The sequence below is a fragment of the Streptomyces sp. NPDC057136 genome, from assembly GCF_042670885.1.
Lineage (GTDB): Bacteria > Actinomycetota > Actinomycetes > Streptomycetales > Streptomycetaceae > Streptomyces.
Window position 1 is genome coordinate 57,672 of record NZ_JBHUUV010000014.1, and the last position, 56,470, is coordinate 114,141.

The window sequence follows — 56,470 nt, forward strand, 5'->3', positions numbered from 1 at the left end:
GACGGAGTTCGGCCGCAACGGCATCGCTGGCGACGGCAAGGCCGCCTACTCGCGCGTCCACTACGGCAACGCGTACGTCAACGCGTTCTGGTCCGACAGCTGCTTCTGCATGACGTACGGCGACGGCGCGAACAACCTCAAGCCGCTCACCTCGCTGGACGTCGCCGCGCACGAGATGACCCACGGCCTCACGGCGGCCACCGCCGGGCTGAAGTACAGCCGGGAGTCGGGCGGCCTCAACGAGGCCACCAGCGACATCCTCGGCACCTCGGTGGAGTTCTACGCCAACAACACCGTCGACGCCGGTGACTACCTCATCGGCGAGAAGATCGACATCCGCGGCAACGGCACCCCGCTGCGTTACATGGACAAGCCGAGCAGGGACGGCTCGTCGGCGGACTACTGGTCGAGGAACGTCGGCAGGCTGGACGTGCACTACTCGTCCGGTCCGGCCAACCACTTCTTCTACCTGCTGTCCGAGGGCAGCGGCGCCAAGACGGTCAACGGCGTCTCGTACGACTCCCCGACCGCCGACGGCTCCACCGTCACGGGCATCGGCCGGGACAAGGCGTACAAGATCTGGTACAAGGCCCTCTCCACGTACATGACCTCCTCGACCGACTACGCCGGCGCCCGTGCGGCAACGCTGCAGGCCGCGAGCGACCTGTACGGGGCGGGAAGCGCCGAGCAGCAGGGCGTGACCTCGGCCTGGAACGCGATCAACGTGAAGTAGCAGCAGGCAGAGAGGGGCCGGACCGCGGGTGCGGGTCCGGCCCCTTTCCCGTCCCCCCGTCCCTCGGTCCTTAAAGGTGCGCCGCGTAGGCGTCCAGCACCCGCAGCACCTCCGGCGCGGGCTCCGGGGGAAGCTGGAGGACGACCTCCTCGATGCCCAGATCCGCGTAGTGCGCCAGCTTCCCCGGGCTCGGGAGGACCGCGTACGGCACCACGTGGAGCTGCTGGGGGTCCCGGCCCGCCGCCTCCCAGACCCTGCGCAGCTCCGGTACGGACTCCGAGAGACCGCGCCCGCCGATCGGCAGCCAGCCGTCCGCGGACTCCGCGATCTGCGCGAACAGCTTCGGGCCCGCGGCGCCGCCGATCAGGGTGCGCGGTCCGGTCACCGGGCCGCGCGGCTTCCGGACCGGCTTCGGGTACGCGAAGCTCGCCCGAACCGAGCCGAACTCACCCTCGTACGCCGTCGGTTCGTCCGACCAGAGCGCCCGCATCAGGGCCAGCCGGTCACTGCCGAGCGCCCGCCGCTTCGACCAGTCGACCCCGTGGTCGGCGGCCTCCTCCACGTTCCAGCCGTAGCCGACGCCGAGGGTGAAGCGGCCACCGGAGAGATGGTCGAGCGTGGCGATCTGCTTGGCCAGACCGATCGGGTCGTGCTGGGCGAGCAACGTGATGCCGGTGCCGAGCGCGAGGCGTTCCGTCACCGCCGCCGCCTGGCCGAGCGCGACAAAGGGGTCCAGGGTCCGGCCATACTCGGGGGGCAGCTCGCCGCCCGCCGGATAGGGCGTCTCCCGGCTCACCGGAATGTGGGTGTGCTCGGGCAGATAGAGCCCGGCGAAGCCCCGTTGTTCCAGTTCACGCGCGAGCGCGACCGGCGTGATCGTCTGATCGGTGAGGAAGATCGTTGTGGCGATCCGCATGCGAGGACACCTCCGTCGTCGACCGGTGGGGCTCAAACGTATGCCGTCGGGCCCGTGAATCCGAGCCCCGGGCTGTTCCGCGACCCCACGCCCTCCTTCGTACCTTGGCCACAACACCCCTTACGTTTCCGCGGCGTTCACGGGCCAATACCAGGGTTCGCGTACACGACGACACCCTGGGGAGCCACTCGTATGACCGGTTCGCACACCGCTCACGACCGCCCGATCGCCAGGCGCGGCCTGCTCGTCGGGACCGCCGCCACGGCGCTGACGCTGGGCACCGTGAGCTTCGCCGACGCCTCGCCCTCCGCGGAGGAGGCCCGCACCGTACGGGGCACACTGCCCACCGGATCGCCCGACTTCGTCCACCTGCCCGTCGAAGTGCCGCACGGCGTCCGGGAGATCGCGGTCTCGTACGCGTACGAGAGGACGCCCGTCCCGGCCGGCACTCAGGGCAACGCCCTGGACATCGGCATCTTCGACGAGCGCGGCACCGCGCTGGGCGGGGCCGGTTTCCGGGGCTGGTCCGGCGGGGCCCGCACCACCTTCTTCATCCGCGCGGACGCGGCGACCCCCGGCTATATCGCGGGCCCCGTACGGGCCGGGACCTGGCACATCGCGCTGGGGCCGTACACCGTGGCCCCCGAAGGGCTCCCCTACGAGGTGACGATCACCCTCCGCTTCGGGCCCTCCGGCTCCACGCCGAAGCCCGTGTACCCGCCGGAGCGCGCCAAGGGACGGGGCCGCGCCTGGTACCGCGGCGACTGCCATCTGCACTCCGTCCACTCCGACGGGAGGCGCACCCCGGCCGAGATCGCCGCCGCCGCGCGGACCGCCGGGCTCGACTTCATCAACAGCAGCGAGCACAACACCCACTCCGCGCACAGCGCGTGGGACGGGTTGTGGGGCGAGGACCTGCTGATCCTGACGGGCGAGGAGGTCACCACCCGCAACGGGCACGTGCTCGCGCTCGCTACCGATCCGGGCACCTTCGTCGACTGGCGCTACCGGGCCCGCGACAACCGGTTCGGGCACTTCGCGAAGGCCGTACGCCGGGCCGGCGGGCTGGTCGTGCCCGCCCATCCGCACGCCACCTGCATCGGCTGCCACTGGAAGTTCGGCTTCGGTGAGGCGGACGCCGTGGAGGTGTGGAACGGGCCCTACACGCCCGACGACGAGATCTCCCTCGCCGAGTGGGACAACGCCCTCGTGGCGTCCGTACGCTCCGGCAGGCCGTGGGTTCCCGCCATGGGGAACAGCGACGCGCACCGCGAGCCGGACCGGGTGGGCCTGCCGCAGACCGTCGTCCTGGCCGACGAGCTGTCCCGCGAAGCGATCACGGACGGTATCCGGGCGGGGCGCTCGTACATCGCCGAGTCGTCCGACATCACGCTCGCCTTCGGAGCCTCCGGCGGCCGTGGCCTGCACGCCGGGATCGGCGATCGGCTGCCCGCCGAAGCGGACGCCCCTGTCACCGTGCGGCTGGAGGTCGGCGGGGCGCCGGGCTGCACGGCGCACCTCGTGACCGATCAGGGCACGCTGTTCACCGCCCCGCTGCCCGCCTCCGGGACCGGCACGGTGGAGTGGCGCACGACGCCGCAGTACGCCGCCTACGTCCGCGCCGAGGTCCGGCACCCGGCCCAGGTGCCGGGCCTCCCCGGGCCGCTCGCCGCGCTCACCAACCCGGTCTTCCTGGGGCGCTGAGCACTCACCCGAACGGCCCGCGAGTGGTGGCACTCCCCGACCTTGTCCCGGACCGTCGGGGAGGGACCGATCGCCGACGGTGAGGGGCTGAGTTTCGATGCGAACCCGGGCACGGACCTGGAACGGCACGTGGAGCGGGGCACCGGCCGGTGCGCGGGCGGTACGGCGGGCGGCCGGGGCGGCCGTGCTGGCCGCCGTACTGGGGCTGACGTCGGCGGGCTGCTCGTCCGGCGGGGCGCAGGGCGGCGGCAGTGGCGCCGAGCCCTCCGCGGCCGCCGCGGCGGCCCGCGCGAGGGCCACCTCACCGGCCGCATCCCCGTCGGGGAAGGGCGAGCTGGTCGTGACGTACACCGAGGGCCTGACGGCGGCCGACCGGGAGACGGAGGCGTTCCTCCGGAAGAACAAGACCCTGGAAAGTTTCGCCGCGTTCGCGAACAGCCGCGTCGCGCTCCCCTACGACGTGCCCGTCGAGGCGAAGAGCTGCGGCACGACCGACGCGTACTGGGACCCGACAGCGAGGTCGATCACGTACTGCTACGAGTTCCTCGGGCGTATGGCTCCGGCGTACAAAAAGTCCGTCGCCGAGAGCGCCACACCCGGCGCCGACGCGCAGGAGAAGGAGGACGCCGTCGCCGCCGGCCTCATCGGCCTGACCCACGGCGTCCTCGTGCACGAGCTGGGCCACGGACTGATCGCGATGTACGGCCTGCCGGTCGACGGGGACGAGGAGGAGGCCGTGAACCAGCTCTCCGCCGTGCTCCTCACCACGGACGACGACAAGAAGTTCGTCACCGGCATCGTGGACGCCTGGGCGGTGATGGCCGGCCAGGGCGCGAAGAGCAGTACCCGGACCGCCTTCGCCGAGGACCACGCCGTGGACAGCGCGCAGTTCTACGCGTGGGCCTGCTGGGTGTACGGCTCCGACCCCGACGGATACCAGGACCTGGTCGGCCCGGACGTGCTTCCCGAGAAGCGGACCGAGGGCTGCGAGAAGGCGTACAAAAAGGTGGCGACCACCTGGGGCAAGGCGCTTGAGCCGTACCTGAAGTGACCTAGGGCCTTTCGTTTGGATCAGGCCGGATCAGCGAGCGGGGTCTGGTGCGTGCAGCTGCAAGGCGGAGGATTGAGGCAACGCGGAGCGTTGGTGATTGACGACAACGCCGCAGATGTGCGTGCCGGACCCCGCGAGCCCGGCATGATCCAAACGAGAGGCCCTAGGGCCTCTCGTTTGAAAGGCCCGGTCCGGGGCCGGACTGGACAGCGGCAGGCCGTCGCAGGAACGCCAGCCGCGCCCGCTTCTCCGGCTTCTCGATCTCCGGGCCGAGTTCGAAGCCCGCCCGGACCATCCGGGCGACGGCCCGCTCGTTGCGCGCGTCGGGCTCGACGACGATGCGCAGATGCGCCGGGTCGCTGAAGGCGTGACTGACGAGTACGGCGAGCAGGTAGCCGGTGAAGCCACGCTCGGCCCTGTCGCCGGGGCCTATCAGGAGGTGGACGCCGAAGTCGCCGGGCAGCACCTCGTAGCACTCGCCGAGCGGGTCCTCCGCCGGGTCGTACGTCTGGAATATCGCGACCGGGATGCCGTCCCGGAGCGCCAGATAGCCGTGGTGCGTCGTCAGCGAGTCCAGGAAGGTGTACGCCTCCAGGACCTCTTCGCGGCTCGACTCGCTCATGCCCCAGAAGCGGGCCCGCTCCTCGGAGACCCAGCTGTGGATCAGGTCGAGGTCGGCGGCCGGGTCGATGGCGACGAGGCGCACGGTCCCGAGGCCGTCGACCTCCTGCTCGTACACGGTCTCGCGCTGGGCGGGGACGGAGGCGCGGGCGGCTGCGGTCACTTCGGTTGTCTCCTCGGGTCGGTCGCGGTGCAGCGGATCGGATCGGTCGCGGTGCAGCGGATCGGATCGGTCGCGGTGCAGCAGATTCCAGTCGGTGACCACGGACGCGAGCTCGCCCCTTGCCCACAGCGGGAGTTGGTCACGGTGGTGGGCGTCACCGGGTATCCCGGACGCACCGAACGGGGTCACCCACAGGCTGTCCTCGCGGTGCGCCAGGTCCCATACGTAGCGGGCGGCCGGGCCGCGGGCACTGTGGTCGGTGATGCCGGGGACGCTGGAGGTGGACAGCACGCAGTCGTGGTCGCCCGCCAGTCCCGGCCGGCTCGCCTCCGGGTCGGGGTCGGTGCCCGGCCACACCTGCCAGGGCGCGAGGCGGTGCACCTCGCCCCAGGGGCGGGGCGCGTTCCCGTCGCCGTACCGGGCCGCCACGGCCTCCACGGCCTCACTCACCGCCGCCAACCGGTCCTGGTACGGGAAGAGTTCGTGACCGATCAGCGTCTCCAGGGCGTACCCGACCCTCGGGACCGCGGCGAGCCAGGGGCGGAACAGCTCCGGGTGGGCGGTGCTGCGGACGGGGTCGGCGGCGCCCGTAACGGCGGAGAGGACGGGGTGGGCCGCCAGGCGGTGGACGACCTCCGCGCGGAGCGCCGAGTAGAGCGTGGCGTCCGCACTGCCGGCGTCCATGTGCCGGTCCCAGCGCAGCAACCTGCCGCGCAGTTCCGCCGCTTCGGGGCCGAGCTCCGCCGTCTCGGCCAGCAGGCCCAACAGGGGCCGGGCGGAAGCGAGATGGGTGTCGGTGTGGATACCGGCCATGCCTTTGGCGGTCCAGCGCTCTTCCCCGTCGAGCAGCTCACGTATGCGCTCGGCCCGGTGCGCGGGTGCGAACTCGACGCCGAGCGGTGCGGCGAGCCCGCGCTCGTTGGCCATGACCGCCGTGCCGGTGCCGTCGGCCCCGGACACGGTGCGCGGCAGGGGCGAGTGACGGCCGCGCCAGGCGTACGCGGGGTCTTGGGCGGGGACGACCCGCAGCTGGTTGTCGCGCGGGCGCAGCGGTACGTACCCGGCGACGCGGTGCAGGGTCGCGCCGGCGGTATCGGCGGCGAGGACGACGTTGACCGGTTCGACCCAGCCGTCGAGTGCGGTGTCGAGGTCGGCGACGGTACGAGCCCGGAGGAGCGCGGGCAGCACCTCGAAGCCGAGCTCGCCGGTGACGCGGGGCGGGTAGCGGAGGCTGAGGCTGAGGGAGGGGGCGTCGGCCTCGATGTCCGGGGCGTCGGCCTCGGCTTCCGCACCCGGCCCGCCGGTGATCACCGGGCCGCGCCCGGTCTCGATGATCTCGATTGTCACCGGTTCGGCGCCCGCCACCGCGATCGTCTCGGTGTGCGCGGCGGCCGTCTCCCAGCCCTGGGGGCCGAGTGCCTCGACGCCGCCGTCCTCCGTACGCCGCAACTGCTCCCGGTACAGGTCCTGGTAGTCGGCCATGGCGTTGGTGATGGCCCAGGCGACGCCGCCCGCGTGGCCGAAGTGAGCGATGCCGGGGACCCCGGGGACGGCGAGGCCCACCACGTCGAACTCGGGGCAGGCCAGGCGGATCTGCTGGTAGACCCCGGGGTCCTCGATGAAGCGGTGCGGGTCGCCCGCGATGACGGCGGCGCCGGTGACGGTGCGGTCCCCTGTGAGGAGCCAGCCGTTGCTGCCTGAGGTGCCGGGCCCGTCGGTGGCGAAGAGGGTGATCGCGTCGTCGCCGAGTCTTCGGGCGACCTCTTCACGCCAGAGTTTCGTGGGGAAGCCGGCGAACAGGATGTGGGTGGAGAGCCAGACGCCGAGCGGGGTCCACGGCTGCCACCGGCCGGGAGCGATCCCCGCGGCGGCGAATTCCGGTGCCGCGAGGGCGCCTTCGCCGAGTCCGGTGTTGACCCCGTCGACGTATGCCGTCACCCAGGCAGCCGTGTCGGGGGCGAGGCGGGAGAGCCGGTCGAAGCAGTGGCGGGCGGTGTCTTCGAGCCGGGCCTGCCGGGCGAACCGGTCCCAGGCCAGAGCCTCTTCACCGAGGAAAGCGGCCGTGGTGCCCTGGAGCCGGTGGCGTTCGGTCTCGATCTGCCAGGCGCGGTCGGTCGCCGCGTTGTGGCCCTGCGCGCGGGCGAGCGCGAGAGCGCTGTCCGCCCGCAGATGGGGTATCCCCCAGTCGTCCCTGAAGACGTCGAAGCCCGCCTCCGAGGCCGTTGATGCGCCCACAGTCCCCATCCCCACTCCCGAGCTCCGCTTTCCGGCGCTTTTCAGCCACCCCCCAGCCCCCGCAATTTAGGTTAGCCTAACCTAAAGGGATTTTCGGGGCAGGGGACAGGGAAGGGATCAGTCGTGGGTCATGGCTGGGAGGGCGTCGTCCTCAAGCTGATGCGGGGGCGCGATTTCACGTTCACCGTAACGGGGGCCGAGCAGGTCACCGAGGACTTCCGCCGGGTGCATATGAAGGACGGCGGACTGCTCGCCGCGACCGGCGGCGCACACCCCACGATGTGGGTGCGCATCTGGTTCGAGGAGGCTGGGAAGCCCCATCAGCGCGCCTACACCCTGGTCGACCCGGACCCGGCCGCCGGGACGTTCAGCCTGGAGTTCGCGCTCCACGACGGTGCCGCGAGCAACTGGGCCCGTACCGCCCAGCCGGGCGACACCATCGACGCGACCCTCCAGGGCACCGGCTTCACCCTGCCCGAGCCCGGCCCCGCCCGGCTCTTCGTGGTCGGCGACGCCGCGTCCCTCCCCGCGATCAACTCGCTGCTGGACGCGATCCCGCAGACCCCGGCGACGATCTGGTTCGAGACGACGCACGCCTCCGACGAGAAGCTGCCGTTCCGCCTGGACCCGGCCCACCACACCCTGCACAAGGTCCCGCGCCGCGAGGCCGGCGCACACCTGGTGGCCGAGGTGAAGGCGGCCCTGCCGGGCCTGCTCGGCGACGTCCCGTCCGACGCGTACGTCTGGATCGCCTGCGACACGGCGACGACCAGGTCCCTGAGCGCGTACGCACGCAAGGACCTGGCCGTCCCCAAGGACCACGTGACCGCCCTGGGTTACTGGCGCGCGACCTGAGCCCTGCCGGGCCCACGGTGAGCGGGCCCGGCACCGGCCTTCAGTCCGCGACCACCAGCGCCGGGGTCTCCCGCCTCAGCACCTCGCCGCGGAAGAACGCGGGGCTGCGCCCCTGCATCACGATCATCAGGACCCCGCCGAGCAGCAGCAGTCCGACGGCGATGACGAAGACCGATCCGACGCCGAGGACGGAGGAGCCGGAGCCGTACGCCGGGTCCCACATGTCGTACAGCGTCTTGCCGAAGACCGCGGTCAGCAGGATGCCGCCGAGGATCGGGCAGAGGCCCTTGTAGACGAAGTCGCGGGCGGAGCGGAACAGTTCGTTGCGGAAGTACCAGGCGCAGGCGAACGCGGTGATCGAGTAGTAGAAGCAGATCATGAGGCCGAGCGCGTAGATCGTGTCGACGAGGACGTTCTCGCTGACCAGCGTCATGACCGTGTAGAACGTGCCGGTCGCGACGCCCGCCGTGACCGTCGCGCGGCCCGGGGTCTTGAAGCGCGGGTGGACCTTGGCGTACGAGGCGGGCAGGGCCTCGTACGAGGACATCGCCAGCACCGTGCGCGCCACCGGGATGAACGTGGTCTGCAGGCTCGCCGCGGCCGACGCGAGGACCGCGACGAAGAGCAGGATGCCGAGGCCGGGACCCATGACCGGGCCCGCGAGCGCGGCGAAGACGTTGTCGGAGGTCTCCGGGTTGGCGAGGCCGAGGCCCTTGTCGCCGGAACCGACCATCATCTGGGCGGCGATGCCGGTGGCCAGGTACGAGCCGACGAGGACGACCATCGCGATGAGGGCGGCGCGGCCGGGGGTCTTCGCGCTGCCGACGGTCTCCTCGTTCGTCGTCATGCAGGCGTCCCAGCCCCAGTACATGAAGATCGAGAGCGAGAGACCGGCCGTGAAGGCGGCGAAGGACTGGACGGCGAACGGGTTCATCCAGGACCAGGAGAAGTCCAGGCCCGTGTCGAACGTGCCGCTGCGGGCCTTCTGGAAGGCCATCACCACGAAGACGGCGAGGACCACGAGCTGGAGGCCGACCAGTGCGTACTGGATGCCCTTCGTCGCCGTCATCCCGCGGTAGCTGATCGCCGTGGCGACGGCGATCAGGATCAGACAGGTGAGGATGTGGACCGGCTTGCTGTCGTCCAGGGCGGCGACCGAGCCGCTGCCGCTGATCTCGCCCGCCATGAGCCAGAAGTACGAGGTGGCGACGCCTGCCAGGTTCGACAGGACGATGATCGTCGCGATGACCAGGCCCCAGCCGCACATCCAGCCGACGCGCGGGCCGAATGCCTTCACCGTCCAGGTGAAGGAGGTGCCGCAGTCGGGCATGACCTTGTTGAGCTCGCGGTAGGCGAAGGCGACCAGCAGCATCGGCAGGAAGCCCGCGAGGAAGACGGCGGGCATCTGCACGCCGACCTCCCCGGCGGTGGAGCCGAGCGTGGAGGTCAGGCAGTACACGGGGGCGACGGTGGAGACGCCGATGACGGCGCTGCCCATCAGACCCACGGAGTTGCCACCGAGGCCCTTGCCGCGTACACCGCCGTCGGCCGGGGTGGTTCCCCGTACCGTGTCTCCGGCCTGTGGCCGCGCGTCCAGCTGAGTCATGCAGAGGACGTTAGGCGATGCGATATCCATATCCGGAGGGTGAGACTCCGGCGTCTCACCCTTGGATTAAAGGTGAATAAACGACCACGAGTTCCTGAATTAAAGGCACATGACGATTAGTGCCTCTCAATAGATGGTCCACAGGCGAGCGGGGCATTGTGCGAGAACCGCAACAGTGTCCGTTTTGCCCGGTTCGAAAGTTTCCCGTGCGTATCCGCATTACGGACACCTGTCACTCCCCACGCTCAGCCCGTTCGCTCAGCCCGGCCAGACGATCGCCTGCGTCTCGCTGTACGCGTGCAGGGCGTACGAGCCCACATCGCGCCCCACCCCGCTCTTCTTGAACCCGCCGAACGGCGCCTCCATGTTCCGGCCGATGGTGTTGACGCCGACCCCGCCCGCGCGCAGCCGCCCGGCGATCCGGAAGGCCCGTGCGACGTCTCCGGACCAGACGTAGTCGAGGAGCCCGTAGTCGCTGTCGTTGGCGAGGGCGATGCCTTCCTCCTCGTCGTCGAAGGGGACGACCACGACGACCGGGCCGAAGATCTCCTCCCGTACGACGCGCATGTCGTTCGTGCAGTCGGCGAGCAGGGTGGGCGCGACGTAGAAGCCGCGGTCGAGACCGGAGGGACGGGCACCGCCCGCGACGACGCGTGCCCCCTCCTTCCGGCCGAGCTCGATGTACGACTCGACGCGGTCGCGATGGGCGGCGGAGATGACCGGCCCGACGACGGTGCCCCGCACGGTCGGGTCGCCGACCTTCAGATACCCCGCGTACGCGGCCAGCTTCTCCACCAGCGCGTCGTAGACACCGCGTTGCGCCAGCACCCGGGTCGGGGCCGTACAGATCTGGCCGCTGTAGAACGAGAACGTCGTGCCGATGCCCGCCACCGCCGAATCCAGATCGGCGTCGTCGAGGACGAGCGCAGCCCCCTTGCCGCCCAGCTCCATCAGCTGCCGCTTCATCGAGCGCCCGCACACCTCGGCGATGCGCTGACCGACGGCGGTCGAGCCGGTGAAGCTGACCATGTCCACATCGGGTGAGTCGACGGCGGCCTCCCCCGCCCCGGGGCCGGAACCGGTGACTACGTTGACGACGCCCGGCGGGATGCCCGCCTCTTCGAGTGCGGCGGCCATCGCGTAGACGGAGAGCGGGTCCTGCGGGGCCGGCTTCACGAGGACCGTGTTGCCCATGGCGAGGGCAGGGGCGATCTTGCCGGCCGCGTTGGCCCACGGGTTGTTGTACGAGGTGATGCAGGTGACGACCCCGACCGGCCGGCGGACGGCGAGCGCGCCGAAGACACCGGCCCGCCCCATCGGCCCGGCCTCGTTGATCTGCGGCGGCACGGCCTCCTCGACAGGTTCCAGCGCGCCTTTCGCGTAACGCCGGAAGCGGGCCGCGCCGACGGCCACCTGCATCCCACCGGCCGTACCCGTGGTCGCGCCGCTCTCCGCCGAGGCCAGCGCGGTGTGCGCGGCGGCGTCCCGCTGGATGATCCCGGCCGCCCGGCCGAGGATCGCGGCACGGTCCTCGGGGCGGCTGCGGGACCAGCCGGCGAAGGCGTCGCGGGCCGCGGCAGCCGCCGCGTACACCTGCTCGCGGCTCGCCTCGGGTGCCAGTCCGACGACGTCCTCGGTGGCCGGATTGATCACCTCGTAGGAGCCGCAGTCGGGTTCGGTCCACTCGCCACCGATGAAGAGGCGCTGCTTCTTGTCGCTCATGCGGTGCTCACCGTCCGGGTGTCGCGGCCGGACCGGAGCACCGTGCCGGGGACCGCGCCGGTCACCTTGTCGTCGCGCAGCGTCTCGACGCCGTTGACGCGGACGGACACGATGCCGATGGCCTTGGAGTCCAGGCGCGGGCTGTCGCCGGGCAGGTCGTGGACGAGGGTGGCGGGGCCCGCGTCGATGCGTTCGGGGTCGAAGAGGACGAGGTCGGCGTGGAATCCCTCCTGCACCCGTCCCCGCTCCCGCAGTCCGAAGAGCTGCGCGGGGTCGTCGGTGAGCATCTTGACCGCCTGGGTCAGGGGGAGGAGTTTCCGGCCGCGCAGACAGTCGCCGAGGAAGCGTGTGGTGTACGGGGCTCCGCACATCCGGTCCAGGTGGGCGCCCGCGTCGGAGCCGCCGAGCAGGACGTCCTCACGTTCCCAGGTCTGCTGTCGCAGGGCCCAGGAGTCCGGGTCGTTGTCGGAGGGCATGGGCCACAGGACCGTACGCAGCTCGTCGGCGGCGCAGATCTCGACGAGGCAGTGAAAGGGGTCGAGACCGCGCTCGGCGGCGATGTCCTTGACGACGCGCCCGCTGAGTCCTTCGTTGGCCGCGCTGTACGTGTCCCCGATGACGTACCGGCCGAAGTGGGCGAGGCGACGGAAGACACCGGCCTCCTTGCTGTCGGCGCGGCGGAGCATCTCGGCACGGGTGCCGGTGTCGCGCAGCCGCTCGATGCGCTCGGGGACGGGGAGGGCGAGGATGTCGCCCCAGCCGGGGATGAGGTTGAGGGCGCAGAAGGTGCCGAGCGACATGTTCATCGGGGTGAGGATCGGCATGGTGAGGGCGACGATCCGGCCGCCCGCGCGGCGGGCCCGTTCGCTGGGTATCAGCTGGCGGGGTACGCGTTCGGGGACGGCGGCGTCGATGGTGAGGACGTTCCAGTTGAGGGGCCGCCCGGCGGCGGCGCTCATGTCGACGAGCAGCTCGATCTCCTCGTCGGAGAACTGGTCGAGGCAGCCCGCGACGATCGCTTCGAGCTGGGTGCCTTCGTGCTCCCCGACGGCCCGGGAGAGGGCAAGGAGCTCTTCGGGCAGCGCGTGCCGGGAGGCGACGGGCTGCCCGTCGCCGTCGGAGTGGGTGGAGGACTGGGTGGTGGACAACCCCCAGGCCCCGGCATCCATGGCGTCATGGAGCAGCGCGAGCATGGCGGCCAGTTGCGGGCCGGTGGGCTGCCCGCCGACGGCGTCCGGTCCCATCACATGCCGGCGCAGGGCGCAGTGCCCGACCATGAACCCGGCGTTGACGGCGATGCGCCCTTCGAGGGCGTCGAGATACTCCCCGAAGCCGGACCAGGTCCAGTCGACGCCCTCTTCGAGCGCGGCGAGCGCCATGCCCTCGACCCGCGACATCATCCGCCGCGTGTAGTCGGCGTCCTCGGGCCGGTCCGGGTGGAGCGGGGCGAGGGTGAACCCGCAGTTGCCCCCGGCGACGGTGGTGACGCCGTGATTCATGGACGGCGTGGCGTACGGGTCCCAGAGGAGCTGGGCGTCGTAATGCGTATGCGGATCGACGAAGCCGGGTGCGAGCACGAGCCCGGTGGCGTCCTCACTGGTGACGGAGTCCTCGGTGAGGGTGCCCGGCTCGGCGATGACGGCGATACGGCCGTCGCGGATGCCGAGGTCGGCGGTGTACGCGGGAGCGCCGGTGCCGTCCACGACGGTCGCTCCGCGGATGAGGTGGTCGAGCATGACGCTTCCCTTCGTGGTGGGTGTGCCGCCGGGGTGCGTACGGGTTGGCCGCGGTACGCATCCCGGCGGCCGGGGCGACGGTCCGGGAAGACGCCGCCCGGTATGGGGGCATGCGGGTGGCGGGGCGGTGCCGGGGCCCTGCGGGGCTTTCCCCTACTGGGGCTCCGCCCCAGACCCCGGTCCTCAAACGCCGGACGGGCTGAAAATTGCCCCCGGGCACCCCCAGCTCCCACACCCGCCAGTACCAGCCCCGCCGGCGTTTGAGGCGCAGGATCCGGGGCGGAACCCCAGGTCACCCCCAGCCCCGCCGGCGTTTGAGGCGCAGGATCCGGGGCGGAACCCCAGGTCACCCCCAGCCCCGCCGGCGTTTGAGGCGCAGGGTCCGGGGCGGAGCCCCGGGTTCGGGAAGGGGCGGGTAGGGGAAGAGGCCCGCCGCAGGCGCACCCCCGCACCCCCGCACCCCCGCCCCGACAAGCGCGCCGCCCTACGACCCCGCCGCCGCCCGGAACCGGCTCGTCCGGTGCACCGGATCCGTATCGATCTTCGGAATCACGTGCTCGCCGATCAGCTTGATCGAGTTCATCGTGTCCGCAGGCGAGATCCCGATCGGCAGCCCGAAGCTCAACTGATCCGCCCCCGCCTGCTCCCACCGCCGACACTGCTTCAGCACCTCGTCCGGATCCCCGCAGATCATCAGCTCCTCCGCGATCAGCAGCTCGATGATCTCCTCGGAGTACTCCGGCAGCAGCTCCGGCCACTCCGGCACCCCCTCCGGCCGGGGGAACGTGTCGTGGTAGCGGAACAGCAGCGACTGCAGATAGTTCAGCCCACCGCTCACCGCGATCTCCACAGCCTTCGCATGCGTCTCCGCACAGATCGCCGTGGACGTCACCATCACGTTGTCGTTGACGAAGTCACCGACCGGCCGGGCCTCTTTCACCGCCGTCTTGTACGACTCGACGACCCACTCCATGTCGGCGACCTTCTGAACACTGAAGCCCAGCACGCCGAGCCCCTTCTTGGCCGCCATGGCGTACGAGGACGGCGACCCGGCCGCGTACCACATCGCCGGATGCGACTTCCCGTACGGCTTCGGCAGGATCTTCCGCGGCGGCAACGACCAGTGCTTGCCCTGGAAGCCGACGTACTCGTCCTGGAGCCACATCTTGGGGAACTCGGCGATGGTCTCTTCCCAGAGTTCCTTGGTGTGGTTCATGTCGGTGATGCCCGGCATGAATCCCAGGATCTCGTGGCTGCCCGCCCCCCGCCCCGTACCGAATTCGAAGCGCCCCTCCGACAGGTGGTCGAGCATGGCGACCTTCTCGGCCACCTTCACCGGGTGGTTGACGGGGGCGAGCGGGTTGAAGATGCCGGACCCCAGATGAATCCGGTCGGTGGCGTGCGCGAGGTAGCCCAGGTACACATCGTTGGCGGAGAGGTGCGAGTACTCCTCCAGGAAGTGGTGCTCGGAGGCCCAGGCGTACTTGAAGCCGGACTTGTCCGCCTGGATGACGTACTCGGTCTCCTCGATCAGTGCCTTGTGCTCTGCCTCGGGATCGACCTTGGCGCGCGCGGCAGGCACGTACCCCTGCACAAAGAGCCCGAATTCCACGGAGGTTCACCGTCCTCAATCATTTCTGACACACCGTCAGTTCACGATGCGACCGACTGTTCCACCGGCGGTCCGACCCGTCAATAGCTGACGCATCGTCAGAAGAGGCTGACGCCCGCCAGCCACCCTCCGTCGATCACGAACGGCTGCCCGGTGATGTACGAGGAGTCCTCGGAGCTCAGGAACAGCGCGAGCGCCGCCACCTCCTCCGGCTGCCCGATCCGCCCGAGCGGCACGAGCTTCTTGTAGAGCTCGGCCACCGCCGCCCTGGACTCCTCGGGATCGGCCGTCGGATCCAGCGCCGCCGGATTGGTCATCGGGGTGTCCACGGCCCCGGGGCATACGGCATTGACCCGTATCCCCTTGGCCGCCAGCTCCACCGCCGCCACCCTCGTCAGCCCGACCACCGCATGCTTGGTGGCGGCATACGCGCCCACGAACGCCATGCCCGTAAGCCCTGTGTACGAGGCGGTGTTGACGATCGTCCCGCCGCCCGCGGCCTCGATCTCCGGGGCGACGGTCTTGATCCCCAGAAATGCCCCGACCTGGTTGACCTGCACGATCTGCTGGAACTCCGCCAGCGGCGTACTCACCAGCTCGTTGAAGCGCAGAATCCCCGCGTTGTTGACCAGCCCGTCGATCTTCCCGAAGGTCTCTTTCGCCACCTCGACGGCGGCCTGCCACTCCTCCTCCCGGCTCACATCCAGATGCACGAACCGCGCGGCATCGCCCCCCAACTCCTTGGCCAGCGCCTCCCCTTGCTCGTCGAGCACATCGGCGATCACCACCCGCGCCCCTTCCGCGACGAAGAGCCGTGCCTCCTGCTCGCCCTGCCCGCGCGCCGCACCGCTGATGAACACGACTCGCCCGTCCAGCTTGCCCATGGCCCGGTCTCCCTACCTGTCGAGATGAGGTGCGACCTCGGCGGCGAACGCCGCCATCTGGTCGGTCAGTTCGTCACGGCTCCGGCTGCGGAACCGCACCTGGATCTGGTGCACGCCCATCGCCGCGTACTCCCGCAGCGACTCGGCGATCACCTCCGGCTTCCCGGTGAGGGCGCGCCTGCCCACGGCCCAGTCCGGCTCGCCCACGTACAGCGGCTCGGCGATGGCCCCGACGACGATCGGCTCCTCGACCCCGGCCTCCTCGCGCAGGGCGAGCAGCCGGGCGATCTGCGCGGGCAGCCTGCTCCTGGGGTCGCCCTGCGGCAGCCACCCGTCACCGCGCACGGCGGCCCGCCGGACGGCTGCGGGCGAGGAGCCGCCCACCCAGACGGGCACCCGCTCCTGCACGGGACGCGGCAGCTGCCCCAGCCCGCCGAAGGCGAACCGTTCCCCGGCGAACTCCGGATACTCCGCCGGCCCGAGCGCGGCCTTCAGCGCGTCGACGCTCTCGTCCAGCAGCCCTCCGCGCCCGTCGAAGTCCACGCCGAGCGCCTCGAACTCCTCCCGCACATGCCCGGCCCCGACCCCGAGAATCAGCCGCCCTCCGCTGAGGTGGTCGAGTGTGGCGTACTGCTTGGCGGTGACGAGCGGATGCCGCAGCCCGACGACGGCGACATGGCTCATGAGCAGCACGCGCTCGGTGACCCCCGCGAGAAAGGACAGGGTCGCCACCGGGTCGTACCAGACCGTACTCATGGCCTCGGCGAGCCGCGGCGGCACACCCACATGATCACAACAGGCCAGATACCCGAATCCGGCCCGGTCGGCGGTACGGGCAATCTCGACAAGATCGGCGGGAGTGGCCCCGGCCTCCCACCTCTCCGCGTAAATGGTGCTCTGCGACTGAATCGGCAGCTGCATCCCGTACGACAGCGGCCCGGCGGACAGTATCGGCACCGACCGGCCTCCTTCCCGTGAAGTTCCCCTGAAGCTGATCTGACGCCTCGTCACATAACGAGCGGGGGCCATCGTCGTACTTGACGCCCCATCAGACAAGGGGAGTTACGGAAACACCGTCCCGGAACCGGCATCCGACGGTTCACCCGTACGGCCCCCTTCACATTGCTGACCAGGCAATCCCTGGAGCCTTGAGTCGCTGACCGACCGGTCGTTCCCGCACGCAGGAGGGGTTGTCGTCATGGCCTGCACACCCAAGGGCGCCACCCCCGTCACACACCGCCACCGCCGCCGCGAACCGCGAGGCAGCGGCCCGGTACGCCATGGGCGACAGACAGGACTTCGCCGACCCCAACTTCGACATCGTCACCCCCTGACGACGGCTCACTGATCTGCGGGCTACGCAGACACGCAGACGCCGGAGCCCGTAATCAAGCACTTTGTGCGGTTTTTCCGCCTTACTGTGTCAGCGTGAGAGCCATCGACACACTCCTCAGGAACCGTGGCACCGTCCGCCTGCCCCACTCGGTTCAGCGGCGCATTCGCTCCGCTGCCGTACGTGGCCTCGTCCCGCGCCGGGCCTGGAGTCGACTCCAGCCCACCGGCACCTGGACGCTCCACGCGCCCGACGGCAGCCCGTTCAGATATCACTCGGCAAGCAACGACATCATGGCGCGCTCCGTTGTCTGGACGGATCTGCGGCACTGGGAGGAGACCACCCAGCCCGTTCTCTTCGAGCTGGCCCGCACCGCCCGAGGCTTCCTCGATATTGGCGCGTTCTCCGGTGTTTACACGCTGCTCGCCTGCGCTGCGAACCCCCGGCTTCGCGCTCTCGCCTTCGAGCCCAATCCGAACACGGCTCCGCTGCTGCGCCGCAATGTGGAGATCAACGGCCTCCAGCATCGCGTGACCGTGGTGGAGAAGGCACTCTCCGCCGCCCCGGGCAAAGCCCGTCTCTCCATCCCCCACGACACGACGGCCGCCTCGCTCGACGCGTCGAGCGTCCGCTCGCCCACAAGCAGCGTGGAGGTGGCCGTGACTACCGCCGACGAGGTGGCCGCCGGGCTCGACGTGGACCTGGTCAAGATCGACGTGGAAGGCCTGGAGTCGGAGGTCATGCGTGGAATGACAGGACTGATCCACCGCTGTCGCCCGCAGATCATCGTCGAATGCCTGGACGCGGAGGCTCTCGCCAAAGTGTGCGAGACGACCCAGGATCTCGGCTACACCTCCGTGCATCATCTCGGGAGGAACGGCCCGGCGGCGGCAGGACCAGGATTCGTCCCGCCGCCGCGCTACGCCAATTTCCTGATCGCTCCCTGACCCGATCGTCACCCCTGAGTTCGCCGGACGGAAACGGCCGCCCGCACGCCCAGCAGACCGGCCAGTGCTGTCACGCACAGGTCGATCTGCTGGGCGCGTTCGCGTAGCACGTCATAGGTTTCGCCCCACGGGTCGGCGAATGCGTCGTCGGCGGCCGGCACTGGGCCGAGCCTCCCCCTGACCGCGGCAGCTGCCGCGATCACCTCGCGTGCCGAGGCGCCCGGCGGGCCGCCCTGCGCCGTCCGCACGAACTCTTTGAGAGTGAAGCAACGCCGCAGTGCCGTGGGGCACAGCCTGACGGCGGCCTCACGGTGCTCCCGTTCCATGCCCAGGACCAGTTCGGCGTCCTCGACCAGGTCGGCAGTCAGCAGCCGGGTGGTGAACCCCGCGCTGTCGCCGCCCAGTTCGGCGAGCACGGAACGGGTAGCGGGGTGGATCCCATGGCCGTACGGCGCGTGCGTTCCGGCGCTCCCCGCACGTGCGTCCGGCAGGCAGCGAGCGAGCAGCCGCTCGGCCAGCGGGGAGCGGTGCATGTTGCCCGTGCAGACGAACAGGATTTTCAGCTGGGCAGCTGCGTCATCAGCCATCTACCCCTCGCCTTCTCACGCCTGCGCAGGCCGAGTTCGCCCGCACCGCGCAGCAACGGCCGATGGAACCCGCATGGACGAAACACGGAAGCGCTCTCATTCACGCCTACCGAGCGGGGCCGTCACCGCTGCGCGCGGACGCGGAGTGACCTTCGCCTGGGTGACTCCGACGGACTCGTATCCGTATCCTCCAGCCTTGGACTGGGGGGCCATGCTGAGGACAGTGCCGAGGGTTCGTGTGCCGACGGCCTGCAGCGAGTCGGCTGCGGCACGGATGCGGTCGCTCGGCGTCTTCCCGGCCCGCACCACCAGCAGGGCCCCATGGGCCCGCGGTCCCAGTCCCACGGTGTCGGCAACGGGGAGGAGCGGGGCGCTGTCCACGATCACCGCCTCGTAGCGTTCGGAGAGTTCACGCAGGATCTCGCCCATCCGCTCGGAGGCCAGCAGTTCCGCCGGATTGGGCGGCACCGGGCCACTGGTGAGGACGTGGAGTGACCCTGGGGCCTGTTGCATGACGTCGTCGACGTCGGCGCGCCCGATCAGCACACTGGTGAGGCCTGCATCCTGGACGAGGCCGAACGCCCGGGCCACCCGTGGGCGGCGCAGATCGCCATCCACCAGAACCGTTGACGTACCGGTTTCAGCAAGGGCGAGGGCCAGATTGATCGCCGTGCTCGTCTTGCCCTCGGACGCGAGCGAGCTGGTCACCACAACGACGCGGGGCCGTTCACCGATCTGCGCGAACTGCAGATTCGTCCTCAGATGCCGGAATGCCTCGGCCCGCGCGGAGTGGGTGGCGGTGGTCATCGTGTCGCTCTGCCGTGCGGCCGACTTGTCGAAGGGGATGGCGCCGAGCACAGGCAGTCCGGTGATCTCTGCAAGTGCGGTGACATCGCTGACGGTGGTGTCGGACGCCTCTCGGGCCGTGGCGATACCGGCACCGAGCAGCAGACCGGCCAGCAGACCGACGGCGAGATTGAGTCCGGGGTTCGGGGAGACCGGCCCGGTGGGGACAGCAGCGGTCTCGGTGACCCCGAGCCGCACCGGCGACTGCTGGCCACCCGCGGGCATCTCCAACTCCTCGACCACCCGACTGAATTGGGTGGCAACTTCGTTTGCGATCTTGGCGGCGCGCCGCCGGTCCCCATCACTGACCGTGATGTCCACGAGAACCGTGCCCATCGGGGCCTGTGCGGTGATGCGTCCGGCCAGCTCGTCGGAACGGAAGGGGAGATCCAGCTCGTGGACGACCGCATCCGTGACCTGACGACTGGTCACGATGGCGGCGTACGACTGGACCCGGGCGACAGAGAAACTGCTGCCCTGGTTGAGCTCTGCGGAACCCTCGCCCGTGGAGGCCGACACGAAAAGCTGGGTGCGGGCCTCGTAGACGGGCGGGGTCGAAGCCGTGGCCGCCCAGCCTGCTGCGACCCCCAGCAGGGTGAAGACGACGACGATCGGCCACCTACGGGTCAGTGCTCTCAGGATGGTGCGGAGATTCACTCAGTACACCTCATCGGGTTGTTCGCCCCCACTCGGCCAGCCTATGCGCGATATGGGCGTTTATGCATGAATGATGACATCTGAGAGTCAAGGAGTTCGCGTGCTGTCAGCCCATGTCGCTGTTCTGATGACCAGTCGCAATCAATGAGGCCAGATCGGGCTTCATCCATCTGCTGTGCGCCGTCGCGTACATGGCTGTCCTGACAGTGGGCTGGCTGCTCTCCCGCCGCGGCCGCCGCGGATCCCGTGCCGGTTCGGTGCTCCTGGCGGCCTGTGGTGCTGCGGCGCTCCTGCTGACTGCCCGGTACGGCGGTGGCGTCGCGGCGAGCCTCGCCTCGTCGGGGGAGGGCGACCGCACGTTGATGTGGCGCGTCGACGGGGGGCTCGACCTGCTGCCCCAGCTGCGGACCATTCAGGACTGGCTGGTGGGACTACCGTTCGGCTCGCAATACACCCGGCTGATGGACGGCATCGTGGCCTCCGTATCGCCGCACAACTACTACCTGCAGGTGCTGCTCCGGCTCGGGCTCGTAGGCCTGGCCGCCCTGCTCGCCCTGTACGCCATGGCCTGGCGCTCAACCGGTCCCGGCGTTGCGCAACCGGCCGCATCACCCGTCGTCGGGTCCGCCCCGGCCGTGCCGGACACCGACGAGCGGTCACGTCTCCTGCTGCGTCTGCTGCTGTGCAGCCAGCTCGTGTTCGCCGTCACCTACCCGCTCTTCCCCGAACAGGCCGTGGTGCTGGGTCTGCTGGCCGCCTATGCGCGACCAGTGGGCGGCGGCGCCCCCCGCACACCCAAGGAGTTCCCATGTCCCGAACGACCGCTCTCATCACCGGCATCACCGGCCAGGACGGTTCGTACCTAGCCGAACTGCTCCTCGGCAAGGGCTACGAAGTACACGGACTGATGCGCCGCTCCTCCTCGTTCTCCACCGGCAGGATCGACCATCTCTATCAGGACCCGCACGATGCGGACTCCCGGCTCCGGTTGCACTACGGCGACCTTGCCGACGGCTCCCGTATCGCTGCTCTGCTCGATCACATCCAGCCGCACGAGGTCTACCATCTGGCCGCCCAGTCCCATGTTCGTGTCTCCTTCGACGAACCCGAGTTCACCGGCTCCACCACCGGGCTCGGCACCACCCGGCTGTTGGAAGCCATCCGGATGACCGGTCTGCCCTGTCGCTTCTACCAGGCGTCCAGCTCCGAAATGTTCGGCACTTCGGCGCCGCCGCAGTCCGAGCTGACCTCTTTCCATCCACGTTCTCCGTACGCGGCCGCGAAGGTGTACGCGTACTGGATCACCCGTAACTACCGTGAGGCATATGGCATCCACGCGGTGAACGGCATCCTCTTCAACCACGAGTCGCCGCGCCGCGGTGAGACATTCGTGACCCGGAAGATTGCCCGGGCCGCGGCCCGGATCGCCCGCGGTGAGCAACAGTTCCTGTACATGGGCAATCTGGAGGCGCGCCGTGACTGGGGGTACGCCCCCGAGTACGTCGAAGCCATGTGGCGGATGCTCCAGTGCGACCTGGCGGACGACTACGTCGTCGCCACGGGTACGAGTTACAGCGTCCGGGACTTCCTGACGTTCTGTTTCGAACACGTCGGGCTGGACTGGGAGCGACATGTCCGCTTCGACGAACGGTATCTGCGCCCCTCCGAGGTGCCCGATCTGGTCGGGGACGCGTCCAAGGCAGAACGCCTGCTCGGCTGGCGGGCCACCGTGCACACACCCGAACTCGCCCGGATCATGACCGCGGCCGAGGTCGGGGCGGCTGTGGAATGAGCGTGCCATCGGTGCTCCACCTCAGTAACGAACCCTCGCTGCGGGCCCGTCCGCGCTTCTCCCGGGCATTCGCCGGATTCGCCAGGTCCGGATTGCTCAGGTGCACCGTCGTCTCACCACGCCCCCTGCTCGCGGACGGGGCGACACCTGACGCAGCCGTCGCCCACACGGTGGCCGTCGCCCGGGAGGCCGGAAGACAACCGTGGTGAGTCGCCCGCTCGTCCTGTACATCAGCAATGAGGGTCTGCTGCCCGGCCCCCGCACGGGCTTCGCGCCGGCCTTCACCCGGTTCGACGACGGTGGGGACGGGCACACGAGCGAGGGCGGGCTACTGCGGTACGTGACAAGCTCCACAGCTCCATCCGTGGCACGCCCGGGAGGTGACACGCTGACTGAGAGCGGTGGGCTCGCCGCCGGTGGTCGTCTGGGCGGGCGACGCCTGGGGAGGCCCCACCAAGCCCGTACGGCGGCGCGACCTGGCATGGATGCGCTGCGCGGACCAGGTCTTCAGTGTGGCCATGGGTCCTCAGGCACGGCTGCTGCACCGCCTCTGCGGCCGCCCGGTCCGCTACGTTCCCAACGTGGTGCAGGAGCCGTTCTTGCATGACCGGTGCGATCACGAACCTCGTGGGGTCGCGCTGATCGGCAAACGGCTGACGTACTGCGGCGTCGAACTCATCCCGGGCGACCGGGCCCGGCAGACTCTTGTCCGGCAGTTGCAGCGGCTGCCCGAGGGGAAGTTCTCGCTGTACGGCGGGGGATGGAGAGGTCGGGGTACCCGCGGTCAGGTGCCCTATCAGCAGCAGCTGGGGGCGATGCGCCGCTCGCTGATCACGGTCGGCCGGGACCGCTACCCCGGTCATACCGGCTACTTCTCCGACCGGCTGCCGACTGCCATGACCGCCGGGCGGGTCCATGCCAGTTCGCGCCAGCCCGGACTGGAGTGGCTGCCCGGCCCGGACCACGGTCTGCACCTTGTACGTACCCCGGCCGATGCAGCCGCCCGGGTCCGGCAGCTGTTGGCCGAGGAGCCCGACAAGTTGCTCACGACGGCCCGTCATCTGAGCCGGTGGGCCCGCCGAGCGGCTGACGCAGCGATACGCGCTGTGCCACATGCTCGGCGGGTATCTGCCCATGCCCGCGCCGCCCACCGACCCATGGGAAGGGTTCTGACGCCCGCCCGGTCAGAAGTTGACGTCCCGGTCCTTGCGGAGTCCCTCGAAGACCTGGTTCGCATCCGGCTGAACCAGTTCGTCGTATTCCTGGTTGGCGTCGGCCGGACGCCGGGGCAGGATGATGAATCTGGTGTTCGAGCTGTTGACCGCGTCTCCCCCGCCGATCAAGGTGTACAGCTCCTTGATCGAGTCCAGGCCCGAGTCCGCGGTCAGCGACGAGGTCACAGCGCGCAGCAGCGGATAGATCCGACCGGGGCTCTTCAGCGTCCCGCCTTCGACCACCTTGTCCATCAGGGCATGCATAAAGTGCTGCTGACGGCCCATGCGCTGCGTGTCACTGCCGTCGCCGACCCCGAGCCTGGTCCGTACGTAGACCAGAGCCTGGACGCCGTTCAGTCGCTGCTGACCCGGCTTCAGCCTGATACCCGTCTCCGGGTCGTACACCGGCACGTCGACCCGGACATCGACTCCGCCGACGGCATCCACCATTCTCCTGAATCCGGAGAAATCGATCACCACGTGGTGATCGATACGGATACCGCTGAGATTCTCGAAGGTCCGGATGGTGCAGGCCGGCCCGCCGAGCTCGAAAGCAGCGTTGAACTTCGCGCGCTGGGCCCGGATGTGGCCGCCGCCGTCGGGTGTACGGCAGCTGGGAATATCGACCAACAGGTCCCTGGGCACGCTCATCAGGGCTGCCCGTGTCCGGTCGGCCGAAAGATGGAGCAGCATGGTCGTGTCGGCGCGCTGTGTGCCCATGCCTGCCTCCTTGTCGGAGCCGAGCAGCAGGATGTTCTGGGCCCGCTCGCCCCCGCGGCCGGAGTCGGAGGCAGAGCCGGGGCGCCCTTGCGGGGCCTCGGCCAGTGCCCGCTCGGTGGCCGCGTCGGTACGGATATTGTTGTCGAGGCGTTCGTAGAAAAACCAGCCCGCACCTGCCGCGGCGACGACCGCGGCGGCTGCCGTCCAGGCGGCGATGCGCACGAACCGATGACGTCTGTAACGTGTCCCGCCGGCCGGGTCCGGCTTCCCGAGGCCGCTCGCGAGCGCGCTCTGCGGTCCGTGCTCCGGCTGGGGCCTGTCGTCGGATGCTCTATCCGTCATGGACCATTCCTTCCACTCCGTCTGCGAATCTGCGGGCCATGTCCTGCACCGTGTAGCGCACGGCGTCCGCCCGGCAGGCCGCACTCAGCCGGGCCAGCCGGTCCGGCTCCGCGAGCAGCCGCGTCACGTGTGCCGCATACGAGTTGGGGCAGTGTGCGTCCACGATCAACGTGTTGCGGTCGTGCTCCAAGTAGGAGAACTCCGGTCCGTGCGCGGCGTTCGAGGCAGCGATCAGCCGTTCCCAGTGCGAAGGAGTCCACGGCGACCAGGCCCACTGCGCCCGGCACCATCAGTACGTCGGCGACGGTCCCCAGCCGCGCCTTGTCCTCGCTGTCCACCATGCCGAGGTAGTGGACGGGCCCGCCCGGTCTCTGCGCCTCCTCCACCAGTACGCGCTGGTTGCCGTCCCCTGCGACCAGCAGCCGGAAGCCGGGGAGGACCGCGGCCGCCGCCCGCGCCGCGACCACGAGCGCCCGCAGTGCGCGTGCCGGTGAGTGCCCGCGCCCGGTGGCCACCGTCACCGCACAGTCCAGCAGGTACCAGGGCCGGGTGCGGAGGTCGTCGGTGTGTGCGGCGTGTACCAGAACCTCGTGTCCGGCCCGGTGCAGCGCGGCTGCCTGGTCGCACACGGCCTCGTTCTCACCGCCGGGCACAGCTGATCCATAGAAGCTGTGGACCAGCGCGATTCTCATGCGCGGGCCTCGGCCGCGACGGACCGGCGCGTGCCCGTGGTCTCGTCGTCCCGGAACAGCACGAGGTCGCACTGGAGCATCCGTCCGTCGCGTGGATCGGTGAAGCCGGGCACGACGGACATCAGGCTGAGTCCGAGCTCTCCCGTGGCCAGGTCCAGCGCCTGATCGAAGAGCAGCCCGCCCTCGTACAGCGGTACGAAGGACGTCTCGATCTGCAGTCCTGTGCATGCGGGGGCGTACACACCTGCCCCGCGCAGGACGTGCGCTTCGTATCCCTGTACGTCGAGTTTGAGGAAGACCCGTTCGGCCGGGGTGCTGATCTGCTGCCACAGCTCGTCGAGTCTGTGTACCTCCACCGTCTCCGTGCCGGTGTACGAGGCATGCGGGGCGGCGTCCCGGTGGCCGGCCAGCATGGGCAGGACGGAGCTGCTGGCACCCGAGTTGCCTGCGACGTTCATCGCAGTCGTACGGGTGCGGTCGCCGAGTGCGTAGGGGAGGACGTCCCAGTCCGGGTCGCCCGCGGCCTTGGCGTTGAGCTCGGCGCGGGCGGCGCCGAGTGGTTCGAAGGAGACGATGCGGCCGCGGTATCCGGAGTCCCGCAGCATCGTCCCGTACCCACCTGCGTGTGCCCCGACGTCCAGCACCAGGTCGATCTCGAACCGGTTGAGCAATTGGACGAGTTGGGGGCCACCCCACGAGGCCGGGTAGCGGGCGATGTCAATACCGAAGCTCCGTGCGACGTTGCGCATCCGGTGGAGAAGAGTCATGCGCGTGCTCCCTTGAAAGCTGCCCTGATGAACCGGGGATGCCCCCACAGCACACGGTGGGCCAGCCGGCGCGGTTCGCTGCAGAGCCGGAAAAGCCACTCCAGGCCGCTGTGCTGCATCCAGAGCGGGGCCTGTGGCTTGTTGCCGGAGACAAAATCGAAGGCCGCACCCACCGCCACATAGACGGCGGGATGCGCGGCAGCGAGGCGGGCCGCCTCGTGGTCCTGCTTGGGGGTGCCCAGGCCGAGCCAGACGATGTGTGCGCCACTGGACCGGATCCGGTCCAGCTGCTCCTGCTGTTCCGCGGTCGTGAGTTCACGGAACGGCGGCGCCTGGGAGCCCACGATGATCGCGGCGGGGTACCGGGCCCGAAGTTCGGCGCCGAGCCTTTCCAGCACCTCGGGGGTCGAGCCGAGCAGGTAATGGCGCAGGCCGGCCCGTTGGCCGGCGCGGAAGACGTTGAGGAAGAGGTCCGGACCGTACACGCGCATCGGTGGAACATTGCGGTGCATGAGCCGGTTCGCCCACACCACGCCCTGGCCGTCGGGGAAATTGAGCGTGGCGGCACACAGCAGGCGGTGCAGGCGTGCATCACTGTCAGCGAGGGCCAGGGTGTAGGCGTTGCAGAGATGGACGTCTGCGCCTTCGCCCCGGAGGGCCAGGCGTACGAGCGTCGCGGCGGCGTCATCGGGGGTGGTGGCCGCGACCGGGACACCCGCGCAGAGGACGGTGGCCGGGGCGGCCGATGCGCCAGGGACACCCTCGGCCGTGTCGTCGGCCGTGTCGGCCGGTTCCGTGGCCGCGGTGAATACGTGCGCGGCCGTCGCATCGTGCGGCATGTGCGTTGTCACTTTCTGTCTCCGGCCAGACCGGCGGCGGACCGGCGGACCGGCCGCGCCCTCATGGCTGCCTCGGTGTGGCCGCTGCCGACGACGACCTGCGGCACGATGGGCGCGGTACCCGTCCGGACACCGTCGGCTGCGGAGTGCGGAGCGCCGTAGACCGGAATCCTGAGCAGCCGGCCGATCACGGCCACCGCACCCACCATCAGCGCGAGCACCGTCAGCGCAGGCACCTGGCCCGCGTACACCAGCGTGCCGACGAGGGCTCCCGCGGACGCACCGAGTCCCAGCACGACCGCGGCGCCCGGTGCGGTGAAGCGGATCCGGAGCAGCCGGTGGGCGATGTGGTCGGTGCCGCCCAGCAGCACCGACCGGGTCGCCCGTCGACGGGAGACCACGACCAGCGCCGTATCAGCGAGGGCAACGACGGTCAGCGCCGGCAGTGATACCCAGTTGGCCCGTCCGTCAGGTGCCTGCGCGTGGACAAGGACAGCGGCGGAGGCAAGCAGGAATCCGGTGAACAGGGAGCCGCAGTCGCCGAGGAAGATCTGGGCGGGGTGCCAGTTGTGGATCAGGAATCCGCCGAGTGAGGCCATCAGCACGGCCAGCAGCAGCACGATCCCGAGCCGGCCGTCCACTGCGGCGCAGACCAGCAGGCCGGACGCGGTGATCACGGCGACCGCACCCATGGCACCGTCGGAGTTGTCCAGCAGATTGAAGGCGTTGGTGAGGAAGACGATCCAGACCACGGCGAGAACGCCCGCCATGAAGGAGAGTCCGGCGAACGACACAACGACAGCAGCTGCGGCTGCCTCGAAGGCCAGCCGCAGCCGAGCGCCGAGCGGCCGCAGATCGTCCACCAGCCCGAGCATCGCCACCGCGCCGGATACGGCGAGCAGGCGCATGACGGCGGTCCCCGGTTCCGTCATGCCTGTCCAGTGGCCGGCGCAGAGAACCCCCGCGGTGGCCAGGAGGACGGACACGCCGCCGAGATGAGGGGTGGGACGGGCGTGTGCCTTGCGGGCTGCAGGCCGGTCCACCGCGCCGACGCGCAGGGCGAGTCGGCGGACTGCTGCGGTGAGCGCCGCCGTGACCAGAAGTGCGGCCACGGCAGACACGACTGTCTGGAGCACGCTCACGCGCCTGCCTCCTGCTTGCGGGTGCCCGTTTTCGGTCGACCGCTGATCCGCGTCCTGATGCCCAGGTCCTGGCTCACGCGTCTGCGCATGTCGGTGGGGCCGTCCCGCCGCATCACGCCAGTGCGGGCAGCTGCTCGGCCCGCACCTCACTGATCGTCGCGTCGAGGATGTCGTCGAGGCTGCGCTGCGGGCGCCAGCCGGTGAGTTCCCGCAGCTTGGTGGTGTCCGGGAGCCTGCGCTCCATGTCCTCGAATCCCGGTCCGTATGCGTCGTCGAAGGAGATGGTGTCGATGCGGGAATCGCTCCCGGCCCTACGGACAATGCGGGTGGCCAGGTCCCTGATGGAGGTCTCCTCGGCTCCCCCGACGTTGAACACGCCACCGACCGCTGCCGGATGGTGCAGCAGAAGGAGCAGAGCCTCGACCGCGTCCGCGACATGGGTGAAGCAACGGCGCTGGGACCCGTCGCCGTAGACCGACAGCGGTTCTCGCGCAACGGCCTGGCGCACCAGCCGGGGGATGACCATTCCGTATGCCGGGCTCTGCCGCGGCCCGACCGTGTTGAAGAGCCGGACAACCGTGGTGGGCAGGCCGTACTCACGGTGATACCCGAACGCGAGGATCTCCTCGACCGCCTTCGCTGTCGAGTAGGACCAGCGCGCAACCGACGTCGCGCCCAGCACCCGGTCGGAGCTCTCGTTCAGCGGGCCTCCGGAGTTCTTCCCGTAGATCTCCGACGTGGAGGCGAGCAGCACGGGCCGGTCGTGGCGCCGGGCTGCCTCGATGACATGTTCCGCACCGCGCACATTGGTGAGGAAGGAACTCAGCGGCCGCTCGACGATCAGTTTCACACCGACGGCGGCGGCGAGATGGACGACCGCGTCGCATCGTCCGGTCAATTCGTCGACGAGTGCCGGGTCGAGAACGGAACCGCGCACGAAGCGCAGCCGCGGAGTGTCATGCCCGGCGAGGTTGTCCTCGCTCCCGGTGGACAGGTCGTCCAGCACGACGACGCTGTCCCCTCGGGCAAGCAGGGCATCCGTGAGATGCGAGCCGATGAAACCGGCACCGCCAGTGACCAGATACGTCATTGCGGTGGAGGAAGCGACAGTCATATCGCGCCGTTCAGTTGCGGTATCGGGGTGATGCACAACGCCACACTGGTGGAGCCGCTCAATAACTTAGGCGCTCATGTCCGAATATGAGCTGAATGACACGGTTCGTCACACATTGATTGGACATGGGCGCATGGAATCGAGCACATACACGTCCGGGCGTGAGCGCATCGAGGGGCACACGGATACGCGTGTCCCTCTGAGTCACTTGGTAGTCATCGGCCTCGGATACGTAGGACTACCGCTGGCAGTACGGGCGGCCGAGGCCGGATTCCGTGTCACCGGGCTCGACCTCGACGAGCGGCGCACGAAGGAGTTCGCCTCCGGCCGATCCCACACCGAGGACATCCCCGACGCACGGCTGCTGAAGGCCATGGACTCCGGGAGACTGTGCGTCTCGACGTCGTACGAGGACGCCAAGGGCTTCGACATCTGCGTGATTGCCGTACCCACGCCGTTGCGCGGCGGCACACCGGACCTCAGCTGCGTCGAGAGCGCGGCCCGCTCCATCGCCCCCCTGCTCACCCCGGGCGCAACCGTGATCCTGGAGTCGACGACGTACCCGGGCACCACCGAGGAAGTACTGCTGCCGCTGCTGGAGGCGGGCAGCGGGCTGCGGGCGGGCGCACCGGAGAGCCGGTGTACGGAAGCAGGCGTGGACGGGCACGGCGGCATGGTCACGGACCCGTACTTCCACGTCGGCTACAGCCCCGAGCGCATCGACCCGGGCAACAAGCGGTGGCATCTGGAGAACACCCCCAAAGTCGTCGCCGGTATCGACGCCGCATCGCTGCGAAGCGTCGAGGCCTTCTACGCCCGGATCGTCGATCGGACCGTGCCGGTCAGCTCACCGCGTACCGCCGAGTTGACCAAGCTCCTGGAGAACACCTTCCGGCACGTGAACATCGCCCTCATCAACGAACTCGCGATGTGCGCCCGCCCGCTCGGTGTGGACATCTGGGAGGCCGTCGACGCCGCAGCGACCAAGCCCTTCGGTTTCATGCCGTTCTGGCCGGGCCCCGGGGTCGGTGGCCACTGTCTGCCGGTGGACCCCTCGTATCTTTCGTGGGAGGTCCGGCGCAAGCTCCATCACGATGTGCGCTTCGTGTCACTGGCCAACGAGATCAACGAGCAGATGCCCGCTCATGTGGTGCAGCGTATCGAGGACGGCCTCGGGCGCCCACTGGCCGGCGCGGCGCTGCTCATCCTGGGGCTGGCGTACAAGAGGAACAGTGGTGACGTACGGGAATCCCCCGCCGTCGCCGTGGCGGAACTGCTGAAGGAGCGGGGGGCCCGGGTGCGCGCGGTGGAACCCTACGCCGAACCCCGGCTGCTGCCGGATGACGTCCTGTGTGTGGAACTCACCGAGGAAGAGGTGGCGGCGGCCGACGCCGTGGTGATCACAACCGATCACGATGTGTTCGACTATCCGATGGTGCTGCGGCATGCGCGCTATCTCTTCGACGCCCGCAACCGCTGCCACACCGTTGACGGCCTGCCGGCCCAGAACAGCGCCCGGACGCAGCCGGCCGGCAGACCGGACAGGCTGTGAGGGCACGCTCCGGGCCGGCCTCGTCCAAGCGGAAAGGTCAAGCTCGACGGCGACGAAGCCGCCCTGCACCTTCGGGCACCCAACGGCCGGAACAAGTGCTCCTCGCCCTCGCCTCTGCACGTGATCATCTCTCGCACGGGCGGGGGCGGCGGTGTTGGCCTCGGATCCTCGGGAACCTTCTGGACCCTGCCGCAAGTCAGCGGAACTGAGCCCACGCTCAAGCCACTTGACCGCGTCCACAGCCAGGGAGCGAGACGCACCATGGCGGTGACGGGCCGGGCGCACTTACTCGCCGGGCCCACGGTCGCCGGTCTCGGCGGTAAGGATGGCGAGGAGGCCGGGGAAGCAGGCCTCGATCTCTGATCGGCGGAGGCCGGCCATCCGGCTGTTTCCCCTGTTGACCTGCCGGACCAGCCCGGCCTCGCGCAGCGTGCGGAAGTGGTGGGTGACCGTCGCCTTCGAGACGGGCAGCGCAAAGGAGCTGCACGTTCGCGCCGTGCCGTCCGGCGCGAGGGCCAGCTCGCGCACCACCCTGCGGCGTAGCGGGTCGGCGAGCGCGGACAGCACCTTGCCGAGCTCGATCTCCTCGACAGCCGGGTGCCCCTCGTCGTCGGGCATGGCGACTCCCTCAGGTACGCCTTGAATCGTACCTATGGCGAATGTTACCGTCCGCGAGGTACGAGATCAATCGTACCTTGAGCAGCAGGGAGAGCCCGGATGGACCAGCTCGTCACGCTCGTCGGCATCGCCCGCCCCAAGCCCGAACGCGCAGAGGAGCTCAAGCAGTTGCTGCTCTCCTTCGTGGAGCCCACCCGGCAGGAGCCGGGCTGCCTGGAGTACCACTTCCACGAGGACCGCGACGAGCCCGGCGTCTTCGTGTTCTACGAGGCGTGGCGCAGCCAAGGGGACCTCGACGCCCACCTGGCGCTGCCCCACCTCCATGCCTTCCGGGAGCGCCGGATGGACTACCTGGCCAGCGACTTGGAGATCCGCTTCCTGACGATGCGGAGCCCGTACGACAAGGCCTAGCAGTTCGGGATCACCGTGCCGTTGTTGTCGCGGGCCTCGTCGTTGCCCCAGCGGGAGAGGTAGTACGCCGAGACGTACGCGCCGTAGCCGTTCCTGCCCGCGTAGACCATGTCCAGGTCCGTCTTCAGCCACCAGTGGTTGTAGCTGCTGCCCGAGCCGATCTGCTGGCCCCAGACCTTGCAGTAGACGTAGTTCGTGCCCGCGTTGAGCACGCCCTGGGCATCGTTCGTGTTGGCCGTCGCGTAGCCCGTGGCGTTGGCGAAGGTGTCGACCCAGTACGGGAGACCTGGGCTCCGTTGGCGACCGAGTACGAGGCCAGGTGGAAGTAGTACGTCCTCCAGCCGCCGCCGTGGTCGATGGCGATGTAGTTGCCCGCACCGGCCGGCTCGGAGTAGCGGTACGCGGTGCCGCCCGAGGAGGCGAGGACGGCCGAGCCCGCCGTGGCGCCGCCGTCCGTGCGGACGAAGTCCAGGGCCTGTCTGACCTCGGCCGAGTGGTGGCTGTAGGTCCACTGCTGGCCGCAGGCGAACGGCGCCTTGAAGTTCGGTGCCGCCGCGGCGGGGTCGCCGTGGCCGTGACGGTGAGCAGGCCCGCGAGGAGGGAGAGCAGGGCGAGCAGCGAGAGACGTATCGAGCGTGTACGTGTGCGCATTCGTCCTCCGAGTGGGAGCGGTGGAAGCAGTCGAAGCAGGGGGGCACAGGGGTAAGCGGATTTGGACCGACCGGCAAATGGGGGGCGGAAGAAGAAGCGGGGCTGGGTGCGTGCAGCTGCAAGGCGGAGGATTGAGGCATGGCGAATGGGGTCTCCCCTGCTCGAACGAAGTTGAGAGCTTGGGGAAGAAGCCGAGAGCTTGGGGGAGTGCGTGCCCAGCCCCGCGACGCCGCCCCCCATTTGCCGGTCGGTCTTAAGAGTGCCGGAGCTTCGACTTCCGCAGTAGACCCAAAAGGCGGGCCCAACTGGGCCCGCCTGTAAGGGAGTCGGTGGATCTCGCTACTTTCGGTACAGCGCTTCGATCTCCGCCTCGAAGTCCCGCGCGATCGCCACCCGCTTCAGCTTCAGGGACGGCGTCAGATGGCCGCTCTCCTCCGTGAAGTCGACCGGCAGCACGGTGAACTTACGGATCGACTCCGCGCGCGACACCAGCCGGTTCGCCTCGTCCACCGCGCGCTGCAGCGCCGCACGGAGGTCGTCGTCGTTCACGAGGTCCCTCATAGGGATGTCCTGCTTCTTGCGCATCTGGCGCCAGTGCGCGATGCCGTCCGGTTCCAGGGTGATCAGCGCGGTGACGAACGAACGGTTGTCGCCGAGCACCATGCACTGGCCGACCAGCGGGTGCGCCCGCAGCCAGTCCTCCAGCGGAGCCGGGGTGACGTTCTTGCCGCCGGTCGTGATGATGATGTCCTTCTTGCGGCCGGTGATCGTGAGGTAGCCGTCCTCGTCGAGCGCGCCCAGGTCACCGGTGGCGAACCAGCCGTCGTCCAGATGCGGCACCGCCGTCCCCCGCTCGGCGTCCCAGTAGCCCTGGAACACCTGGCCGCCCCGCAGCATGATCTCCCCGTCGTCCGCGATCCGCACGGCGGTACCCGGCAGGGGCCAGCCCACCGTGCCGAGGCGGGGTTTGAGGGGCGGGGTCACCGTGTGGGCCGCGGTGGTCTCCGTCAGGCCGTACCCCTCGAAGATCTCGATGCCCGCGCCCGCGTAGAACGCGGCGAGCCGGTGGCCGAGCGGGGAGCCGCCGCAGATCGCGTACCGCACGTGCCCGCCGAGCGCGGCCCGGATACGGCGGTAGACCAGCGGGTCGTAGAGTGCCCGGGCCATGCGCAGGCCGAGTCCGGGGCCGGGGCCCGTACCGTGTTCGGCGGCCTCGATCGCCTCGCCGTAGCGCCGGGCGATGCGGGCGGCCCGGTCGAAGGACGAAGCGCGGCCCATCTTCTCGGCGGTGGCCCGGCCGGTGTTGTACACCTTCTCCAGCACATACGGGATGGCCAGCAGGAACGACGGTTTGAAGCCCGCGAGGTCGGCCAGGAGATCCTCGGTCTGGATGGAGGGGGCGTGCCCCAGACGCACCCTCGCCCGCATGCAGCCGATGGCGACCATCCGGCCGAAGACGTGGGAGAGGGGGAGGAAGAGGAGTGTGGAGGCCGGGTACTTGGAGACCGACTTGAAGACCGGGTGGAGCAGCTCGATGGCGTTGTCGACCTCGGCGAAGAAGTTGCCGTGGGTGAGGACGCAGCCCTTGGGGCGGCCCGTGGTGCCGGAGGTGTAGATCAGGGTGGCGGGGGTGTCGGGTTCGAGCATGGCCCGGCGGGCGGTGACGGCCTCGTCGGGGACGTCCTTGCCGAGGGCCTTGAGCCGGCCGATGGACCCGGTGTCGAACTGCCAGAGGTGCGCGAGATCGCCGAGCTGCTTGCGCTCCTGGCTGATCAGCCGGGCCTGTTCGGTCGTCTCGACGGCGCAGGCGACGACGCCGGCGTCCTGGAGTATCCAGCGCGCCTGGAACGCGGACGAGGTCGGGTAGATGGGTACGGTGACCAGCCCCGCTGCCCAGGACGCGAAGTCGAGCAGCGTCCACTCGTAGGTCGTACGGGCCATGATCGCGACCCGGTCGCCGCTCTGGAGACCCTCGGCGATCAGCCCCTTGGCGACGGCGGTCACCTCCGCGGCGAACTCGGCGGCCGTCACGTCCTGCCAGCTGTCGTCGGACTGCTTGCGGCTGAGCACCGCCTCGGCGGGGGCCTCGTGGGCGTTGAGGAAGGGGATCTCGGCGAGCGAGCCGCGGCGGACGGGCGGGGCGAAGGCGGGTACGGAGACCTCTCGTACCGTTCCGTCGGCCGCCCTGACCTTGGTCGGCTCGACGAGGGCGGGGCGGGAAGGGGTGACGGGGGCGGAGACTGGCGTCGACACGTGCGGCTCCTCATCGGGGTGGGGCGGGGCGGTCACCGGGTCCGTCCGGTGGCCCTTTCGTGCTCAAGCGCCGGACGGGCTTGATTGTGCTGGCCGTGCGACCACGTCGTCAGGGGCGCTCCAGGACGGCCGTGACTCCCTGGCCGCCCGCTGCGCAGATCGAGATCAGGCCGCGGCCCGGCCCGTCCCGTTCCGCGAGGAGCTTGGCGAGGGTGGCGACGATCCTGGCTCCCGTCGCCGCGAACGGGTGCCCGGTCGCGAGCGAGGAGCCCGCCACGTTGAGCTTGTCCCGGTCGACGGGGGCGAGGCCCTGCTTCTCCCAGGCCGCGAGCGTGGCCAGCACCTGGGAGGCGAACGCCTCGTGGATCTCGAACAGGTCGAAGTCCTCGATGGTGAGTCCGGCGCGTTCCAGCAGGCGGGGTACGGCGTGGGCGGGCGCCATCAGCAGCCCGTCCTCGCCGTTCACGTAGTCGACGGCCGCCGTCTCGTAGAGGGAGAGATACGCGAGCGGTTCCAGGCCACGCCGCTCCGCCCACTCCTCGCTCGCCAGCAGGACCGTGGCGGCCCCGTCGGTGAGCGGGGTCGAGTTGCCCGCCGTCATCGTCGCGTCGGCGTGGCCGGTGCCGAACACCGGCTTCAGCGTGGCGAGTTTCTGCACCGTGGAGCCGGGGCGCAGGTTCTGGTCGCGGGCCAGACCGCGATGCGGGACGACGAGGTCGTGCAGGAAGCCCCGCTCGTACGCGGCGGCGAGCCGCTGGTGACTGGTGGCCGCCAGAAGGTCCTGGTCCTCGCGGCTCACGGACCACCGGCGGGCGGTGACCGCGGCGTGCTCGCCCATCGAAAGGCCGGTGCGCGGTTCGGCGTTGCGCGGGATGTCCGGGACGAGATGCCGGGGACGTACACCCGCGAGTGCCTTGATACGGCCGCCCGTCGACTTCGCGCGGCGCGCCGCCAGCAGGAGCCTGCGCAGCTCGTCGTTGACGCCGAGGGGTGCGTCGCTGGTGGTGTCGGAGCCGCCCGCGATCGCGGAGTCGACGGCGCCTAGCGCGATCTTGTTGGCGGCGGCGATGACGGCCTGGAGGCCGGTGCCGCACGCCTGCTGAATGTCGTAGGCGGGGGTACGCGGGTCGAGGCCGGAGCCGAGGACGGTCTCCCGGGCCAGGTTGAAGTCCCGGCTGTGCTTGAGGACGGCGCCCGCGACGAACTCGCCGACCTGCTGCCCCGCCAGGCCGTACCGCTCGACCAGCCCGTCGAGCGCGGCGGTCAGCAGGTCCTGGTTGGATTCCTGCGCGTACGGGCCGTCGGAGCGTGCGAACGGGATGCGGCTGCCGCCGATGACCGCGACCCTGCGCGGCTGCGGGAGTGCCAGGGGGATCACGGCGACCAGCTCGTCTCGATCGGCCTCGGGCAGCTCATCTCGACCTACTCCTGACTCCTGAGTAACCTTACTTAGGAGTAAATCTACGACTGAGCAGGAGTCTGGACAATGGCCGACCGCTATCTGCACGTCACCGGCACAGCACCCGGCCGATTCCTGACCCGCAGGCTGGGACTGCCGCAGCCGGCGCCCCTGCGACGGTGGTCCCTGGAGACCCCTTCCCTCGACGGCCCGTTGCTGCACCTCACCGCGGGTCCGTCGACGGTCACGGACGAACTCGGCGCGCTCCTCGGCAGGACCGGCCTGAAAGTCACGGACCGCGCCGAGCGCCCCGTCGGCATCGTCGTGGACGCGACCGCCGTCACCACCGCCGCCGGACTCGGCGGCGTGCACGCCGCGCTCCACCCCGTCATACGCTCCCTCGCCCCGGGCGGCCGCGTCGTCGTCCTCGGCGCCCGGCCCTCCCCCGAGGACCACCACCAGGCGGCGGCCCAGCAGGGACTCGAAGGGTTCGTACGCTCCCTGGGCAAGGAGGCCGGCAAGGGCTCCACCGCCCAACTGCTCCGGATCGCCCCCGGAGCCGAGGGCGTCACCGCCGCCGAGTCCACCCTCCGCTTCCTGCTCTCCCCCAAGTCCGCGTACGTCAGCGGCCAGGTCATCGAACTCAGCGCCGCCACGCCCGACCCGGTCCCCGACTGGGCCGCACCCCTCACCGGCCGCACCGCCCTGGTCACCGGCGCCGCACGCGGGATCGGCGCCTCGGTCGCCTCCGTGCTCGCCCGGGACGGAGCCACCGTGATCTGTCTGGACATCCCGCAGTCGAGGGACGAACTCGTGCGCACCGCCAACCGGTTGGGCGCCACCGCACTCCCCCTGGACATCACCGCACCCGACGCCGCCGACCGCATCGCGGCCGTCGCCCCGGACGGCCTCGACATCCTGGTCCACAACGCGGGCATCACCCGCGACCGGCGACTCGCCAACATGCCCGCCGAGCGCTGGGCCTCCGTCATCGAGGTCAACCTCGACAGCGTGCTGCGCACCACCGACGCCCTGCTCAAGGCGGGCACGCTCAACCGGGGCGGCCGGATCGTCGCCACCGCGTCCATCGCCGGGATCGCGGGCAACAACGGCCAGACCAACTACGCGACCAGCAAGGCGGGCATCATCGGCCTCGTCCGCTCCCTCGCCCCGCGCGCCGCCGCCGACCACGGCGTCACGGTCAACGCGGTCGCCCCCGGCTTCATCGAGACGAAGATGACCGCCGCCGTGCCCTTTTTCATCCGCGAGGCGGGCCGACGCATGAACTCCCTTTCCCAGGGCGGACTTCCGGTCGATGTCGCCGAGGCGACGGCCTGGTTCGCACAGCCCGCGTCCAGCGCCGTCAACGGCCAGGTCCTGCGGGTCTGCGGCCAGAGCCTCCTGGGGGCGTGAAACGGATGCCGAGCCCGATCGCTTCCCTCGTACGCGGGGCCGTCACGTCCCCGTTCAAGCAGGCCGGCCGGCCCGGCGCCGAACTGCCCGCCACCCGGCTCACCCTCCCGCCCGCACCCGTGGAACCCGGCCGCCTCGCCGCGTACAGCAGGATCTGCGGCTTCTCCGAGTCGGGCGCGCTGCCGCTCACGTACCCCCACGTCCTGGGCTTCGCCCCGGCCATGCGGCTGATGACGGACCGGGCCTTCCCGCTGCCCGTCGTCGGGCTCGTCCACACCTGGATCGAGATCACCCGCCACCGGATCCCGAAGCCACAGGATGCCTTCGAACTCTCGGTGTACGCGGATGAGTTGAGGCCCCACCGGCGGGGCACCGAGGTCACGATGGTGACGGAGGCGCGGCTCGCGGGTGAGCTGGTGTGGGAGTCGCGGAGCGGCTACCTCTCCCGCCACGGAACACAGCAGGGCACGGGGTCCATGCCCCCGCCCACCCTTCCACCATCGCCCACCACGCCCGCCACACTGCCCGTCGTTGCCGAGTGGCCGCTGGCCGCGGATCTCGGGCGGCGCTACGGCGCCGTGTCCGGTGACCGCAACCCGATCCACCTGTATCCGCTCACCGCCCGGCTGTTGGGCTTCCCGCGGGCCATCGCGCACGGCATGTGGACCGTCGCCCGCTGCCTCGCCGAGACCGGCGAACCGGGCCGCGTCCGGCATGTACGGGCCGACTTCAGGGCCCCCGTCCTGCTGCCGTCCACCGTGACGTACGCGTCAGACACCACACGTACGGGCAACGCATTCGAACTGCGCGACGTCACCGGCCGCGTCCACCTCACCGGAAGGACGGCCCAGGACAGGCCCTAGGGCCTGTCCGGCTCAGCTCTCCCGCTGCCAGGGCCGGCCGTTCATCAGGTTCTCCAGGCCGGCCCAGGAGAAGTTCATCAGGGTGGCCGCGGCCTCCTTCGCCGAGACCCCAGGGGTGTCGTTCGCCCACCCGGCCAGCGCCTCCGCGGCCCCCACGAGCGCCTGCGCCAGCCCGGCGACATCCCGGTCGGGGAGCGCCGGATCGTGGTGCGCCTCGCGCGCAGCGGCCCCGATCAGACCCGTCACGAACGCAACGATCTCGTTCCGCATCACCACTACCTCGGTGGCGAACGGCTCCCCGTGCGTCAGTGCCTGTCGGTGCAACACCGCCCAGCCGTCCGGGTTCTCCGCCGTGTGCATGAAGAACGCCCGCAGCCCGGCCCATAGTTGGCGGTCGGCGGACAGTCCCGGCTCCACTCCGACCTGTACCGCTTCCACCAGCGCCTTTGCCTCGCGGCGGATACAGGCGGTGAAGAGTTCCTCCTTGGAATTCAGGTACAGATAGACCAGCGGCTTGGACACACCGGCCAGCTCCGCGATCTCGTCCATCGAGGCGGCCCGGTAGCCGAGCTGCCCGAACGTCCGCACCGCGGCATCCATCATCTGCTGCTCACGCACGGCGCGTGGCATCCGTTTGCTCTTCACAACTCCCACGACATATTCCTCCCACCCCCGACTGCGCCACTCCTCGGCAAGAGTATGTCGCGGGTCCCGCACCCCCCGTACGCACAGTCCCGCTCCCTTGGCCGAAAGCGGCCCCCGAACTGCCCCTGCGCAACGCACGAAACCGCCCTCGCACGACGCCCGCCAACCCCGACGGGGGTAGGGGAAAACCGGCTCTCCGCCGTCCGTCCAGGGTCGGAGACGGCGTACCTCCCGGGGGCGATGTGGCGGCCACGGCCGCGTCCTAGCGTTGCGTGCATGACCAGTCACCGCAGCCGGGCAGCCGTCGCGGCGCTCGCCCTGACCCTGCTCCTCGCGACACCCGCCACCGCCGCCACGGCCCTCTCCGCACCGGATGCGGCCCCGGCCACCGAAGCCGTCTCCGCCTCCCACTCCTTACTGGAACTGCCCCGCCCCACCGGCCCGTACGCGACCGGCCGCGACACCCTGCATCTGACCGACACGAGCCGCCTCGACCCCTGGGTCCCGACAGCGGGCGCACGGGAGTTGATGGTGTCCGTCACCTACCCGGCGCGGCCGGGCACCGGCGGCAGGCCCGCGCCGTACATGACCACGGAGGAGGCCCGGCTGCTGCTGGCGGGCAAGGGCCTGGAGGACGCCGTCCCCGCCACCACCGTCGCGACCACCCGCACCTATGCCCGCACCCACGCCCCCGCCGCCCGGGGCCGCTTCCCGCTGGTGGTGCTCTCCCCCGGCTTCTCCACGCCGCGTACGACCCTCACCGGCCTCGCCGAGGAACTGGCGAGCCGTGGATACGTCGTGGCGACCGTCGACCACGCCTACGAGTCGACCGGCACCGCGTTCCCCGGCGGGCGGGTGCTCACCTGCGTCGCCTGCGACCGGGTCAGGGAGACCGGGCCCGAGGGCATGGAGCTGGTGTCCGAGGGCCGGGCCGCCGACCTCTCGTTCGTCATCGACCGGCTGACCGGGCGCCACCCGGCCTGGCACCGGGCCGGCGTCATCGACCGGCAGCGGATCGGGGTCGCTGGCCATTCCATCGGCGGCAGCGCCGCCGCGTCGACGATGGCCACCGACCCGCGCGTGCACGCCGGGATCAACATGGACGGCACCTTCGCCGACCCGGTCCCCGCAACCGGCCTCGGCGACCGGCCGTTCCTGATGCTGGGCTCCACCGCCGACCACAGCCCCGGCGGCGACGACAGCTGGGACAGTGGCTGGCCGGCCCTGGACGGCTGGAAGCGCTGGCTGACGGTCGACGGCTCGGGCCACTTCTCCTTCACCGACATCCCGGCGCTCGCCCAGCAACTGGGCATCGAGGACCCCGAGACACCGATCTCCGGCGAGCGGTCGACCGTCATCACCCGGGAGTACGTCACGGCCTTCTTCGACCAGCATCTGCGCGGCATCCACCGGCCGCTCCTGGACGGCCCGACACCGGGCAACCCGGAGGTCAGGTTCGTCAGCCCCTGACGCACGAGTGCCGTACGCACGCGCCGGACGCACGAGTGCCCCGGATCGGCTGATCCGGGGCACTCGATGTCACAACAGGTTGCCTTACGCGGGGACCGGTACGGCGTCCTTGCGGTCCGCATCGACATCGACATCGACATCGACGTCACTGTTCTCGATCTCTTCGACCGGGGAGGCCGAGGCCGAGTTGTACGCGTCGTGGTCGAGGATCTTCTCGCGGGAGGCGACGATCACCGGGACCAGCGCCTGTCCTGCCACGTTCGTGGCGGTGCGCATCATGTCCAGGATCGGGTCGATCGCCAGCAGCAGACCGACGCCCTCCAGCGGGAGGCCCAGCGTCGAGAGGGTCAGCGTCAGCATGACCGTTGCACCGGTGAGACCCGCGGTGGCCGCCGAACCGATGACCGAGACGAACGCGATCAGGATGTAGTCACCGATGCCGAGCTGCACATCGAAGATCTGCGCGATGAAGATCGCCGCCAGCGCCGGGTAGATCGCGGCGCAGCCGTCCATCTTCGTGGTGGCGCCGAACGGCACCGCGAAGGACGCGTACTCCTTCGGGACACCGAGACGCTCGGTGACCTTCTGGGTGACGGGCATCGTGCCGACCGAGGAGCGGGAGACGAAGGCCAGCTGGATCGCGGGCCAGGCGCCCTTGAAGAACTGGAGCGGGCTGACCTTGGCGACCGTCGCGAGCAGCAGCGGGTAGACGACGAACATCACCAGGGCGCAACCGATGTAGACGTCGGCGGTGAACGTCGCGTACTTGCCGATCAGGTCCCAGCCGTAGTCGGCGATCGCGTAGCCGATGAGGCCGACGGTGCCGAGCGGGGCCAGGCGGATGACCCACCACAGGGCCTTCTGGAGGAGCTCGAGGATCGACTCGCTGAGCGCGAGGATCGGCTTGGCCTTGTCACCGAGCTGGAGCGCGGCGATACCGGCGACGGCCGCCATGAAGACGATCTGCAGGACGTTCAGCTCGGTGAACGGCGTGATGATGTCCGTGGGGATGATGCCGGTCAGGAAGTCCAGCCAGGAGCCGGCGCTCTCCGGCTTGGCGCCGTCCTTCGGGGTGAGGCCGGTGCCGGCGCCCGGGTTGGTGATCAGGCCGATCGCGAGGCCGATGGCCACGGCGATCAGCGAGGTGATCATGAACCAGAGCAGCGTGCGGGTGGCGAGCCTGGCGGCGTTGTTGACCTTGCGCAGGTTGGTGATCGACACCAGGATCGCGAAGAAGACGAGGGGCGCGACGGCCAGCTTGAGCAGCTGGACGAAGATGTGGCCGACCTGGTCGAGCGTGGTGTAGAGCCAGTCGATGTCCTGGCTGCGGGCGAGCCAGCCGAGGAGGACACCGAGGACCAGACCGGTGACGATCTGGGCCCAGAACGGGACCTTCGGTATACGGAAACCGGTACCGGCGCCGGAGGGCTTACCGGTGCCGGTGGTGGTGGACGCGGAGTTCGCGGACACGGACACACTCCTGGGGGACGCAGCGCGACGTACGAGGACACACGTACGGGTCGCGCGGTCGAACGGGGACGGGGGTGCGGCGCCCGCGACAAGGGCGGCGCCGCTGCATGGTGCCGGTTCAGACGTTGCGGCAACAGACCGCGGACATACAGCGGCAGAGATCGACATGCAGGCGCGCCACGAGCGGGATGCTCGCGGCATGGCGGGGGCGCACTGCTGTCTTCATGTCGAACACGTTAACACTTGTACTTTGAGAACCTCAAAGGTCTTCTTTGGCAAGAGGACGCGCCGGTACTCCTCGCAAGGCGCCGGGAAACGGCGAAACCCCAGCGCTGGATGGGGTCTCCCCTGCTCATTAAGAGCTTGGGGAAGGTGGCTCCGGCCTGGGGTTTCGGGCGCCCGGGGGCGCGAGTGTGAGGAAGCTTACGCTCCGCTTACCGGCTGCGGGCTTACTGGACGGCGTCCTCGCGGGTCCGGTTGGCCTCCAGGCGGGCCTTGGTCCGGTCGACCTTCGTGACGAGCTGCTCGGACATCTCGTCACGCTGCTTGCGCAGGAGTATGTAGCTGAGCGGCGCCGAGAGCAGCAGGCCGAGCAGCATGACCCAGATGAAGTTGGAGCCCTTGAGCCCGGCCGGCAGGATTCCGAAGTGGACCGCCACACCGGCGGCGAAGAAGCAGCCAACGAAGATCAACAGGCGCAACGCGGTGTACCGGATCGTTGCGCTCGGCTTGGCAGCGGACACGGCTGACCCTCTCTCTACGTACGACACGTCACAAAACCTGCCCGACCAGTGAAGCATGACCCGAATTCACGTGGTTCAGGGGGCTACCGCGTCGGCTGCGCGCGGCGGGGGAAAGAGCGGGAGAAGCATGATGACGTCGTCGCGGTCGTCGCCCGGGGCGACGCGGATCGCGCCGGGCACGCGGCCCACCTCCTTGTAGCCGCAGGAGGCGTAGAAGCGGTCGGCCCCGGTGCCGCCCCGGCAGGTCAGGCGGATGGCCTCGATGCCGTCGGTCGCGCGGGCCGCGTCGGCCGCCGCCGCCATGAGTTCCCGGCCGAGGCCCTGCCCCTGGAGGCGTGGGTGGACCATCACCGTATGGATGAGCACCCAGTGGGTCATCAGCCGGTGGGTGGTGCGGGCGAGGAAGACGGTGGCGGCGACGGCGCCGCCCTCGTCGTAGCCGACCAGGAGCCGGGTGCGGCCCTCGGCGATCGCGGCAAGATGCCTGAGCAGCTCGGGCCGGATCTCGTCGTGGTTCGCGGGCGGTACGAAGCCGACGGCGCCGCCCGCGTCGGTGACATCGGCCCAGAGTGCGGTGATGCCGTCGTGCAGGGGCCGGTCGAAGGCGGGGTCCAGCTCGAATGTAAGCGCCATAAATCGATGTTATGTATTACAAAGAGTGACCTCAAACGGTGTCCGAACCGCGAGAAAGCCCCGGCGACGGCCGGGGCTTTCGCACAGAACAGGTGCGCCAGGAAGGTCAGACGCGCATCGGCTGCGGCTCTTCGCGCCGGCCGGCGTCCGGACCCGGGTACTCGCGCAGGATCTCGTACCGGGTGTTCCGCTCCACGGGCCGGAAGCCCGCGTCACGGATCAGGTCCAACAGATCGTCACGGCCGAGCTTGTTCGGCGTGCCGTAGTTGTCCGCGTCGTGCGTGATCTTGTACTCGACGACCGAGCCGTCCATGTCGTCGGCGCCGTGCTGAAGGGCGAGCTGGGCGGTCTGCACGCCGTGCATCACCCAGAAGACCTTGACGTGCGGCACGTTGTCGAAGAGGAGCCGCGAGACCGCGAAGGTCTTCAGCGCCTCCGCGCCCGTCGCCATCGTCGTCCGCGCCTGGAGCCTGTTGCGGACCTTGCCGTCCTTCATGTCCACGAAGTCGTGCTGGTAGCGCAGCGGGATGAAGACCTGGAAACCGCCGGTCTCGTCCTGCATCTCCCGCAGCCGCAGCACGTGGTCGACGCGGTGACGGGGCTCCTCGATGTGCCCGTACAGCATCGTCGCCGGGGTCTTGAGCCCCTTCTCGTGCGCGAGACGGTGGATGCGCGACCAGTCTTCCCAGTGGGTGTCGTGGTCGACGATGTGCTGGCGGACCTCCCAGTCGAAGATCTCCGCGCCGCCGCCGGTCAGTGATTCCAGACCGGCTTCGATCAGCTCGTCGAGGATCTCGGAGGCGGTGAGCCCGGAGATCGTCTCGAAGTGGTGGATCTCCGTCGCCGTGAACGCCTTGAGCCCCACGTTCGGCAGGGCTTCCTTCAGCGCGCTGAGCGAGCGCGGGTAGTAACGCCACGGGAGGGTGGGGTGCAGCCCGTTGACGATGTGCAGCTCGGTGAGGTTCTCGTTCTCCATCGCCTTGGCGAGGCGGACGGCCTCCTCGATACGCATCGTGTACGCGTCCTTCTCGCCCGGCTTGCGCTGGAACGAGCAGTACGCACAGGACGCGGTGCATACGTTGGTCATGTTGAGGTGACGGTTGACGTTGAAGTGAACGACGTCGCCGTTCTTGCGCGTACGCACCTCATGGGCCAGTCCGCCCAGCCACGCCAGGTCGTCGGACTCGTAGAGGGCGATCCCGTCCTCGCGGGTCAGCCGCTCGCCGGCCCGGACCTTCTCCTCCAGCTCGCGCTTGAGTCCCGCGTCCACTAGGGCGCCTCCCATATCTCCGTGTAACAGGCTTCGACCACCGTACTCCCCCACCCTTCGGGCTGGAGGGACCCCCTCTGCCGCTTCGCGTCAGCTCTCCTCGGGCAGCTCCCCGACCCGGTTCTCCCACTTCGTGGACAGCACGATCGTCGTACGCGTCCGGGAGACCCCCTTCGTACCGCTCAGCCTGCGGATCGTCTTCTCCAGGCCGTCCACGTCACCGACGCGGACCTTGAGCATGTACGAGTCGTCGCCCGCGATGAACCAGCAGTCCTCGATCTCCGCCAGGTCCTTCAGCCGGTGCGCCACGTCCTCGTGGTCAGCGGCGTCGGAGAGCGAGATACCGATCAGCGCCGTGACCCCGAGCCCCAGCGAGGCGGAGTCGACCGTGGCGCGGTAGCCGGTGATGACACCGGCGGTTTCCAGCCGATTGATGCGGTCGGTGACGCTGGGCCCGGAGAGCCCGACGAGCCGTCCCAGCTCGGCGTACGAGGCCCTGCCGTTCTCCCTGAGGGCCTGGATGAGCTGCCTGTCCACCGCGTCCATATGACTGAAACCTTCCATTGTTCAGCAGTACCGCGAGTTTACGTATAGAATCTAAGGCATGCAGGCTTCAAGGCCTGCAAATCTTTCAGAACATCCAAGAAATGCTTTCGAATCTTCAGGAGTGAACTTCACCGTGTACACGATCGAGATGGCCTACGCCCGGATGCGCGAGCTGCAGGACCTGGCCAACCGCTCGCGTGCCCACCAGCCCGCCGCCGCGCTCCGGATCGACAAGGCCCGGACCCCGCGCGCACTAAAGAAGCGCTGACCCGCACCCCTCGCGAGCAGCATCAGGACCGGGAGCCACCGAGCTCTCCCTCCCAGCGGCGGTAGAGCTGATGCGGCACCCCTGCCGCGTCCAGCACCCGCCCCGCGACGAAATCCACCAGATCCTGGATATGCGTCGCGCCCGCGTAGAACGCCGGAGAGGCGGGCAGCACCACGGCGCCCGCCTCGTCCAGCGCGACCATCTGCTTCAGCGTCTGACCACTCAGCGGAGTCTCGCGCACCGCGACGACCAGCTTCCGCCGCTCCTTGAGCGTCACGCTCGCGGCCCGCTGGAGCAGATCCTTCGACAGACCCAGCGCCACCCCGGCCACACAGGCCGTCGACGCCGGAACGATCAGCATCCCCTTCGCCGGGTACGACCCCGAGGACGGCCCGGCCGCCAGATCGCCGGCCGCCCAGTGCCGTACGCCGTCGAGGTCCGCCTCGCTCACCGCGAAGGTGTCCGGCTTCCCGTCAGCGCCCCGTGCCAGCCAGCCGCGCAGATCCTCGCGCCAGTGCGCGTCGCGGAAAGCGATCCCGGTCTCGTCCAGCAGGGTCAGCCGCGAGGCACGGCTGACCACGAGGTCCACGCTCTCCCCGGCGGCCAGCAGCCCCCGCAGGACCGAGGCCGCGAACGGGGTCCCTGACGCACCGGACACCCCGACAATCCAAGGCCGCCGCCGCTGTTGACTCATCGAAGTCCCGGATTTCACATCTATGAGCCTATCCGGCACCCCGTACCAGGAACCGAGTCAGGGCCCCGGGGCGTTCCGACAGGTGAGGGCCAGGACTGTGCGGGCCCGGGACAGGGGGAGCCATGACCGGCATCCGTAACTCCGCCACCGCCACGGCCACCGGCGCGCGGGCCATCGCAGCCGGCGTCCTGATGCTGGGCTGGGTCGCCCTGCTGTGGGCGCTCGAAGGCATCGACACGGCGACGGGGCATTCACTCGACACGTACGGAATCAGCCCGCGGGAGCCGTCGGAACTGCTCGACGTCGTGCCGTCCGCATTCCTGCACAGCGGCTGGGACCACGTGGCGTCCAACAGCATCCCGCTGCTGGTGCTCGGCTTCATCGCGGCGCTCGCCGGGCTGCGCCGGTTCGCCGCCGTCGTGCTCACCGTCATCGTGATCGGCGGCCTGGGCGTCTGGCTGACCGCCCCGTCCCACACCGTCACGCTCGGCGCGTCCGGTGCGGTCTTCGGCCTCTTCGGCTATCTGCTGGTCCGCGGCTTCGTGGACCGGCGCCCGCTCGACATCGTGGTCGGCGTGATCGTCGCCGCGGTCTACGGCTCGATCCTCTGGGGCGCACTGCCCACCGACTCCGGTATCAGCTGGCAGGGGCACCTCTTCGGCCTGATCGGCGGGGTGGCGGCGGCGTTCGCATTCCGCCGCCCCCGCGATCCCGCCATCAACGTCACGGCGTGAGGCCACGCACCAGCAGATCGAGCAGCGCGCAGGCGAACAGCGCGATGCCGATGAACCCGTTGACCGAGAAGAACGCACGGTTCAGCCGGGACAGATCGTGCGGGCGCACCACCCGGTGCTCGTACACGAAGGCCACGGCGACGATCACCATGCCGACCCAGTAGAGCAGCTCCGCCCCGGTCGCCAGACCGAACCAGACCAGCATGCCGGTCGTCACCGCATGGCAGACCCGCGCACCCCACAGCGCCGCCGGAATCCCGAAGCGCGCGGGGAACGAGAGCACCCCGTGCGCACGGTCGGCCTGCACGTCCTGGCACGCGAAGATCAGATCGAAGCCGCCGATCCAGATCCCGACGGCCAGCCCCAGGATCACCGCGTCCCACGACCAGCTGCCCGTCACCGCGAGCCAGGCGCCGACCGGCCCCATGGCCTGGGCGAGACCCAGGATGGCGTGCGGGAAGTTCGTGAACCGCTTGCCGTACGGGTACACGACCATCGGCACGACGGCGAGCGGCGCCAGCACCAGACAGAGCGGGTTCAGCAGGGCCGCCGCACCGAGGAAGACGACGAGCGCGAGGAGGGCCCCGGTCCACGCCGACTTCACCGACACCGCGCCGGTGACCAGTTCACGGCTCGCGGTACGGGGGTTACGGGCGTCGATCTCCCGGTCGATGATCCGGTTGGCGGCCATCGCGAACGTCCGCAGCCCGACCATCGCGAGCGTGACGAGCAGCAGCGTGCCCCAGTGGATGGTCTCGTCCACCTGGAACATCGCGGTCAGCGCCGCGATGTACGCGAAGGGCAGCGCGAAGACCGAGTGCTCGATCATGACCAGCCTGAGGAACGCCTTGGTCCTGCCGGGCTGAGGCAGTGCGGCGGCGGAGGCGCTCACAGGCCGTACTCCTTCCAGCGACGGTCGACCTTCGCGGCCGTCTCCGGGTCGGACTCGACCATGTCGGGCCAGCCGCCGTCCCGGGTGTAGCCCTCCTCGGGCCACTTCCTCGTCGCGTCGATACCCGCCTTGCCGCCCCAGAACTGCTGGTAGGAGGCGTGGTCGAGATGATCGACCGGTCCTTCGGCGACGGTCAGGTCCCGTGCGTAGTCGGTGTTCCCGAGCGCCCGCCACGCCACCTCGTGGAGGTCGTGGACATCGCAGTCGGAGTCCACGATCACGATCAGTTTGGTCAGCGACATCATGTGCGCGCCCCAGATGGCGCTCATGACCTTCTGCGCGTGCTTCGGGTACTTCTTGTCGATCGAGACGATCGCGCAGTTGTGGAAACCGCCCGCCTCGGGCAGGTGGTAGTTCACGATGTCGGGCACGATGATCTTCAGGAGCGGCAGGAAGAACCGCTCCGTGGCCCGCCCCAGCGGCCCGTCCTCGGTCGGCGGCCGGCCCACCACGATCGACTGGATCAGCGGACGCTTCCGCATGGTCACGCAGTCGATCGTCAGCGCGGGGAACGGTTCCTGCGGCGTATAGAAGCCGGTGTGGTCGCCGAACGGCCCCTCCGGCAGCATCTCCCCCGGCTCCAGCCATCCCTCGATGACGACCTCGGCCTGCGCCGGGACCTGGAGCGGCACGGTCTTGCAGTCGACCATCTCGATCCGCTTGCCCTGGATGAAGCCCGCGAAGAGGTACTCGTCGATGTCACCGGGCAGCGGCGCGGTGGAGGCGTACGTCACGGCGGGCGGCGCCCCGAAAGCGATCGCGACGGGCAGCCGCTCGCCGCGCTTCGCGGCGACCTGGTAGTGGTTGTGGCTGTCCTTGTGGATCTGCCAGTGCATGCCGATGGTGCGCTTGTCGTGGCGCTGAAGGCGGTAGAGCCCCAGATTCCGGATGCCGGTCTCGGGGTGCTTCGTGTGCGTGAGCCCCAGGTTGAAGAAGGAGCCGCCGTCCTTGGGCCAGGTGAAGAGCGCCGGCAGCTGCTCCAGGTCCACGTCGTCGCCGGTGAGGACGACCTCCTGGACGGGAGCCTGCTCGGACTTCACCTTCTTCGGCGGCACGTGCACCATCGAGCCGAGCTTCCCGAACGCCTCGCGGACCCCGACGAAACCGTGCGGCAGCTCCGGCTTGAGAAGCCCGCCGATCTTCTCGCTGATCTCGGCGTAGGACTTCAGCCCGAGCGCCTTGAGGAGCCGCCGGTCCGTCCCGAAGACGTTCATGGCCAGGGGCATGGTCGCCCCCTTGACGTTCTCGAAGAGCAGCGCGGGCCCGCCTGCCTTGTTCACCCGGTCGACGATCTCGCCGACCTCCAGATGCGGGTCGACCTCGGCCTTGATGCGCTTGAGATCGCCCTCGCGCTCCAGAGCCCGGAGCAGGGAACGAAGATCGTCGTAAGCCATGCCGTCCAGTATCGGCCACCCGCTACCCTGGGCCCGTCACCGGGGCGGGACAGTGCGCCCCCTCACCTCTTCTCGGGGGACCCTTCCATCATGCTCAGGGCCTTGATCTACCTCCTGCCGCTGGCACTGACGATCTACGCGTTCATCGACTGTCTGAATACCCCGGAGGACGAGGCCAAGCACCTTCCGAAACTGGCCTGGGTCTTCATCATTCTGCTGTTCTGGATCGTGGGCCCGATCGTGTGGTTCGCCGCGGGCAAGATGCGCGTGGCGCCCGCCGGAGGCCGTACGCCTTCGGAGTGGCACCGCAACCACCGCCACGAGTGGGTGGCGCCCGACGACAATCCCGACTTCCTGAAGTCGCTCAAGGACGAGAACGAGAAGGACGAGTCCGTCCTCAAGGACTGGGAGGCGGACCTGCGCCGCCGCGAGGAAGAGCTGAAGCGTGGCGACGGCGAGAGCGGGACGTCGTCCGAGGACCCGAGCCCGCCGAAGGGCTGATCACGCCACGTCGCCCTTCCGGCACGGATCGTTCGAAAATCGTCACCCTCCTCCAACACCCGGCCGATATTCTGTTGTTGACGCTGTGACAGGTCGTACGGGGTGTCGGCACTGGGGGTGCGGTGGACAGAGAGCTGTACGGACGCGAGGCGATTTTAGGCAACGACGGCCTGGCGGCACGTCTGACGGGTCTCACTCCGTACGGCTCGGCCAAGGCGCCGTACGAGCACCGCGACGACCCGCCAGTGGTCGTGCTGACCGGTGGCCGCGGCATGGGCAAGACCGCGACGCTCAAGCAACTGCGCCATGTGTACCGGGAGATCACCCCGGTCGCCCTGATCGACTGCGAGGCGGTCGCGCCGCCGGAGGACCCGGGGCCGGGCTGGACGCCGGTCACCGGGGCGCTGCCCGCGCTGGCCGTCCAGCTGACGCCGAGGGTGCGGGCGGCGAAGCCGGTGCAGTTCCCCCGGCTCAGCCTGGGCCTCGTGGCGGTGGCATCCATCGCCTGGAGCCGTGAGGACGAGACGCAGGCGCAGCGCGATCTCCAGTCGCTCGGGCCGGTGCTCGCGACCGTGGACTCCCGGCCGGGCGCGGCGGGGGGCTGGGTCACGAAGGTGCTGACGAAGCTGGCGGCGACGGCGTTCGACGCGGTCGCGCCGCTGGCCGGGCTGATCGCCGAGGCGACCGTGGAATCGGTGCTCGAAGAGACCTTCAGCCGGTTCCAGCGCCGTACCGTCGACTGGTACGGCGCCTATCCGCACGCCGGGGGTGACGGCCGGATCGGGCTGCGGCAGCTCGCGGTCGACTTCGAGCGGGGCGGGGATCTGCGCAGACGGGCCGAGGACCATCTCGTCGGGGCGCTGGTCGAGGATGTGTACCGCGCCTACCGGGGTACGGCGCTGGGAATGCGCCGGGGCCGTCCGGTGATCCTCCTGGACAACGCGCACAACGCGCTCGGCCGGCAGCTCGTCGAGCCGGTGCTGCGGGCGCGGGCGGGCGGCCGCCGCGACCAGATCGTCTTCTTCGCCGCTTCCCGCTCCCGCGACCACGAGGGGCTGCGGCACGCCGTCCACCACCGGCTGCCGGAAGTCGCGCACGCCTCGCACTGGGCCCGCGGTACGGAGGTGACCTCGGGGATTCTCGCGGTGGGCCTCACTCCGTTGAGCGCGGCGCATGCCCAGGCCGCGTTCGAGCGCCACGATCCGGAGGCTCGTACGCCGGCCGGTCTGGCGCGCGGGGTGCACCGGCTGACGGGCGGCCGGCCGCTGGGGGTGGCGCTGTTCGCGCAGGCGGCGGGCGAGGCGGACCAGCAGGGTTCGCTGGTACCGGGCGCGCTGCTGGACTGCACGGTGCGGGTCCGCGAGGACCGGGAGCCGGTGCGGCTGGCGGACGAGCTGCTGCGGCGGCTGCTGCCGGGGCAGCGCCTGGACGTCCTGAGTGTGCTGGCCGCCGCGCACGGCGAGGAGTCGGCGAGGCTGCTGGCCAGGGTCCGGCTGCGGGGCGAATCCCTGGACGGCGATGTGGCGTTGCGGGTACGGGACGTGCTGCGCGCGGAGGACTGGCAGGTCGGCCCCGACCACTTCGTCGCCGACCCGTTGCTGCGGTCGCTGCTGCTGCACCGGCTGCGTTTCCAGGACGACGACCATCCGCGGTACGCGGTGTGGCGCGCGGTCCACGAGTCGCTGCGCGAGGTGTACCAGGCGGGGGGCGCGGCGAGCGCGGCGCACCGGCTGCACGAGGAACTGCTGCTGGGCCGGGACGCGGCGTGCGTGACGCATCTGCGGGTGCGCTTCCCGCGGCCCGACGTCCTGGGCTGGCTGGGCGAGCTGCGGCTGATCGGCTCGGCGCCGTATCCCCGTGAACGCGGGATGCCCGGGCCCGATCCGCGGCGGGCGGTCGCCCTCGGCCACGACGTGGCCGCGGGGCCGCTGCCCGAGGAGCGGACGGGGCTCGCCGGGCTCGACGAAGAGGCGGCGGCGTTCCAGTTGCGGATGCGGCGGCTGCTGCACGCCGTGTGGCTGCTGTCCGATCCGCTGGCCCTGCCGGACGACGAGGTGACCGACAAGATGGCGCACGAGCTGCGGCAGTTGTCCGGCAGGCATCTGACGGGCAACGCGGTGCTGTGGGACGCGGCGACGCACTGGCCGCGGGACATCAGGGCATGGCGACCGTTGTCCATGCCGCCGGGGACCCCGCCGGACGGGGCACCGGACCGACGGGACCGACAGGGGGACGGTGGCTCGGATGCGTAATCCGCTGCGTTATCGCGTCTGGTACACGACCCGGCAGAGGATCGTCACGACGGTCGTCGTGGCGGCGCTCGTGACGGGGGCCGGCTGGTACGGCATCGACCGTGTGACCACGCCGGAGGACCGGAGCTGTGTGCCGGGTGTGGAGCGCCCGTCGGGCAGCGACGAGTGCGTGGGGGTGTCCGGTTCGGGCTACGACTTCGGGATGAAGAACCTGACGGAGGTCGCCGCGGCGATCGGCCAGGAGAACGGGACCCTGAAGGCGGGCGAGTACGCGACGGTCGCCCTGCTGCTTCCGCTGACGTCGACCGACAAATCCATGGGCCGGAAGATGCAGCGCGAGCTGCAGGGTGCGTTCGCCGAGCAGTACCGGGCCAACCATCTGTCGAACTCCCAGGTACCGAAGATCCGGCTGGTGCTCGCCAACACCGGGAAGAACAACGTCTTCTGGGAGCCGACAGTCGACCGGTTGAAGACCATGACGGACGCGCCCGACCAGCTGCGCGCCGTGTCCGGGGTCGCCACCAGCAGCTCCGAGGTGAAGCTCGCGGTCCAGGCGCTGACGAAGGCGCGGATCGCGGTCGTCGGAACCACGATCACGGCCGACGACATCGCCAACGGGCCCGGCGGGGACCCGTTCCCTGGCCTCGCACGGGTCTCGCCCACCAACCGGGACGAGGCGCGGGCGCTGGCGCAGTTCGGCAAGGTGGAGGCCGACAAGGCGCTGCTGGTCCAGGACACGCGTACCGGGGACCACTACACGGACACGCTGAAGGCGGCGTTCACGGCGCTGGTGAAGGGCACGAAGTACGAGGCGCAGTTGTTCACCTCGCCGCCGGACGCGACGGACGAGGGCACCACGTCCAATACGTTCAAGCAGATCACGCATCTGATCTGCGATACGGACGCGGAGACGGTGTTCTTCGCCGGGCGCCACACCCAGTTGCGGCAGTTCATCAACGAGCTGGGGCGGCGCGGTTGCCAGAACCGGGCGTTCACCGTGCTCACCGGCGATGAGGGCTCGTATCTCGGCGGGGACGAAAAGCTGGACCGGAGCGCACTCACCCGGAAGGTGACCGTCCGCTACGCCTCGCTGGCACACCCGGACGCCTGGGTCGCCAGGAAGGGCGCACCGGTACCGGCGACGGGCGGCTCCGCGCAGGACTTCCGGGCCTTCCAGGAACTGCTGGCCCAGGTGGCGAAGAAGCCGGTCGGGCCGATCGGCCCGACGGGCCGGGCCACGCTGACGGACGGCCAGGTGATCATCGCGTACGACGCGATGGCGACGGCCGTCCACGGCATCCGGCAGGCGACCCCGGACGGCAGGCGGCTGCCCACGAAGACCGACGTGGGCAGCCAGTGGCCGCAGGTGAAGTCCTCGCTGAAGGTGGCGGGGGCCAGCGGCTGGATCTGCCTGGACAACCACGGAAACCCGTACAACAAGGCGGTTCCGGTGGTCGAGCTGACGGACAAGGGCGTGCAGCGGTTCGTGGAGATCGCCTGGCCGGAGGGCCACGCCCCCGACCGCCGCTGCCTGCCGCCGTCAGGGCGCTAGGAGGGCGCTGCCTGCCGCCGTCAGGGCGCTAGGAGGGCGCTGCCGCGCGGGCCACGGCCTCGTACAGCGCGTGCAGCTCCCGCCGTCTGGCGGGGGTCCACCGGGACAGATCGACGGGGTGTCCTTCGAGCGCGGCGACGAGGTGCTCGAAGTGCTCGTGCCAGGCCGCGAGGCGGTCGAGGCGCAGGGCGTCGTCACCGCGGAACTCGTGGGTGAAGCGGAGTACGACGTGATCGCCGCGCGGCGGTTCCAGATGGAAACGGATGCGGTCGTGCGGCACCCCGACGGTGTACTCGGCGACCCGCTCGACATCCCAGGCAGTGACCGTGCCGGAGGCGTCGGCGACAGCCCCCTCCAGGCCGGTGCTCAGCCGGCGCAGGGTGACCGCACCGCCGATACGCGGCTCGAAGGGCTCGGCAACGGCGAGCCAGCTCCGCAACCCTTCGGAACCGGCAACGGCTGCCCACACCCGCGGAACGGGATGGGGCAGCCGCAGCGTAAACCTCAGCACATGCGTACCGTCGCGCGTCTCGCTGGTACCTCGCTCGATCGCATCGGTCGGGCTCATACCTCCAGGGTGCCGCAATCACGCCCACCCGGCACAACCAGGCCCGCTACACGCCCGCGTACGAGTGCTTACCAGTGACGAAGATGTTCACGCCGTAGTAGTTGAACAGCCAGCAACCGAACGCGATCAGAGCCAGATACGCGGCCTTGCGGCCCTTCCACCCCGCCGTGGCACGCGCGTGCAGATAGCAGGCGTACGCGACCCACGTGATGAAGGACCAGACCTCCTTGGGGTCCCAGCCCCAGTAGCGCCCCCACGCGTCGCCCGCCCAGATCGCGCCCGCGATGATCGTGAACGTCCACAGCGGGAAGACGGCCGCGTTGATGCGGTACGAGAACTTGTCCAGGCTCGACGCCGACGGCAGCCGCTCCAGCACGGACCGGGCGAACGCACCGGGCGAGCCACCGTTCGCGAGCTTGCTCTCGTAGCTGTCGCGGAACAGGTAGAGCAGCGTGCCCACCGCACCGAGGTAGAACACCGCGCCGCAGATGATGGCGGTGGAGACGTGAATCCACAGCCAGTAGGAGTGCAGCGCGGGAACCAGCTGATCGCTGTCCGTGTAGAGCGTGGTGGTCGCGATACCCAGGTCCAGCAGGACCGTGGTGACGAGCATCAGGCCCATCCAGCGGACGTTCTTCTTCAGCGCGAGAAGGATGAGGTACGTGCCGACCGCCACCGTGGAGAAGGTGATCGAGAACTCGTACATGTTGCCCCAGGGGGCACGCTGCACCGACATGGCGCGGGCGACGACCCCACCGGCCTCGACGAGGAACGCCACCACGGTCAGCGAGACGGCGATCCGCCCCCACAGGTCGCCCTTGAACGTGCCGCCGGCCGCACCCGGGCCGTCCGGGACGTCCCGGGTCCCGGCAGCGGAACGGGTCACGACCTTCGGGCGGTCCATGACGGCGGTGGCGCCGCCCTTCTGCGCGACCTGCACCGTCACCGTGGATGCTGCGGAGGCCGGGGTTCCGGCCAGCGCGGCGGCGGTACGGCCGACCTTGCTGCGACTGCCGAACACCCACTCCGCGATGTGCGCGAAGAAGGCGAGGGTGTAGACGGCCATCGACGAATAGATCAGCACATTGCTGGTGTGCGCCAGGCTCTCGTTGGTTGCGGCGGCGAGATTCACTTCTCAGCCCCTTCGGCAGGTTCTTCGGAAGGTACTTCGGGACCGGCCCCGGAATCGCTCTCCGGGACGTTCGTGGCATCGGGCGCGGTGGGCGCCACACTGTTGAGCTCGACCGCGAGATCGGCCAGCTCCTCGGGGAGTTTCGCGGACTCGGCTCGGCCCAGACCGGCCATCTCGACGACGGTGACGCCGTCCGTTCCCCGTACGGCCCTGACCCACACCCGGCGGCGCTGGATGAACAGCGATCCGGCGAGCCCGGCGATCGCGGCGATCGACCCGGCCAGTGCCCAGCCGGTGCCGGGCTGCTCCGAGACCTGGAAGCTGGCCCATTCCTCGACGCCCTCGAAGGTGATCGAGCCGGCGCCGTCGGGCAGCTCCATCGTCTCGCCGGGAAGCAGCCGCTTCTTGAGCTTCTGCCCGTCGGCGTCCTTGAACTCCGTCATCTTGGAGGAGTCCAGCTGGTACACGTTCTGCGGCAGGCCCGAGTCCACGCCGAGGCTGCCGTGGAAGCCGTTGAGGGCGAGCACCGGGTATTCCACGCCGGGGAACTGCGAGAACATCGTGCCCTTGCCCGCACCGGCGAACGTCGGGACGAAGAACGCCTCGAAGCCCAGCTGGGTCTTCTCGCCGTTCTTGTCGCGATAGCCGTCCATCACCTTGATCGCACCGGTCGAGGTGACGTTGTTGTCGATGGGCAGCAGGGGTACGGCGGTCCGGTAGATCTCCTTGCCCTTGCCGTCCTTGACGGTGACGACGGGGGCGTAGCCGTGCGAGATCAGATAGACCTTGGTGCCGTCGACGACCAGCGGTTCGTTGACCCGGATGACGGACTTCTTCGGCTTCCCGTCGGCGCCCTCGGCGTACGTCACACGGGCCTCGTAGGTGCGCGGGGTGCCGCGCTGGGGGCCGTTCTTCTCGTACGTACCGACGAAGTCGTCGAGGGTGAAGCTGAACGGGGCGAGCGAGTCGGTGTCGTACAGCGAACCGGACTTGAAGTCGTCGTACTGCGTGAGCGTGTTGGAGAAGCCGTCGCCCTCGACGATCAGCTTGCCGCCCTCGGACTTGAAGAGCTGCCCGGCGGCGAAGGCCACCAGCATCACGATCAGCGCGATGTGGAACATCAGGTTCCCGGCCTCGCGCAGATAGCCCTTCTCGGCGGCGACCGCGTCACCCACCGCGTGCGAGCGGAAGCGCCGCTTGCGGAGCATGGCGGCCGCGGCCTCGCGGACCTGCTCGGGCTCGGAGTCGGTACGCCACGTCGTGTACGCGGGGAGCCGGGTGAGCCGCTTCGGGGCGGCCGGCGGGCGGCTGCGCAGCTGGCCGACGAACTGGCCGGTGCGCGGGACGATGCAGCCGATGAGGGAGACGAACAGCAGGATGTAGATCGCGGAGAACCACACCGAGCTGTAGACGTCGAACAGCTGGAGCTTCTCGTAGATCGGCGTGACCGTGGTGTGGGCAGCCTGGAAGGTCTGCACCTTCAGCTCGTCCACGCTGTTCTGCGGGATCAGCGAACCGGGGATCGCGCCGAGAGACAGCAGGAACAGCAGGATCAGCGCGACCCGCATCGAGGTGAGCTGCCGCCAGAACCAGCGTGCCCAGCCGATGACCCCCATCGCGGGAACCGTGCCGGCGGACTCCTCACGCGGGGCGGTG

48 protein-coding genes and 1 pseudogene (2 of these 49 only partly in view) are annotated in these 56,470 nt (G+C 69.8%); 17 read left to right on the plus strand and 32 right to left on the minus strand.

Features of this window, described 5'->3' with window-relative positions; all coding sequences use genetic code 11:
- A protein-coding gene (locus tag ACFT7S_RS18730; RefSeq protein WP_382733231.1) for a M4 family metallopeptidase crosses the window boundary here: on the plus strand, positions 1-733 show its final stretch. It extends 779 nt beyond the left edge of the window; only the last 733 of its 1,512 coding nucleotides appear in the window; its start codon lies beyond the left edge, outside the window; its stop codon occupies positions 731-733.
- Between the two features lie 70 nt (positions 734-803).
- Here ACFT7S_RS18730 and ACFT7S_RS18735 read toward each other — a convergent pair whose 3' ends face one another.
- The gene (locus ACFT7S_RS18735; protein ID WP_382732981.1) at positions 804-1,649 is read right to left on the minus strand and encodes an LLM class F420-dependent oxidoreductase; all 846 of its coding nucleotides are present in this window, start codon (positions 1,647-1,649) and stop codon (positions 804-806) included.
- Between the two features lie 192 nt (positions 1,650-1,841).
- Here ACFT7S_RS18735 and ACFT7S_RS18740 point away from each other — a divergent pair, with 192 nt between their 5' ends.
- Positions 1,842-3,353, plus strand: coding sequence for a CehA/McbA family metallohydrolase (locus tag ACFT7S_RS18740; protein WP_382732983.1), 1,512 nt, complete (start codon positions 1,842-1,844; stop codon positions 3,351-3,353).
- 97 nt (positions 3,354-3,450) lie between these two features.
- Positions 3,451-4,404 (plus strand): DUF4344 domain-containing metallopeptidase, encoded by a 954-nt coding sequence (locus tag ACFT7S_RS18745; RefSeq protein ID WP_382732985.1) that lies wholly within the window; start codon positions 3,451-3,453, stop codon positions 4,402-4,404.
- 163 nt (positions 4,405-4,567) lie between these two features.
- Here ACFT7S_RS18745 and ACFT7S_RS18750 read toward each other — a convergent pair whose 3' ends face one another.
- Complete coding sequence (locus ACFT7S_RS18750; protein ID WP_382732988.1) at positions 4,568-7,432, minus strand: GNAT family N-acetyltransferase; 2,865 nt, start codon at positions 7,430-7,432, stop codon at positions 4,568-4,570.
- Positions 7,433-7,546: 114 nt separating this feature from the next.
- On the opposite strand from ACFT7S_RS18750, the gene ACFT7S_RS18755 reads away from it, so the two are divergent.
- Positions 7,547-8,278 carry a siderophore-interacting protein gene (locus ACFT7S_RS18755; protein ID WP_382732990.1) on the plus strand — a complete coding sequence of 244 codons (732 nt, stop codon included), beginning with the start codon at positions 7,547-7,549 and terminating at the stop codon, positions 8,276-8,278.
- Between the two features lie 40 nt (positions 8,279-8,318).
- Here ACFT7S_RS18755 and ACFT7S_RS18760 read toward each other — a convergent pair whose 3' ends face one another.
- The 6 genes from ACFT7S_RS18760 to ACFT7S_RS18785 form a co-directional block, all read right to left on the minus strand.
- Positions 8,319-9,884, minus strand: coding sequence for an APC family permease (locus tag ACFT7S_RS18760; RefSeq protein ID WP_382732992.1), 1,566 nt, complete (start codon positions 9,882-9,884; stop codon positions 8,319-8,321).
- A gap of 258 nt (positions 9,885-10,142) precedes the next feature.
- A complete protein-coding gene (locus ACFT7S_RS18765) occupies positions 10,143-11,606 on the minus strand; it encodes an aldehyde dehydrogenase family protein (protein WP_382732995.1) in 1,464 nt (487 codons plus the stop codon).
- Positions 11,603-13,342, minus strand: a complete 1,740-nt coding sequence (locus tag ACFT7S_RS18770) for an amidohydrolase family protein (protein ID WP_382732998.1) — start codon at positions 13,340-13,342, stop codon at positions 11,603-11,605. The genes ACFT7S_RS18765 and ACFT7S_RS18770 overlap by 4 nt, the downstream gene beginning before the upstream one ends.
- Before the next feature lie 484 nt (positions 13,343-13,826).
- The gene (locus tag ACFT7S_RS18775) at positions 13,827-14,954 is read right to left on the minus strand and encodes an LLM class flavin-dependent oxidoreductase (RefSeq protein ID WP_382733001.1); all 1,128 of its coding nucleotides are present in this window, start codon (positions 14,952-14,954) and stop codon (positions 13,827-13,829) included.
- Between the two features lie 98 nt (positions 14,955-15,052).
- Positions 15,053-15,838: an SDR family NAD(P)-dependent oxidoreductase gene (locus ACFT7S_RS18780; protein ID WP_382733004.1), complete on the minus strand. Its 786-nt coding sequence runs from the start codon at positions 15,836-15,838 to the stop codon at positions 15,053-15,055.
- 12 nt (positions 15,839-15,850) lie between these two features.
- The gene (locus ACFT7S_RS18785) at positions 15,851-16,759 is read right to left on the minus strand and encodes an LLM class F420-dependent oxidoreductase (protein WP_382733234.1); all 909 of its coding nucleotides are present in this window, start codon (positions 16,757-16,759) and stop codon (positions 15,851-15,853) included.
- A 705-nt stretch (positions 16,760-17,464) separates the two neighbouring features.
- Here ACFT7S_RS18785 and ACFT7S_RS18790 point away from each other — a divergent pair.
- Positions 17,465-18,118 carry an FkbM family methyltransferase gene (locus ACFT7S_RS18790; RefSeq protein WP_382733006.1) on the plus strand — a complete coding sequence of 218 codons (654 nt, stop codon included), beginning with the start codon at positions 17,465-17,467 and terminating at the stop codon, positions 18,116-18,118.
- Positions 18,119-18,126: 8 nt separating this feature from the next.
- Here ACFT7S_RS18790 and ACFT7S_RS18795 read toward each other — a convergent pair whose 3' ends face one another.
- Complete coding sequence (locus ACFT7S_RS18795; protein ID WP_382733009.1) at positions 18,127-18,705, minus strand: low molecular weight phosphatase family protein; 579 nt, start codon at positions 18,703-18,705, stop codon at positions 18,127-18,129.
- 96 nt (positions 18,706-18,801) lie between these two features.
- Positions 18,802-20,208 carry a polysaccharide biosynthesis tyrosine autokinase gene (locus tag ACFT7S_RS18800; protein WP_382733012.1) on the minus strand — a complete coding sequence of 469 codons (1,407 nt, stop codon included), beginning with the start codon at positions 20,206-20,208 and terminating at the stop codon, positions 18,802-18,804.
- Between the two features lie 191 nt (positions 20,209-20,399).
- On the opposite strand from ACFT7S_RS18800, the gene ACFT7S_RS18805 reads away from it, so the two are divergent.
- Both ACFT7S_RS18805 and gmd read left to right on the plus strand, forming a co-directional pair.
- Positions 20,400-21,074 (plus strand): hypothetical protein, encoded by a 675-nt coding sequence (locus ACFT7S_RS18805; RefSeq protein WP_382733015.1) that lies wholly within the window; start codon positions 20,400-20,402, stop codon positions 21,072-21,074.
- On the plus strand, positions 21,017-22,000 hold the full coding sequence (gmd, locus tag ACFT7S_RS18810) for a GDP-mannose 4,6-dehydratase (protein ID WP_382733018.1): 984 nt from the start codon (positions 21,017-21,019) through the stop codon (positions 21,998-22,000). Before ACFT7S_RS18805 ends, gmd begins: the two co-directional genes overlap by 58 nt.
- Positions 22,001-23,184: 1,184 nt before the next feature.
- Here gmd and ACFT7S_RS18815 read toward each other — a convergent pair.
- The 6 genes from ACFT7S_RS18815 to ACFT7S_RS18840 form a co-directional block, all read right to left on the minus strand.
- A complete protein-coding gene (locus tag ACFT7S_RS18815; protein WP_382733021.1) occupies positions 23,185-24,276 on the minus strand; it encodes an LCP family protein in 1,092 nt (363 codons plus the stop codon).
- Positions 24,273-24,968 (minus strand): hypothetical protein, encoded by a 696-nt coding sequence (locus ACFT7S_RS18820; RefSeq protein ID WP_382733023.1) that lies wholly within the window; start codon positions 24,966-24,968, stop codon positions 24,273-24,275. The genes ACFT7S_RS18815 and ACFT7S_RS18820 overlap by 4 nt, the downstream gene beginning before the upstream one ends.
- Positions 24,965-25,735, minus strand: a complete 771-nt coding sequence (locus tag ACFT7S_RS18825; protein ID WP_382733025.1) for an FkbM family methyltransferase — start codon at positions 25,733-25,735, stop codon at positions 24,965-24,967. The genes ACFT7S_RS18820 and ACFT7S_RS18825 overlap by 4 nt, the downstream gene beginning before the upstream one ends.
- Positions 25,732-26,574, minus strand: a complete 843-nt coding sequence (locus ACFT7S_RS18830; RefSeq protein WP_382733028.1) for a WecB/TagA/CpsF family glycosyltransferase — start codon at positions 26,572-26,574, stop codon at positions 25,732-25,734. The genes ACFT7S_RS18825 and ACFT7S_RS18830 overlap by 4 nt, the downstream gene beginning before the upstream one ends.
- An 8-nt stretch (positions 26,575-26,582) precedes the next feature.
- Positions 26,583-27,716, minus strand: coding sequence for an MraY family glycosyltransferase (locus ACFT7S_RS18835; protein ID WP_382733031.1), 1,134 nt, complete (start codon positions 27,714-27,716; stop codon positions 26,583-26,585).
- A 112-nt stretch (positions 27,717-27,828) separates the two neighbouring features.
- Complete coding sequence (locus ACFT7S_RS18840) at positions 27,829-28,830, minus strand: NAD-dependent epimerase/dehydratase family protein (protein ID WP_382733034.1); 1,002 nt, start codon at positions 28,828-28,830, stop codon at positions 27,829-27,831.
- Between the two features lie 133 nt (positions 28,831-28,963).
- On the opposite strand from ACFT7S_RS18840, the gene ACFT7S_RS18845 reads away from it, so the two are divergent.
- On the plus strand, positions 28,964-30,382 hold the full coding sequence (locus tag ACFT7S_RS18845; RefSeq protein WP_382733036.1) for a nucleotide sugar dehydrogenase: 1,419 nt from the start codon (positions 28,964-28,966) through the stop codon (positions 30,380-30,382).
- Between the two features lie 285 nt (positions 30,383-30,667).
- On the opposite strand, the gene ACFT7S_RS18850 is transcribed toward ACFT7S_RS18845, so the two are convergent.
- Complete coding sequence (locus ACFT7S_RS18850; RefSeq protein WP_382733039.1) at positions 30,668-31,000, minus strand: ArsR/SmtB family transcription factor; 333 nt, start codon at positions 30,998-31,000, stop codon at positions 30,668-30,670.
- A gap of 99 nt (positions 31,001-31,099) precedes the next feature.
- Here ACFT7S_RS18850 and ACFT7S_RS18855 point away from each other — a divergent pair, with 99 nt between their 5' ends.
- The gene (locus ACFT7S_RS18855; protein ID WP_382733042.1) at positions 31,100-31,411 is read left to right on the plus strand and encodes a putative quinol monooxygenase; all 312 of its coding nucleotides are present in this window, start codon (positions 31,100-31,102) and stop codon (positions 31,409-31,411) included.
- On the opposite strand, the pseudogene ACFT7S_RS18860 reads toward ACFT7S_RS18855, so the two are convergent.
- From ACFT7S_RS18860 to ACFT7S_RS18870, 3 genes and pseudogenes are all read right to left on the minus strand, one after another.
- Positions 31,408-32,062: pseudogene (locus ACFT7S_RS18860) on the minus strand (M23 family metallopeptidase). The gene ACFT7S_RS18855 and the pseudogene ACFT7S_RS18860 sit on opposite strands and share 4 nt — an antisense overlap.
- Before the next feature lie 339 nt (positions 32,063-32,401).
- Positions 32,402-34,315 carry an AMP-dependent synthetase/ligase gene (locus tag ACFT7S_RS18865; protein WP_382733044.1) on the minus strand — a complete coding sequence of 638 codons (1,914 nt, stop codon included), beginning with the start codon at positions 34,313-34,315 and terminating at the stop codon, positions 32,402-32,404.
- 109 nt (positions 34,316-34,424) lie between these two features.
- Complete coding sequence (locus ACFT7S_RS18870; protein ID WP_382733236.1) at positions 34,425-35,702, minus strand: acetyl-CoA C-acetyltransferase; 1,278 nt, start codon at positions 35,700-35,702, stop codon at positions 34,425-34,427.
- 99 nt (positions 35,703-35,801) lie between these two features.
- Between ACFT7S_RS18870 and ACFT7S_RS18875 the strand changes: the two genes are divergently transcribed.
- Positions 35,802-37,127, plus strand: a complete 1,326-nt coding sequence (locus tag ACFT7S_RS18875) for a 3-oxoacyl-ACP reductase (protein ID WP_382733047.1) — start codon at positions 35,802-35,804, stop codon at positions 37,125-37,127.
- 5 nt (positions 37,128-37,132) lie between these two features.
- Positions 37,133-37,990, plus strand: a complete 858-nt coding sequence (locus ACFT7S_RS18880) for a MaoC family dehydratase (protein WP_382733049.1) — start codon at positions 37,133-37,135, stop codon at positions 37,988-37,990.
- Positions 37,991-38,002: 12 nt separating this feature from the next.
- Here the strand turns inward: ACFT7S_RS18880 and ACFT7S_RS18885 are convergent, their stop codons facing one another.
- Positions 38,003-38,620, minus strand: coding sequence for a TetR/AcrR family transcriptional regulator (locus ACFT7S_RS18885; RefSeq protein ID WP_382733239.1), 618 nt, complete (start codon positions 38,618-38,620; stop codon positions 38,003-38,005).
- Positions 38,621-38,911: 291 nt separating this feature from the next.
- Between ACFT7S_RS18885 and ACFT7S_RS18890 the strand changes: the two genes are divergently transcribed.
- Positions 38,912-40,105: an alpha/beta hydrolase family protein gene (locus ACFT7S_RS18890; RefSeq protein WP_382733051.1), complete on the plus strand. Its 1,194-nt coding sequence runs from the start codon at positions 38,912-38,914 to the stop codon at positions 40,103-40,105.
- 84 nt (positions 40,106-40,189) lie between these two features.
- Here ACFT7S_RS18890 and ACFT7S_RS18895 read toward each other — a convergent pair whose 3' ends face one another.
- The 5 genes from ACFT7S_RS18895 to ACFT7S_RS18915 all read right to left on the minus strand — a co-directional run bounded on the left by ACFT7S_RS18895 (position 40,190) and on the right by ACFT7S_RS18915 (position 44,767).
- A complete protein-coding gene (locus tag ACFT7S_RS18895) occupies positions 40,190-41,575 on the minus strand; it encodes a dicarboxylate/amino acid:cation symporter (RefSeq protein WP_382733054.1) in 1,386 nt (461 codons plus the stop codon).
- Positions 41,576-42,024: 449 nt separating this feature from the next.
- Entirely contained in the window at positions 42,025-42,318 is a 294-nt protein-coding gene (locus ACFT7S_RS18900; protein WP_382733056.1) for a DUF4229 domain-containing protein, read from the minus strand.
- Positions 42,319-42,393: 75 nt separating this feature from the next.
- On the minus strand, positions 42,394-42,951 hold the full coding sequence (locus tag ACFT7S_RS18905) for a GNAT family N-acetyltransferase (RefSeq protein WP_382733058.1): 558 nt from the start codon (positions 42,949-42,951) through the stop codon (positions 42,394-42,396).
- Between the two features lie 106 nt (positions 42,952-43,057).
- Entirely contained in the window at positions 43,058-44,221 is a 1,164-nt protein-coding gene (gene mqnE, locus ACFT7S_RS18910) for an aminofutalosine synthase MqnE (RefSeq protein WP_382733242.1), read from the minus strand.
- A gap of 90 nt (positions 44,222-44,311) precedes the next feature.
- On the minus strand, positions 44,312-44,767 hold the full coding sequence (locus ACFT7S_RS18915) for an Lrp/AsnC family transcriptional regulator (protein WP_030803885.1): 456 nt from the start codon (positions 44,765-44,767) through the stop codon (positions 44,312-44,314).
- 121 nt (positions 44,768-44,888) lie between these two features.
- On the opposite strand from ACFT7S_RS18915, the gene ACFT7S_RS18920 reads away from it, so the two are divergent.
- Positions 44,889-45,035: a hypothetical protein gene (locus ACFT7S_RS18920; RefSeq protein ID WP_382733062.1), complete on the plus strand. Its 147-nt coding sequence runs from the start codon at positions 44,889-44,891 to the stop codon at positions 45,033-45,035.
- 22 nt (positions 45,036-45,057) lie between these two features.
- On the opposite strand, the gene ACFT7S_RS18925 is transcribed toward ACFT7S_RS18920, so the two are convergent.
- Positions 45,058-45,729, minus strand: coding sequence for a UbiX family flavin prenyltransferase (locus tag ACFT7S_RS18925; protein WP_382733245.1), 672 nt, complete (start codon positions 45,727-45,729; stop codon positions 45,058-45,060).
- 122 nt (positions 45,730-45,851) lie between these two features.
- Here ACFT7S_RS18925 and ACFT7S_RS18930 point away from each other — a divergent pair, with 122 nt between their 5' ends.
- Positions 45,852-46,463 carry a rhomboid family intramembrane serine protease gene (locus ACFT7S_RS18930; protein ID WP_382733065.1) on the plus strand — a complete coding sequence of 204 codons (612 nt, stop codon included), beginning with the start codon at positions 45,852-45,854 and terminating at the stop codon, positions 46,461-46,463.
- Here the strand turns inward: ACFT7S_RS18930 and mqnP are convergent.
- Both mqnP and ACFT7S_RS18940 read right to left on the minus strand, forming a co-directional pair.
- Positions 46,453-47,355: a menaquinone biosynthesis prenyltransferase MqnP gene (gene mqnP / locus ACFT7S_RS18935; RefSeq protein ID WP_382733067.1), complete on the minus strand. Its 903-nt coding sequence runs from the start codon at positions 47,353-47,355 to the stop codon at positions 46,453-46,455. The genes ACFT7S_RS18930 and mqnP overlap by 11 nt on opposite strands.
- A complete protein-coding gene (locus ACFT7S_RS18940) occupies positions 47,352-48,809 on the minus strand; it encodes a menaquinone biosynthesis decarboxylase (RefSeq protein ID WP_382733070.1) in 1,458 nt (485 codons plus the stop codon). Before ACFT7S_RS18940 ends, mqnP begins: the two co-directional genes overlap by 4 nt.
- Before the next feature lie 90 nt (positions 48,810-48,899).
- Here ACFT7S_RS18940 and ACFT7S_RS18945 point away from each other — a divergent pair, with 90 nt between their 5' ends.
- The 3 genes from ACFT7S_RS18945 to ACFT7S_RS18955 all read left to right on the plus strand — a co-directional run bounded on the left by ACFT7S_RS18945 (position 48,900) and on the right by ACFT7S_RS18955 (position 53,114).
- Positions 48,900-49,310 (plus strand): PLD nuclease N-terminal domain-containing protein, encoded by a 411-nt coding sequence (locus ACFT7S_RS18945; RefSeq protein ID WP_382733073.1) that lies wholly within the window; start codon positions 48,900-48,902, stop codon positions 49,308-49,310.
- Between the two features lie 122 nt (positions 49,311-49,432).
- Positions 49,433-51,562 (plus strand): hypothetical protein, encoded by a 2,130-nt coding sequence (locus ACFT7S_RS18950; RefSeq protein WP_382733075.1) that lies wholly within the window; start codon positions 49,433-49,435, stop codon positions 51,560-51,562.
- Entirely contained in the window at positions 51,555-53,114 is a 1,560-nt protein-coding gene (locus ACFT7S_RS18955; RefSeq protein ID WP_382733078.1) for an ABC transporter substrate-binding protein, read from the plus strand. Before ACFT7S_RS18950 ends, ACFT7S_RS18955 begins: the two co-directional genes overlap by 8 nt.
- A 28-nt stretch (positions 53,115-53,142) precedes the next feature.
- Here ACFT7S_RS18955 and ACFT7S_RS18960 read toward each other — a convergent pair whose 3' ends face one another.
- The 3 genes in view from ACFT7S_RS18960 to ACFT7S_RS18970 are tightly spaced (at most 46 nt apart) and all read right to left on the minus strand, a layout consistent with a single transcriptional unit that may run on beyond the window.
- Complete coding sequence (locus ACFT7S_RS18960) at positions 53,143-53,682, minus strand: SRPBCC domain-containing protein (RefSeq protein ID WP_382733081.1); 540 nt, start codon at positions 53,680-53,682, stop codon at positions 53,143-53,145.
- Positions 53,683-53,728: 46 nt separating this feature from the next.
- The gene (gene ccsB / locus ACFT7S_RS18965; protein WP_382733084.1) at positions 53,729-54,814 is read right to left on the minus strand and encodes a c-type cytochrome biogenesis protein CcsB; all 1,086 of its coding nucleotides are present in this window, start codon (positions 54,812-54,814) and stop codon (positions 53,729-53,731) included.
- Positions 54,811-56,470, minus strand: the 3' portion of a protein-coding gene (locus ACFT7S_RS18970) for a cytochrome c biogenesis protein ResB (RefSeq protein ID WP_382733087.1). The gene runs 59 nt beyond the window's last position; the window shows 1,660 of its 1,719 coding nt (coding positions 60-1,719); its start codon lies off the right edge, out of view — the gene reads right to left on this strand; its stop codon occupies positions 54,811-54,813. Before ACFT7S_RS18970 ends, ccsB begins: the two co-directional genes overlap by 4 nt.

Bases quoted from the DNA above. Each gene is read 5' to 3' on its own strand.
- gmd (WP_382733018.1), top strand. From the start codon at position 21,017: ATGTCCCGAACGACCGCTCTCATCACCGGCATCACCGGCCAGGACGGT.
- ACFT7S_RS18765 (WP_382732995.1), bottom strand. From the start codon at position 11,606: ATGAGCGACAAGAAGCAGCGCCTCTTCATCGGTGGCGAGTGGACCGAA.
- ACFT7S_RS18960 (WP_382733081.1), bottom strand. From the start codon at position 53,682: ATGAGCCCGACCGATGCGATCGAGCGAGGTACCAGCGAGACGCGCGAC.
- ACFT7S_RS18880 (WP_382733049.1), top strand. From the start codon at position 37,133: ATGCCGAGCCCGATCGCTTCCCTCGTACGCGGGGCCGTCACGTCCCCG.
- ACFT7S_RS18875 (WP_382733047.1), top strand. From the start codon at position 35,802: ATGGCCGACCGCTATCTGCACGTCACCGGCACAGCACCCGGCCGATTC.
- ACFT7S_RS18915 (WP_030803885.1), bottom strand. From the start codon at position 44,767: ATGGACGCGGTGGACAGGCAGCTCATCCAGGCCCTCAGGGAGAACGGC.
- ACFT7S_RS18905 (WP_382733058.1), bottom strand. From the start codon at position 42,951: ATGGCGCTTACATTCGAGCTGGACCCCGCCTTCGACCGGCCCCTGCAC.
- ACFT7S_RS18825 (WP_382733025.1), bottom strand. From the start codon at position 25,735: ATGACTCTTCTCCACCGGATGCGCAACGTCGCACGGAGCTTCGGTATT.
- ACFT7S_RS18820 (WP_382733023.1), bottom strand. From the start codon at position 24,968: ATGAGAATCGCGCTGGTCCACAGCTTCTATGGATCAGCTGTGCCCGGC.
- ACFT7S_RS18745 (WP_382732985.1), top strand. From the start codon at position 3,451: ATGCGAACCCGGGCACGGACCTGGAACGGCACGTGGAGCGGGGCACCG.
- ACFT7S_RS18795 (WP_382733009.1), bottom strand. From the start codon at position 18,705: ATGGCTGATGACGCAGCTGCCCAGCTGAAAATCCTGTTCGTCTGCACG.
- ACFT7S_RS18805 (WP_382733015.1), top strand. From the start codon at position 20,400: ATGGCTGTCCTGACAGTGGGCTGGCTGCTCTCCCGCCGCGGCCGCCGC.
- ACFT7S_RS18845 (WP_382733036.1), top strand. From the start codon at position 28,964: ATGGAATCGAGCACATACACGTCCGGGCGTGAGCGCATCGAGGGGCAC.
- ACFT7S_RS18930 (WP_382733065.1), top strand. From the start codon at position 45,852: ATGACCGGCATCCGTAACTCCGCCACCGCCACGGCCACCGGCGCGCGG.
- ACFT7S_RS18750 (WP_382732988.1), bottom strand. From the start codon at position 7,432: ATGGGGACTGTGGGCGCATCAACGGCCTCGGAGGCGGGCTTCGACGTC.
- ACFT7S_RS18850 (WP_382733039.1), bottom strand. From the start codon at position 31,000: ATGCCCGACGACGAGGGGCACCCGGCTGTCGAGGAGATCGAGCTCGGC.
- ACFT7S_RS18780 (WP_382733004.1), bottom strand. From the start codon at position 15,838: ATGGGCAAGCTGGACGGGCGAGTCGTGTTCATCAGCGGTGCGGCGCGC.
- ACFT7S_RS18925 (WP_382733245.1), bottom strand. From the start codon at position 45,729: ATGAGTCAACAGCGGCGGCGGCCTTGGATTGTCGGGGTGTCCGGTGCG.
- ACFT7S_RS18815 (WP_382733021.1), bottom strand. From the start codon at position 24,276: ATGACGGATAGAGCATCCGACGACAGGCCCCAGCCGGAGCACGGACCG.
- ACFT7S_RS18840 (WP_382733034.1), bottom strand. From the start codon at position 28,830: ATGACTGTCGCTTCCTCCACCGCAATGACGTATCTGGTCACTGGCGGT.
- ACFT7S_RS18785 (WP_382733234.1), bottom strand. From the start codon at position 16,759: ATGCAGCTGCCGATTCAGTCGCAGAGCACCATTTACGCGGAGAGGTGG.
- ACFT7S_RS18735 (WP_382732981.1), bottom strand. From the start codon at position 1,649: ATGCGGATCGCCACAACGATCTTCCTCACCGATCAGACGATCACGCCG.
- ACFT7S_RS18945 (WP_382733073.1), top strand. From the start codon at position 48,900: ATGCTCAGGGCCTTGATCTACCTCCTGCCGCTGGCACTGACGATCTAC.
- ACFT7S_RS18790 (WP_382733006.1), top strand. From the start codon at position 17,465: ATGGCGCGCTCCGTTGTCTGGACGGATCTGCGGCACTGGGAGGAGACC.
- ACFT7S_RS18885 (WP_382733239.1), bottom strand. From the start codon at position 38,620: ATGCCACGCGCCGTGCGTGAGCAGCAGATGATGGATGCCGCGGTGCGG.
- ACFT7S_RS18830 (WP_382733028.1), bottom strand. From the start codon at position 26,574: ATGCCGCACGATGCGACGGCCGCGCACGTATTCACCGCGGCCACGGAA.
- ACFT7S_RS18855 (WP_382733042.1), top strand. From the start codon at position 31,100: ATGGACCAGCTCGTCACGCTCGTCGGCATCGCCCGCCCCAAGCCCGAA.
- ACFT7S_RS18890 (WP_382733051.1), top strand. From the start codon at position 38,912: ATGACCAGTCACCGCAGCCGGGCAGCCGTCGCGGCGCTCGCCCTGACC.
- ACFT7S_RS18740 (WP_382732983.1), top strand. From the start codon at position 1,842: ATGACCGGTTCGCACACCGCTCACGACCGCCCGATCGCCAGGCGCGGC.
- ACFT7S_RS18955 (WP_382733078.1), top strand. From the start codon at position 51,555: ATGCGTAATCCGCTGCGTTATCGCGTCTGGTACACGACCCGGCAGAGG.
- ACFT7S_RS18760 (WP_382732992.1), bottom strand. From the start codon at position 9,884: ATGACTCAGCTGGACGCGCGGCCACAGGCCGGAGACACGGTACGGGGA.
- ACFT7S_RS18940 (WP_382733070.1), bottom strand. From the start codon at position 48,809: ATGGCTTACGACGATCTTCGTTCCCTGCTCCGGGCTCTGGAGCGCGAG.
- ACFT7S_RS18770 (WP_382732998.1), bottom strand. From the start codon at position 13,342: ATGCTCGACCACCTCATCCGCGGAGCGACCGTCGTGGACGGCACCGGC.